At 37.2% G+C, this 44419-nt stretch carries 41 protein-coding genes, 3 tRNA genes and 1 pseudogene; 27 read left to right on the top strand and 18 right to left on the bottom strand.

From position 1 onward, the window contains the following. Window positions 1–442: 442 nt before the first annotated feature. Genes WC614_12660 through WC614_12625 form a run of 8 tightly spaced genes read left to right on the top strand, consistent with a single transcriptional unit; the run spans window position 443 to window position 6250 of the window. Window positions 443–1360, top strand: coding sequence for a hypothetical protein (locus WC614_12660; GenBank protein ID MFA5033851.1), 918 nt, complete (start codon window positions 443–445; stop codon window positions 1358–1360). Next, the gene (locus tag WC614_12655) at window positions 1348–2316 is read left to right on the top strand and encodes a hypothetical protein (GenBank protein ID MFA5033850.1); all 969 of its coding nucleotides are present in this window, start codon (window positions 1348–1350) and stop codon (window positions 2314–2316) included. The genes WC614_12660 and WC614_12655 overlap by 13 nt, the downstream gene beginning before the upstream one ends. 9 nt (window positions 2317–2325) lie before the next feature. Then, window positions 2326–3234, top strand: a complete 909-nt coding sequence (locus tag WC614_12650) for a hypothetical protein (GenBank protein ID MFA5033849.1) — start codon at window positions 2326–2328, stop codon at window positions 3232–3234. After that, the gene (locus WC614_12645; GenBank protein MFA5033848.1) at window positions 3228–3839 is read left to right on the top strand and encodes a hypothetical protein; all 612 of its coding nucleotides are present in this window, start codon (window positions 3228–3230) and stop codon (window positions 3837–3839) included. Before WC614_12650 ends, WC614_12645 begins: the two co-directional genes overlap by 7 nt. Beyond that, entirely contained in the window at window positions 3836–4465 is a 630-nt protein-coding gene (locus tag WC614_12640; protein MFA5033847.1) for a hypothetical protein, read from the top strand. Before WC614_12645 ends, WC614_12640 begins: the two co-directional genes overlap by 4 nt. Further along, a complete protein-coding gene (locus tag WC614_12635; GenBank protein MFA5033846.1) occupies window positions 4441–5010 on the top strand; it encodes a hypothetical protein in 570 nt (189 codons plus the stop codon). The genes WC614_12640 and WC614_12635 overlap by 25 nt, the downstream gene beginning before the upstream one ends. Then, complete coding sequence (locus WC614_12630; protein ID MFA5033845.1) at window positions 5007–5624, top strand: hypothetical protein; 618 nt, start codon at window positions 5007–5009, stop codon at window positions 5622–5624. Before WC614_12635 ends, WC614_12630 begins: the two co-directional genes overlap by 4 nt. Continuing rightward, window positions 5621–6250: a hypothetical protein gene (locus WC614_12625; GenBank protein ID MFA5033844.1), complete on the top strand. Its 630-nt coding sequence runs from the start codon at window positions 5621–5623 to the stop codon at window positions 6248–6250. Before WC614_12630 ends, WC614_12625 begins: the two co-directional genes overlap by 4 nt. Window positions 6251–6258: 8 nt before the next feature. On the opposite strand, the gene WC614_12620 is transcribed toward WC614_12625, so the two are convergent. From WC614_12620 to WC614_12570, 11 genes are all read right to left on the bottom strand, one after another. Then, window positions 6259–6882 (bottom strand): cyclodeaminase/cyclohydrolase family protein, encoded by a 624-nt coding sequence (locus WC614_12620; protein MFA5033843.1) that lies wholly within the window; start codon window positions 6880–6882, stop codon window positions 6259–6261. Next, window positions 6875–7786, bottom strand: a complete 912-nt coding sequence (gene ftcD, locus WC614_12615; protein ID MFA5033842.1) for a glutamate formimidoyltransferase — start codon at window positions 7784–7786, stop codon at window positions 6875–6877. Before ftcD ends, WC614_12620 begins: the two co-directional genes overlap by 8 nt. A gap of 277 nt (window positions 7787–8063) precedes the next feature. Continuing rightward, entirely contained in the window at window positions 8064–11264 is a 3201-nt protein-coding gene (locus WC614_12610; protein ID MFA5033841.1) for a C10 family peptidase, read from the bottom strand. A 181-nt stretch (window positions 11265–11445) separates the two neighbouring features. Further along, window positions 11446–11805 carry a DUF5655 domain-containing protein gene (locus WC614_12605; GenBank protein ID MFA5033840.1) on the bottom strand — a complete coding sequence of 120 codons (360 nt, stop codon included), beginning with the start codon at window positions 11803–11805 and terminating at the stop codon, window positions 11446–11448. A 35-nt stretch (window positions 11806–11840) separates the two neighbouring features. Continuing rightward, window positions 11841–12590 carry a peptidase E gene (locus tag WC614_12600; GenBank protein MFA5033839.1) on the bottom strand — a complete coding sequence of 250 codons (750 nt, stop codon included), beginning with the start codon at window positions 12588–12590 and terminating at the stop codon, window positions 11841–11843. 74 nt (window positions 12591–12664) lie between these two features. Next, a tRNA-Ser gene (locus tag WC614_12595) sits at window positions 12665–12749 on the bottom strand. Between the two features lie 72 nt (window positions 12750–12821). Then, on the bottom strand, window positions 12822–13037 hold the full coding sequence (locus tag WC614_12590) for a DUF167 domain-containing protein (GenBank protein ID MFA5033838.1): 216 nt from the start codon (window positions 13035–13037) through the stop codon (window positions 12822–12824). 1 nt (window position 13038) lies between these two features. Continuing rightward, complete coding sequence (locus WC614_12585) at window positions 13039–14481, bottom strand: RtcB family protein (GenBank protein ID MFA5033837.1); 1443 nt, start codon at window positions 14479–14481, stop codon at window positions 13039–13041. Between the two features lie 38 nt (window positions 14482–14519). Beyond that, complete coding sequence (locus tag WC614_12580; GenBank protein ID MFA5033836.1) at window positions 14520–15638, bottom strand: hypothetical protein; 1119 nt, start codon at window positions 15636–15638, stop codon at window positions 14520–14522. An 8-nt stretch (window positions 15639–15646) separates the two neighbouring features. Continuing rightward, window positions 15647–16057 (bottom strand): archease, encoded by a 411-nt coding sequence (locus WC614_12575; protein MFA5033835.1) that lies wholly within the window; start codon window positions 16055–16057, stop codon window positions 15647–15649. Window positions 16058–16305: 248 nt separating this feature from the next. Beyond that, window positions 16306–17196, bottom strand: a complete 891-nt coding sequence (locus WC614_12570; protein MFA5033834.1) for an isoaspartyl peptidase/L-asparaginase — start codon at window positions 17194–17196, stop codon at window positions 16306–16308. Window positions 17197–17387: 191 nt separating this feature from the next. On the opposite strand from WC614_12570, the gene WC614_12565 reads away from it, so the two are divergent. Both WC614_12565 and WC614_12560 read left to right on the top strand, forming a co-directional pair. Continuing rightward, complete coding sequence (locus tag WC614_12565; protein ID MFA5033833.1) at window positions 17388–18488, top strand: SGNH/GDSL hydrolase family protein; 1101 nt, start codon at window positions 17388–17390, stop codon at window positions 18486–18488. A 127-nt stretch (window positions 18489–18615) separates the two neighbouring features. Next, complete coding sequence (locus tag WC614_12560) at window positions 18616–19470, top strand: glycosyltransferase family 2 protein (protein ID MFA5033832.1); 855 nt, start codon at window positions 18616–18618, stop codon at window positions 19468–19470. Here the strand turns inward: WC614_12560 and WC614_12555 are convergent. Together WC614_12555 and WC614_12550 are read right to left on the bottom strand one after the other, a co-directional pair. Beyond that, window positions 19415–20332 (bottom strand): glycosyltransferase family 2 protein, encoded by a 918-nt coding sequence (locus tag WC614_12555; protein ID MFA5033831.1) that lies wholly within the window; start codon window positions 20330–20332, stop codon window positions 19415–19417. The genes WC614_12560 and WC614_12555 overlap by 56 nt on opposite strands. A gap of 15 nt (window positions 20333–20347) precedes the next feature. After that, complete coding sequence (locus WC614_12550) at window positions 20348–21637, bottom strand: glycosyltransferase (GenBank protein ID MFA5033830.1); 1290 nt, start codon at window positions 21635–21637, stop codon at window positions 20348–20350. A gap of 235 nt (window positions 21638–21872) precedes the next feature. On the opposite strand from WC614_12550, the gene WC614_12545 reads away from it, so the two are divergent. The 17 genes from WC614_12545 to WC614_12465 all read left to right on the top strand — a co-directional run bounded on the left by WC614_12545 (window position 21873) and on the right by WC614_12465 (window position 39589). After that, complete coding sequence (locus tag WC614_12545) at window positions 21873–22379, top strand: putative immunity protein (protein ID MFA5033829.1); 507 nt, start codon at window positions 21873–21875, stop codon at window positions 22377–22379. A 93-nt stretch (window positions 22380–22472) separates the two neighbouring features. Next, window positions 22473–23318: a methyltransferase domain-containing protein gene (locus tag WC614_12540; GenBank protein MFA5033828.1), complete on the top strand. Its 846-nt coding sequence runs from the start codon at window positions 22473–22475 to the stop codon at window positions 23316–23318. A gap of 1 nt (window position 23319) precedes the next feature. Beyond that, window positions 23320–24795: a radical SAM protein gene (locus WC614_12535; GenBank protein MFA5033827.1), complete on the top strand. Its 1476-nt coding sequence runs from the start codon at window positions 23320–23322 to the stop codon at window positions 24793–24795. Then, entirely contained in the window at window positions 24785–25861 is a 1077-nt protein-coding gene (locus tag WC614_12530; protein MFA5033826.1) for a radical SAM protein, read from the top strand. The genes WC614_12535 and WC614_12530 overlap by 11 nt, the downstream gene beginning before the upstream one ends. A 571-nt stretch (window positions 25862–26432) precedes the next feature. Next, window positions 26433–26903, top strand: a complete 471-nt coding sequence (gene rfaE2 / locus WC614_12525; protein ID MFA5033825.1) for a D-glycero-beta-D-manno-heptose 1-phosphate adenylyltransferase — start codon at window positions 26433–26435, stop codon at window positions 26901–26903. A 224-nt stretch (window positions 26904–27127) separates the two neighbouring features. Continuing rightward, entirely contained in the window at window positions 27128–28084 is a 957-nt protein-coding gene (locus WC614_12520; protein MFA5033824.1) for a tetratricopeptide repeat protein, read from the top strand. A gap of 365 nt (window positions 28085–28449) precedes the next feature. Further along, window positions 28450–28926 (top strand): CinA family protein, encoded by a 477-nt coding sequence (locus WC614_12515; GenBank protein ID MFA5033823.1) that lies wholly within the window; start codon window positions 28450–28452, stop codon window positions 28924–28926. A 277-nt stretch (window positions 28927–29203) separates the two neighbouring features. Next, entirely contained in the window at window positions 29204–31258 is a 2055-nt protein-coding gene (gene uvrB / locus WC614_12510) for an excinuclease ABC subunit UvrB (GenBank protein MFA5033822.1), read from the top strand. Further along, entirely contained in the window at window positions 31167–32045 is an 879-nt protein-coding gene (nadC, locus tag WC614_12505) for a carboxylating nicotinate-nucleotide diphosphorylase (GenBank protein ID MFA5033821.1), read from the top strand. The genes uvrB and nadC overlap by 92 nt, the downstream gene beginning before the upstream one ends. Window positions 32046–32075: 30 nt before the next feature. After that, on the top strand, window positions 32076–33710 hold the full coding sequence (locus WC614_12500) for a tetratricopeptide repeat protein (protein MFA5033820.1): 1635 nt from the start codon (window positions 32076–32078) through the stop codon (window positions 33708–33710). A gap of 87 nt (window positions 33711–33797) precedes the next feature. Next, window positions 33798–35285, top strand: a complete 1488-nt coding sequence (gene lysS / locus WC614_12495) for a lysine--tRNA ligase (GenBank protein MFA5033819.1) — start codon at window positions 33798–33800, stop codon at window positions 35283–35285. A 93-nt stretch (window positions 35286–35378) separates the two neighbouring features. Then, entirely contained in the window at window positions 35379–36542 is a 1164-nt protein-coding gene (locus tag WC614_12490) for an ABC transporter permease (protein ID MFA5033818.1), read from the top strand. Beyond that, the gene (locus tag WC614_12485; GenBank protein ID MFA5033817.1) at window positions 36535–37203 is read left to right on the top strand and encodes an ABC transporter ATP-binding protein; all 669 of its coding nucleotides are present in this window, start codon (window positions 36535–36537) and stop codon (window positions 37201–37203) included. The genes WC614_12490 and WC614_12485 overlap by 8 nt, the downstream gene beginning before the upstream one ends. Window positions 37204–37247: 44 nt before the next feature. Beyond that, window positions 37248–37736 (top strand): UvrB/UvrC motif-containing protein, encoded by a 489-nt coding sequence (locus WC614_12480; GenBank protein MFA5033816.1) that lies wholly within the window; start codon window positions 37248–37250, stop codon window positions 37734–37736. Next, entirely contained in the window at window positions 37733–38764 is a 1032-nt protein-coding gene (locus WC614_12475; protein MFA5033815.1) for a hypothetical protein, read from the top strand. Before WC614_12480 ends, WC614_12475 begins: the two co-directional genes overlap by 4 nt. Next, window positions 38764–39510 (top strand): HAD family hydrolase, encoded by a 747-nt coding sequence (locus tag WC614_12470; GenBank protein MFA5033814.1) that lies wholly within the window; start codon window positions 38764–38766, stop codon window positions 39508–39510. Before WC614_12475 ends, WC614_12470 begins: the two co-directional genes overlap by 1 nt. Window positions 39511–39516: 6 nt before the next feature. Next, window positions 39517–39589: transfer RNA gene (locus WC614_12465), tRNA-Arg, on the top strand. A gap of 108 nt (window positions 39590–39697) precedes the next feature. On the opposite strand, the gene WC614_12460 is transcribed toward WC614_12465, so the two are convergent. The 5 genes and pseudogenes from WC614_12460 to WC614_12440 all read right to left on the bottom strand — a co-directional run bounded on the left by WC614_12460 (window position 39698) and on the right by WC614_12440 (window position 44170). Continuing rightward, window positions 39698–39770: transfer RNA gene (locus WC614_12460), tRNA-Thr, on the bottom strand. A 48-nt stretch (window positions 39771–39818) separates the two neighbouring features. Further along, window positions 39819–39998 (bottom strand): annotated as a pseudogene (locus WC614_12455) (GIY-YIG nuclease family protein). A gap of 140 nt (window positions 39999–40138) precedes the next feature. After that, window positions 40139–41833 carry a hypothetical protein gene (locus tag WC614_12450; protein MFA5033813.1) on the bottom strand — a complete coding sequence of 565 codons (1695 nt, stop codon included), beginning with the start codon at window positions 41831–41833 and terminating at the stop codon, window positions 40139–40141. A gap of 21 nt (window positions 41834–41854) precedes the next feature. Then, window positions 41855–42472 carry a DUF4159 domain-containing protein gene (locus WC614_12445; GenBank protein MFA5033812.1) on the bottom strand — a complete coding sequence of 206 codons (618 nt, stop codon included), beginning with the start codon at window positions 42470–42472 and terminating at the stop codon, window positions 41855–41857. A gap of 429 nt (window positions 42473–42901) precedes the next feature. Continuing rightward, window positions 42902–44170, bottom strand: a complete 1269-nt coding sequence (locus WC614_12440; GenBank protein MFA5033811.1) for a FlgD immunoglobulin-like domain containing protein — start codon at window positions 44168–44170, stop codon at window positions 42902–42904. Window positions 44171–44419: the final 249 nt, after the last annotated feature.

The following is a 44419-nucleotide window of genomic DNA, read 5'->3' as shown; positions in this document are numbered from 1 at the left end:
TATAGTCTAAAATGGGGTGGTGTTTCAGATCGTGGCGCAAGAGTATCAAACGGGATTTATTTTATCCGTATGGTATCATCGGAATTCAAATCAACCAAAAAGCTTATACTCGTGAAATAAAAGTGTTTTTAAAAGAAAGGGGGCAGGTGTTCCTGCCCCCTTTTTTCTTCTGCTGAAGATAAAAATTGACAGTTTAAAAAATTTATATAATCAACATTAATAGAATAATCAATAGAATTTTATGTTGTTTATGCGAAATAAATTATATATAAATTTCTTATTATTGTTAGAGCTTATTTTTTGTGGATGTGCTCCTGTTTTTCAATCATTAAGGGATGCTCCGGATTCGTATCTATGTTCCAGACAAACTGATAAAATTGAGACTAGGAAAAAACTATATATTTTAATATCTGACAAAAGAACAACCCGTGAAGTATCATATATGACAGCTAAACAATGCTTCTCTAAAGTCCCGCCTATGGAAGCATCTTTTATTCCTAAATTAGAAAACTCCTTGCTTAATGGTTTGAATAATTCAGGTATGTTCTCGCAGGTAGATACTTTTGCAAAACCGATAAAAGACAAGTTATTAGAAAGGACTTTATCAAAAAAAAATGATTTTTTAGATGAAAAAATTGATTCCAGTTTACTACTTGTCGGTGAATTAGTTCACTTTGTTGCTGAAAAAGGTGGTAGAGATTATATTTACCGTGTAACCTTTAATTACGAAATCATTTCTAATAAAAATATCATAGCAAACGGAACTATAGAAACTTCTGAGAAAATAAAAGATGTTGCTTCTTCGGAAAGCCAAATTGCATATTTCGGTCCTATAATAGGTCTCTTTACTTCTCTTAAAGATATGGATTACGTAACAAAATATATGCTGAGCGACCTGAATAATAAACTTATACCGGAATTAAAAAATATTTGTGATGGTAAAGCACGTTATGAACCGATTAATTATGATGTCTTAAACAGCTTTGATAACAACTATAAAATAGATACAAAAAATTATAGGTTTATAGCCCAAGCCAAAAATACACTTGCCCTTGCATCAGGAATTGGATGGTATCTTTATGCGTATGGTGGCGGATATCTGCAAAATAAGGAAAAAATTCTTGCAGCAACTTCTTTGGGTGCTTTTGTTTTTACTGATATGGAACTCGGGAATTTTACATATACAGGCTTCTGCACGGGAGTAATAAGCGGAGTAGTCCTTGCCTCTCTTTTACACTCTCCGACAAGTGATACCTATTATGGTCTCCTGACTGTTCCGGTGTTAGGAATTACCGGAGCAATTATCGGCTCTAAAATCATAATAGAAAAAAATAGAATCAAAATATTATGCACTCCTTGATAATTTATATCCTATTAAACGTCCCTAATATCTACCAGAGCGAAAATTTATCTCCTTATGGCAGTATCGTAACTTTGATAAATGATAAAAGGGAAATGACGGAAATTGTAAGAACAATTCCGCCCGGCTTTTTTGTATTCACGCATTCCCGGACTAATGCAGTTAGCGCCATAGAACATAACCTTGGAGAAGAATTATTAAAATTAGGTTTTATATCCGCAGATTCTCTAGAAGATTCCGAAAGAGAAAATATAACAACATTAAAAAATAGAAATGAAATACTTTCGTACATAAAAGAAAAAAAGAAAGCAAATTGGTTATTAACCGGAGAATTATTAAGTTTACAGGAAAACAGAAAAGGGCAAACTATTTTTTACTCCGGGAAAATATGGTATGAGTTAATAAATTTCTCCGATTCTATCCCGTTTAAAACTGTCTTATTATGTACCTTGCAATGTGAAGATTTCGTAAAAGCCGAAAAAAACGAAGAATTAGAACTAAAGATGTTAAAAAGTTTTGTCTCCGCATCTTTAACACCCTTAAAAAATGCTGCATATAAGAAAGAAAACTTTACAGATACAAATATTAACGGTTTCAATAAATTTGAGAACAGAAAAAATATAAGCCTGAAAGAATTACAAAAAATCAACTTTATGGCGTTTGCCGGCACTCTTATACCTTTGGAGGCAGAAGTATTATTAACTGTTGCACAAAATCCGATAGGGCTTATGGCATCAGGAGCACTCGCGCTTTCTTCCGAAATAGGACTTGTGCTAAGTACCCGTTCGGGAAGTTTGGACTGGATTTTTGCGATGACAGGTGGATGGGTTGGAGGCATAATAGGATTATCTCTTGGTAAAGAAATAAATAATACTTTCATTGCTTTACCTGTGGGCACATTTGTTATGGGATTTATCGGTTATAAAATGGGGAAAAAATTTAAGATATACAAATAATAAATAAAAATGACTTTATTGTTTTTAGTGCTAAATCTCGTTTTACCGGATTGTGTGAATAAATTCTATGAAAGAGTTGAATTGTTTGCCAATAAAATTCCTATGGATAAGTATTCAAAAGTAGGAACTGTTTTATTGGAAGAAGACACTTTGTGGTATCCTTCTTTGGATTTTATAAACGGTATGGATAGTATATTAAAATCAGTTGACGATAAGCATACAGGTTACAAGGAAACAAATAAATTGTTAGGAACTAACTTATTAAAACTCGTTTCCAATAATGATTCCAATCTTATTGATAGCTTATGTGGAGTCAATAACTTAGATGGTTTGTTAATTTTGAAAGTAATCTCCTTATCGGAAAGTGTTTTTGAATTCAGGTTCCGTGATACAGGAGAAAATGATTATATTCTTACGGAAAAACCTGCTTTAGAAGAAATGAACCCCAAAACAATCCCCCAAAAAACTCATAAAATTACTTTAAGGATTTTCGGGGGATATGTAATCCCGGTTTTTGATATTATTAATTTGGGATTCAATGGGGGCGGAGAATTATTATTACATCTACGCAAAAGACAACTTATATCCATATCCTATCAGAAAGGGAGTGTATCCTCTGCAGGATGGACATCGACAAGTTTTAAGTACTCCCAAATCGGAGCAAAAATTTTTCTGTGTAATAAACTTAATAACGGCGGAATAGGTGTGGGAGTTCACCATATTAACTACTCTGCTCCCGGTGAATATACAAACCTGTCCGAATTTCCATCTATCGGATTTGATATTTCAATATTTTTCAACAAAAAATTCCTTGAAAATATAAAACCTTTTTCTTTGCCGGTAACTTCATATATAAACCTGCCACCTCTACCGGGATTGTTCGGAGGAAATATCGGCTTAGACATCTTAAAATGGTAAACTTTAAAAGACTGATTTTATTGTTGTTGCTCGTAACTTATGGTTGCGAGAAAGATACTGTGTTTACAACTGATTATACAGAAGAGGGGCTTCCATTACTGAATACAAAAAGTGTTCAGGGATGTGACGGTAATTTTGAGTCCACCATAATTGGTTTGTCAAATGACTCGCTGTATGGAAAAGCTTACACAATGCTCTATTTGCATCCGGAAGACAGCATTAAAATTTATAAATTAACTATATGCCTGAATGCCTTAAATAATGTAACTTTTTCTCCCCACATACTGAAAATACAGTATGAGAGGAACGGGAAAAATGAGTATCTTGGTAAGTGGGTGGATGCAGATATTGAAACATTGACATTTGTTTTTACCCCTTTATTGAATGTAAGTTCGGATATCTATATGATAAAACTCTTTATCGATAATGACGGAGACTCTCTGCCGGATTTGGATACTACCGGCAACCATACGGCAAAATTCGTCTTTCGTTACGATAGCAGTTACTCTTACTCAAAAATTTATATGCAGACAATTAAAGAGTATTCCGGGATAATCGATACAGTCGATTTCCATTCCCATTTTATACTGTGGGGACAATTATGAATTTATTAATTATATCTTTTTGCCTGTTTACAAAAGTTAATTTACCGGATATGTGCTTGGGACTCGGAGCTTATTCCCAGAAAATGTCTTCTCAGGACTGGAATTCCGATGGAAAGATTGATGCGGAAGCAACAAATGCTCAAAGTCCCCTCTTGAAAATAAAATTCCCCGTGACTAATTTTTTAATCTTTTCCTTTGAGGGAAGCAATACTTCGTTTGTTGTTAAAAACAGCATTGATGAGGATACGCTTTTAACTTCTTCCATAAATAAAGTAGGGATGGAATGCGAAATGGGAATACCTATGGGACGGATATTTCCCAACCTGTGTTTTGGCGGCGGTTTTTTTGATTTTGATGCCCATACTGCCTATACTTCCCATATTTGTAAAGAAAAAATGGATTACTGGTATGGCGTAGGAATGGAGATTTTTACAAGATATTTTTCTTTCCGTGTGTTTTACAGGGAATATCAGGTAGAACCACAGATGTTTTATACTCCTTATAGTCACATTTTTGAAAAAGATGAATGGTTATGGAATTTGAGCGGTGAACAAATGGGATTAGAAATATATTACAATTTTTATATAGGGGAAGGAAATAAATGGTGGGATTATTTATCCAAATAGCAATATTATCCGTAAAATTCTCTACTTGCTTAGAAGGTAATATAGGGAACATATCCTCATCTGCAATGGGAAGCAATATTGCTATACCGATGACAAATTCTTTCAGATGGACAATAAATCCTTTCGTCCTTTCAGGAAAAAGCAGCTCACGGGATTATATTGTTAATGATGAAATGGGAAATCCGATTGTAGAATTAACTAATATGCGAATACTCTATACGTTATATGGAGTTAATTTCGGACTGAGACTAGACAGGGGTGGTTATTTTATAGGCTTTGGATGCGGGATTGCTTATTGCAATGTAAGTCATTCCGAAGAAGAAGCGTATTACAACGGATATTTTTCAGGGGGCGTACCAATAGAAGGTAGCGAAATAATTCCTTGCTTTAATGTAAAATGTGGTATATACCCTTTTAAGTTACCTTTTGAAGTAAAAATGGGTATTATCGGCGGAATGAATTTTGCTTACTCAAGTATTGGAGTAAATTCAGGCGTAAACCTCGGCGGTATTACATTAGGATTGGCTTTTCAAATAGATTTATGAAATTAAAAATCAACTTGATTTTACTTTTCCTGTTGCTTTTAAGCTGTAAACCCGCAAATTTCTTAACCGACTACAGTCCTTACGGGACATTAATATTTCAATCTTCATCCGCAGAAGGATGTGACAGCGTATTTGAATCTATTGACAGTACTCTATATGCAGATTCTCTGGGAAATTATTCGTTTATTAAAATAAAGTTAACTACTGCAACTAATTACAAGTTATCAACAATCAGGTTGTATATGTTTGACCGTACTCTTATTTATAGTAAAATTGCCGCAATACTATATTCCTTAAACGACACTATTAAATTAGGGCATACTGAAATTTGGGGTAGTTACGGCAAAAATGATTTTATTGACCTGTCAGGATGGGAACCAGTAAATCTGACTTCAGAGATAGAGTATTCAATAGAAATTTTCTGTGATAAAAATGAAGACTGGCAACCTGACATAGGGAATAACGAACAATACAATTATATATTCCTGTTATTTCCTTTTGACAAGGATTACACGGGAGAAAATTATAGTTATAAAGTAGTAGATACAAAATCCGGTCAAAGTTATAACAGGACTGAAACGCCGATACATCTTAATTTTGAACTTTATCAATGAGCTATTTATTTATATTTTTGAATTTTTGTGTTTCTGCAAGAACGATTTATAATGTTAGCGCAGGAGTTAATCTGTGGCAGACGTATATCCCCGTGCAGGATTTTAATAAGGACGGAATAAACGAAGTCGAATCATCTACTCCGGGACAGGAGTTAAGTTTCTATGTCCAGTTTTGCTGGAATGAATATTTTGATTCTTATGTAGAAGCCGGGGGATTCGGATATAACATATACAACAAGTCATTAATCGATACTCTTGCATTCAGCAATTGGGCACATCATTATGGATTAGGAGTAAATGTTTATCCTATCCAAAAAATTAAAAAAGTTTATCCTTTTCTGGGGGCAGGATTAGGTTTGTGCGACTATTCTTTTGAAGGGTATGGACTCTATGGCTCTGATTATTCTTACGATTATACAAGCGGTAATAAACCTATGTATTGGCTAAATACAGGCATATACGTTGATATATGTAAGTTTGTAAGCGCAAAGCTACAGGTCAGGAAAAACTTTTGCTCCTATACGACAATAAGGGGATGGGGAGTAGGAAATATAATATGCGAAAAAGAGTGGGCAATAAATATGGACGCCTTAGAAATAGGTTATAGCATTAATATACAATGGTAATCGTGTTTCTATATTTTGCTCAAAACCGTTTTTTCTATCAATTCCGCAAACTCGTTAACTTCTTTTATTAACTTTTCCGACTCTGTTTTTACTTGAGTCTTAAAGTTTTCGTCTTTTATGCTACCCAGATTTATAAGTACATTATAAAGCGCGCCTAACGCGGAAGCGTGTAGTTCTAATCCTGCCACTCCTGCATCCGAAATAGAATTTGTATTTCCTTTGGAAGCACATAAAAACGCAAGTTCAATCGCAATTCTGACGTTTCTTATTACTTCCAGTGGAACGTTTACGGCTTCTTTAAGCGCCGATTGTATTGCATTGCTTCTTATTTGTTTTTCTTCGTCCGTATTTTTAGGCAGCTTATAACCTGACATAACTTTATTAAAAGCTTGTTCGTCTTCCTCTATAAAAGTAAAAAACCTGTCTTTGATTTCTTTGCCCTTATTCAAAGCTTCCTGCATTTCTGCTTCAACTTCTTTATATTTTTCTTTGCCGATAGTAAGTTCTGCGACCATGCACACAAGCGCTGTCCCTATAGTTCCTGATAATGCTGCAGCTGAACCTCCACCCGGCGCGGGCGAGTTACTTGCGAGTTCGGATATAAAACCCTGCAGCGAAACGTCTTTATTCATTTTCTCCTCCCCATATTTTCTTTTCTAATATTTGATTAGCGGAAAAGTTTTCCAGTTTCAAATACCAGTTTGCTACGTCTACCATTGCCTGTAAAGGTAATACTCCCACGACTTCCGACCCGGTTACGGAAACTCCGTATCTTTCGGCTTCCCGTACGACTGCCTCAAATACCCTGAAAATAGGTGTTCCCGTATAATTGGTCAAATTAATGGAAACCTGAACGATACCCCTTTCTTTTATTTCAAAGCCGAGCGCTTTGACGTATTTGAACCCACCGTCTCTGAATCTTATTGCTTTTGCAATGGCTTTGGCAATATCGAGGTTGTTAGTATTAAGATTTATATTGTACGCAACAAGATAATGTCTTGCCCCGACTACTGTTGCTCCGGCAGAAGGGTGAAGCTCGGAAGGCCCGAAATCCGGTTTTCTTGACGGGTCTGCTTTTATGGATTTCTGTAATCCTTCAAACTCTCCTTTGCGAATATAAGCAAGGTCTTTTCTTTCCGGAGTGGCCGCAGACTCTTCGTATAAGTAAGTTGGAATGTTCAATTTTTCCGCTATTTCTTTTGCAAGAGAACGTGACAATTCAACGCATTCTTCCATTGTTACGTCTGATATAGGAATAAAAGGAATGACATCCGTGGCTCCCATACGCGGGTGTTCGCCTTTGTGGGTTCGCAAATCTATTAATTTCATTGCGCATTTACAGGCGTTAAAAGCTGCTTTTTTACAAGCTTCCGGCGTTCCCACAAACGTAATGACTGCGCGATTATGGTCGGCATTCATTTGTTTGTCCGTTAGCTTAACATCAGGAACGGCAGTTATTTCTGCTACGATTTTATCTATTATCTCTATTGATTTACCCTCGGAAAAATTTGGAACACATTCTACAAGTTTGCTCATCCTCCCTCCTTATAATCAAATTCATTAAAACCAACTACCCCGCCCACCGCCACAGCGGGATCTTCGACTTCTTCGGGGTAAACTCCGGACTAATTTTTCCTCTGTGCGCTCTATGGTTTTTTTCAGTTCCGTTCATTGTTTAATAATTAGCAAAAAAAAAGAGACTTGCAAGAAAAAACTTTTTAAAGGATGAAAAATTAGGATATTAAATTTCTCGAGTAGTTTAAAAAAACACAAGCCCTTTGGAATGTTCCAAAGGGCTTGTGTTCTAATTAGTTTATTTCAATAAGGTCAGTTTCTTTGTCGTTACGGATTTATCCGTTTCAAGGCGATAGAAATAAATACCGTTTCCAAGTTTATTGCCTTTGTCATCTTTGCCATTCCAGAATGTATTGTATTTGCCTGCGGTTTGTTCCTCTTGTATTAAAGTTCGTACCGGTCTGCCTGATGCATCGTAGATTTTAAGCGTAACTTTTGTAGCGTTAGGCAAAGCATATTCAATTTGAGTTACTGAATTTGCCGGGTTAGGATAGTTTTGTGACAAGTTGAAAGAGAAACTCTGGTTTTCTTCTACGCCTAAGTGCACAACAACGAATTTAACCGGTTCAACATAAGAACCTTCGTCGGGATCATCAGAAGCGATAGTAAGAGTGCCAAGATGTGTCCCGTTGCTAAGGCCTGTTTTATTGACTATTACAGTAACGTTCTGAGAACTGCCGGCCGGGACTGTAAAACTTGTAGGTGATACGGAAGTAATCCATGATTGGCTCTTGGTAATATTGGTTACATTCAAACCCCCGCCACCGTCGTTTCTGACCGTCATTGTTTGTAATGTGTCATAAGTGCCGCCACCTCCACCGTAAGAAACGATAGCGCGGATGAAATAGGTTTCTGTCCATGCTGCCCATCCGGAACCATTATAATCCCAAGCTCTTCCATTATTAGTTTGGTTTGCCCCGATTCGCGCAATAGTATCTATCATATTAAAAGAAGCAACAAAATCTCCGGTAACATTTATATTAGATGCCGAGACATCCGTTGTATTCCATCCCCCTGAAGTTGAAGATACGTTTCCTGTTTCCAACAATTGAGTGCCCGGCGCACTTCCTGTCCAGTTATAAAGTCCTACTTTATAGGTTTGCGCATTGGTGCAATATATTTGGACGGCCATAATCTGGCAAGACTGTGTAGGGGTCATTCTTGATCCCATTCTTGCTCCGGCGCCCCATGCATAATTACCTGTTACGTTGTTATCATCGTATATAAGCGTATCAAGAGTGGCTTTAGAATCCAGACAACAAGAGAAAGTTAGCGGAGATTGGTTAGCGTCTTGCGTAACTCTTATTGAAGGTGCAAATTTTTTGTTTTCATTTTTATTTAAAAGACAAACATTATTTTTTGTTAAAACCAATTTGTTGTCAGTATAAGCTTCTTTCGGAGGGCAAGAATAGGAAAGCGCTTTCTTTCCACTGTCGTCCCATGTGAATCTCAAAGTATCTTGAGTAACTGCAATATCCGGAGTTGAGGAAGGTATATAGAACTTGATGGGAACGTTTGTTGGACTTTCGTCCGGGTCATTGGAAGTAATAGTTAAATGCCCATAATGATAACCCGTACTTAAGCCGTCTTTTGTAACTGTTACCGTAACATTTTGAGTCCCTTTAGCGCTAACATTAAATACCGTAGGTGTTACAGCCGTTATCCATGAATCACTGACTGTAATATTTGAAATGTTAAGAGTTGCCGTTCCGGGGTTAGATACGACTAAAGTCCTTACCGTATCATAACTGCCGCTGGTTACGATAGATCTAATCAGCAATTCTCCTGTAGCACCAAAAATTCCAGCGTTAACTAGGTTCCACGAGCCGTTGTAATAATAGCTTCTTCCTATCTTAACAGTTGTATCTGCCATATTAAAAAATACATTATTTGCTTTTTGCATCCATCCAACCCAGAAATTACCGGCATCTATAACCGCAGGTGTTGGAAGATTTTTCTTTTCCCAATTTTGAGTTACTGTAGGTGTGTAGGTAAAGGCACTAACCAAATTAGTTCCGGGACCCCCTCCATTATCACTCCATATATGAACTTCGCAAGAAGTATCTTTTGCTCCGGGAAACCAAATTACGGATTTCAAAGTGCAAGGATATGCTTCGGGGGTAAATCTTGTTGCCATACCCCAGCCATTAGAAACGCCATAACCCCAATTAGGGGTGCTGGCATAATATAATGTATCTGTTATGCCTTTTGTTGAAGGAGATAATAACCTTTTTTTACTACCGGTCCATGTAAATCTTAAAGTATCCGGCGAAACAGATATATCCGGGGTCGGGACAGCCGGTTTAATAAGAATTACTGCAGCTTGACTGCTATTAAAGTTATAACTTGCCGGGGTCAAGTCAGTTAAGTAGAAATACCCATTCTCGCTCCCTTCCCATCCCCAGTTAAAATGAAAATAAGTATTTGTGCTGTATCCATCCATAACAAAAGCGTGTCCGCCTGAACCCTGTCCTGAATAAAGAACCGGTCGGCTGCTGTCTAATTCCGTCCTCATTATACGAGCCCATGCAGTATCTGTTGAGTAACTTGACCTGTATATTATACCAAGGTTTTCATTGTAGGAAAAATAGGTTTTAAGTGCGTAAACCGGCGAAGGAACATAAGCGCCGGAAGCGCTGGTTCCGTATCTCATATTAACGGCAACTCCGCAATGAAACAACAATGTACCGACAGCATTTCTCTGGTTTGTGGTTGAGCTTGAAAGAGAAGTTGGCATATTTCCCCAATCGTAAGTTGTTGCCCCAAAATCAGCCGAAACAGTTTGCGCACAACCGGCGGTGTCGTAATAAGAATGTGACCCTACACCCTGTGTCGGATGGTTGAAATACTTCATTATTTGCCCCATAGCTACGGCTGCACAACCAACAAGACAGTGTGTTCCGCCAATCATCGGGCATTGAGTATTGTAAATTATGGGAGAACCACCGTAAATATTTTCTTGCGCCCAGGTAGTAGTAAGCAAAGGGCTTACGGCTTTCTCCTTAGAACCTTTTACAAAATATTGTGGCTCAATAGTTAAGTTGTTCCACTGGTCAACGTTTTGTCTCGGAGCTTTTGTAAGGTTATCTTTTACGTATATGATTTGTTTTTTGTAATTATCCATCCATTCGTCAAACTGGATCGGATGATTGGTAGCGGTATATTGTCCTTCAAAAGAGTATCCAAGAATAGGGACGGTTGCATCTTCCGCACTTACGATTACGAAACCATTTGGCTTGAAATTGAAAATATAAAAAAGATTTCCTTTGGTGCTGGATTCTGTAAAATTATCTGTTACGGAAATTTGGCTTTTAGTTAGATTCCCTTTATCGTAATACCAGTTCTTTGCAACTTTTTCTGCCGTTTGTATTGATACAGGGGCGGCAAAGAGAAAATTCCCTGAAAAGAGAATAACTAACGAAATCAAAAATTTTCGCATACTACCTCCTTTTATAAGTTATATGGGGGTTATATAAACATATCCCATTATAATACGAATATGTTACATAATTGGAAAGATGTCAAGTTGATTTTTTATTATCTTTTTAAGTTATATTTCAACATACAAAAGAACTTTGCATAGGGGAAAATTGCCAGGGGGGAGCTCTTTTAAACCTAATTTATTCGCAGGATTGCTTAATCCAATCAATTAGTTCCTTGTCTATATCTTTTGATTCCTTTATATCCAAAAAATATGCCCACCTTCTCTTTTGAAATTGTAAAGTTTTTTTAATTCTGGGGCTTTTGAGCATTTTGCGCAAAGTAATTTCAACGATTATCTTTTTTGTTTGAACACGGAAAGCGGCGAATACAAGTGTATGTATTAAACCGATATACGCTTTTCCAATTTTATATTCAAAATATAGTTCTTTTTCCAGTTTTGTAACCAGTTCATCAAACAATGGCTTCATTGAAACTCTCTCACCACGAAAGTGATAATCAAGCGGAAACGTAGATTCTTTATTAATCTTGATTTTCATAAAAAAGTCAAATTTTTCTTTGGCGGCAAAATTTTTTACTTCTTCAATAAATCTTTTAATGATTTCAATTTCTTTTCTTTTTTTATTACTTCTTCGTAATACCTATTTGCTTTCCAGTATACTTTATAAGCGTTTGCAGATGTTTTTGAACTTATAATTCGATATTTGGCATCAATAATTATCATTGCACAGCGATTGTCTATGGCAATTGAAATTCCGGATGTTTTCTTCATAATCTTTTTGAGGGCTGGCTTTCGATATTTTTCAAAATCATAGTGTGGGCAATGAAGAGCTTTTATTAACCCTAGACCAGATACTTTTATAAAATCTGCATTAGGGTTGATAGATTTCTTAGAATCAGAAATTCCCCATTCAAACCAACAAATTGATCCGGCGCTTAACCCTGAAAGAACAATGCCTCTCCCATAAGCCTGTTTTAAAATCTTATCAACTCCGGTCGTTCTCCATATTTTCATCATTTTCAAGGTATTACCACCGCCGACATAAATTATGTCTGTTCCAAAAATCTTTTCCTCAGTTTCTTTTTTGCTAAGATTTTTGTTTATTAAGTACAAAACATCAATTTTACACCCAAGTTTTTTGCCAAAATGTTTTTTTACGATTTCGAAATACAATTCCGAATCAGCGCTTGCGGTTGGAATGAAAAGTAATCTTGGATTTTTCTTTCCGGTTAGATTTATTATTTCTTTGTCTATTTGGGTGGTTTCAACAGGATAGCCAGGTCGCCCTATTTCGCCACCGCCGATCACAACAATTTTTTTCATAAATTCATCCAAAGCTTATTTTAACCCTTTTTACGTTAAAAATCAGATGATGAGAACTACAAGGATTTTCTAACTGGCGGAGGGTGAGGGATTCGAACCCCCATGGGATTACTCCCGGCAGATTTCAAGTCTGCTGCCTTACCGTTAGACTAACCCTCCATTTTTGACAGGAAGCATTTTAATTCAAACACATAAGAAGTCAAGAACTTTGTCTAAAGAATAAGCGAGAGGTTATCTTATTTCAACAATCTTATGTTTAGATGTTAATCCTTTTAGAATAATAACCTGAGACTTTGAAACATTAAAATGTTCGGCTAATAATTTTATAACGGCTTCGTTCGCCTTGTTTTCTATAGGAGGCGCTTTGACATAAACCAAATAACCGGCATCGGTCTTTTCTACTTTTTCCTGTTTTGATTTTAGTTTTACCGTTACGGAAATTTTCATTTTATCCCTTTGCAATAGCCAGGGGAATCACTCTTGCAATCTTCTTAGATATCCCCGCGCAATGAACGGAATCTACTACTTCATCTACGTCTTTATATGCATCCGGCGCCTCTTCGGCAAGGGTTTTTGGGCTTGTAGCCCGGACGTATTTTCCGTTGGCCTGAAGTTCTTTTTTTATTTGTTCTCCCCTGTATTCTTTAAGAGCCTTATTTCTGCTCATAGCTCTTCCTGCGCCGTGACAACTTGAAGCAAAAGCTTCCTCTGCAGTGTCTGTACCGACAAGCACATAAGATGCCGTTCCCATAGAACCTGCAATTAATACGGGTTGTCCCACACTGCGGTATAAGGGAGAGACGGATATATGTCCGGCAGGAAATGCAGAAGTTGCTCCTTTACGGTGAACGTAAACTTCCCGGAGTTTACCTTTAACATCGTGTCTTTCGAGTTTACAGATATTATGGCACACATCATAAACGCTGTGCATTTCAAACTGTTCCCAGTTTCTGCCCATTGTCTGTTCAAAACTTTCTCTTATCCAGTGGGCAATAATCTGGCGGTTGCAAAATGCGTAATTGGCTGCGCATTTCATTGCGGAAAAATAATCCTGCCCTTCCGGAGAGTTGGCTGGAGCGCATACAAGTTGAGGGTCAGGCAAGCTGATTTTGTATTTTGAGGCAGCTTTTTCGTGGAGTTTTAAGTAATCCGTTGCTACCTGATGTCCCAATCCTCTTGACCCGCAATGCACCATTATGGTTATCTGTCCCTTGAAATTAATGCCGAAAACCTTTGCAATTTCCGGCTCATAAATTTCGTCTACTGCCTGTACTTCAAGAAAATGGTTTCCTCCTCCAAGCGTTCCTAGTTGAGGCGCACCCCTGTTTAAGGCCTCTTTAAAAACTTTTGATGAATCGCCGTCTTTTATGCTTCCGTATTCTTCAATGCATTCTAAATCCCTGTTTGTCCCGTATCCTTTTTTTATTGCCCATTCCGCTCCGTTAGTAAGAACATCGTCAAGTTCTCTCGAATTAAGGTTTAACCTGCCTTCCGAGCCCACGCCGCAGGGTATATTTTTGAATAAGGTATCTATGAGTTTGCTTAAATGTTCTTTTATTTCATCAAAACTTAAATTAGTTCGCAGCATTCTTACTCCGCAGTTAATGTCAAATCCGGTACACCCGGCAGATATGACTCCTTTTTCCCTGTCAAAAGCGCCAACCGCGCCCATCGGCAAACCATACCCCCAGTGCATATCCGGCATCCCGATAACCGGTTCGATTATTCCCGGCAAACACGCTACGTTGGTTAATTGTTCGATTGCCGTGTTTTCTAATGTATCCAGTATTTCTTTATTCGCATAAATAACTGCATCTACATTCATTCCCGGGCGCACATTCTTTGGAATAAGCCACTTATAATCCGATAATTTCTGTAATTTGTCTCGCATAGTTTATCCTTTACTTCTTTATTTCCCCAATAAAGATATTAATTGTGAAACTGTATTGCAAGTCTCCATGGATACCAATCCATAGGGTCTACTGTCAAATCAATGTGAATCTTATTTGTTAAATGATATCCGATTCCCACGCTGGGGTCAAACCAATATTTGATTGCCTGCGGATATATTTCTGTGCCGCAACGCAAAGCTAAATTGCCTATGTTTCTCTCTCCTCCGATTGTAACTTGGTCAGGATGTTTTAATTGGATACCATCGGAAAAGATTTCATTAAAAACGAAGTCCATTCCAATAAGCGTTTGGTTGTCCGGATGAATGGCAAAACCAAGCGGTATATTAACACATTTATAATTACTCTCCGATATTTGTTTGTATTCTGTAATTCCGCCAATACTCAACCAATTAAAAATCTTCTTTTTTGCATATACTTTAAAAGAAGTGTAAGCAAAGTAACGAATCCTTCCCCAACCGGAATACGGCTCTTCTTTGGTGGATATAAAGTCAATAGTTGCGGAAATGTTTTTAATTTTATTACTTGCAATTCCTATTGTATATTCGGATGTAACGGGAACATCTCCGGTATACGAATATGAAAAATACTCGTTTCCGCGTCGATCCATACCTATTTCTGTTCTTCTTGAGTCTGTATAGAATCGTGATAGAACACCAATATTTATGTATTTTGTACTAAACGCCCCGGTAAAAAAATAACTGCGGTAAATATATTGAGTATAATATGCATCTCTAGCAAGTTCTTTGCTTATTTCATAGTAGCGCCAATTTGCTCCCGTAGCTACATTTTCTGTGTATCCTCCACCTAATACTGCTTTCTTTTTAATAGGATATAAAATTAAACCGTTCACATTTCTTTCGTAATCGTAATGCCTAACAGGCAAAAGCTCATAGTTATCCAGATCTTCTAAATCAAAAAAACCGTTATCCCATTCAGTATACCCTGAAAGCGCATCAAACAAAACTACAGGTTGATTAAAATTAAGATATTTCGCGGGATTTGCTTGTGCTTCACTTTCGGTGTCTTCTAGGGCAACATATATATTTCCCATTCCGGCAAGACGGACAGAACTTCCATTCGCATTTGTTGTTGCAAACAATATTCCTAAAGCCAAACATAAAAAATACTTTGTCATAGTTTCTCCTATATGTCCAGGGTTACTCTTGCCGAAAAACCTTTATCAGTTTCGTGTATCTTAAAACCATAATACGGTATTCCTTTTACAAGAGTTTCGCCTTTTCCCTGACTCATTTTTTCTCCGCTTGCCTCAGCAGATAAACATAATCCGGAAATTTTATTTATCTTAAATCGGGATAAAAACAATCCGTGAATATCGCTTCGAGTTAATAACGCAGAAAGCCAATCATATAGTAATTTTTCTTTAGATTCCGAGGACAGTTCAATTTTAATAGTAGTCGTTGGTTTTATTTTTTCAACCCGGCATATAACCGAAAACATTGCCATTGCAGAATTCTCGAGCAACTCCTCAAATGTCTTGCCGTAAGCCTCAAACATAACGTCAGAAGTCAAATCGTCCAGTAATTTGTATTTCATTTTTTATCTTATATCCTTTTACTCTTGAATTGTCAATATAAAACCAATCACATAAAACACAGAGAAAAAACAGATTGTAACCACGAGATTACACACGATTTACACAAGAAAAGAAAAATAAAAAAAAGATACAAAAGGATAGAACAGGATTAAAAAAAGATTAATACCTACCAAGAAAAGACGGTAGGCAGGCGAGATTAACACAAGAATATAAAACGAGGATACAGAGAGGGGATAAAGGTTGTTTTTTATTTACAGTGTTGAATTTTCCCGTTTTCATCAACATACGCCCACAGCATTTTAGGAGTATTGAACCCGAATCCTATCCTGCCTTTTTTGTCCAGAGCAATTATTCCGGCATCGCCCTTCATATCGCCGATAAGTTTAATAGCCTTATTTACGGCGGCTTGAGGGGACATAGTTTTCATCGAATCGCATACGAATTTTGCGGTTCCGAGTTTTATAAGGCATTCGCCCCATCCGGTGCAGCTTACCGCTCCGGTTTTACAGGCATAAGTGCCCGCGCCGATAATCGGCGTATCCCCGACTCTGCCCGGCAAATCCATAATCACGCCTCCCGTGGATGTTGCTGCGGCAAGGTTTCCGAACTTATCCATTGCGCAAGCGCCGACCGTTCCGTATTCGTCAATCAATTTTTTTATTTTCGGGAAATATCGTTCCGTCGTGTTTTTGCCCATTTTTAATTTCTTGATGTCTTTTTCGAGTCGTTCTTTGCTTTTTGCGGTTACGGGATTATATTTCGGGAATCCCATAATTCTTGCAAACCGTTCCGCGCCTTCGCCTACCAGAAGTATATGGTCGGTTTCTTCCATTACTTTTCTTGCTATAAGAATAGGATTTTTGACTCTTTTTATTCCTGCCACGGCGCCTGCTTTCATATCATCCGTCATAATTGAAGCATCAAGTTCCGCTTCGCCTTCTATGTTCAGGACGCAACCCGTTCCCGCGTTAAAGTACGGATTATTTTCGAATTCAACTACGGATGCCTGAACCGCATCAAGGGCTTTACCGCCGGATTTTAAGATTTCGTAGCCTATTTTGCAGGCTTTGACAAGCCCGGGAACCCTTATGGCAAAATCCGTTATGTTCCCTGCGCCGCCGTGAACGATAAATTTCATTTAAGTGTACAATATTATATTTGTCTAAAATGTCAAGTCCAATCCGCAATTCATTTTACTGTCAAAATGCTCCGGGCTCTGCGAACGCTTGTTTCTATCTGCCCGTAAATGACATAAAAAATTTCATACGCAGGATTCGTTTTAATTTAAACTTGACTCAAACTTACTTAAGAAGTATTTTGAATTATATTATGAAGCCCAAATTTCTCTTATATGAATTGATAATTATAACTACTGCTCTTGTTCTCGCTTGTCTTATCGGAGAAGGTATTACAAGAAAGTTCTTCCCGTTTCCCCAGACCCCGCCCATTCGCGAATTTGATTCAAATTTAGGCATAGAAAGATTGAGAAAAAATATAGACGGGTTTTTCAAGCTGGATAATGCTTATTTAAGTTCTTTTCATATAAATTCACAGCGAATGAGGGAAAACAAGGAATACAACTACACAAAAGACAAACAAAGTTTTCGCATACTGGGACTTGGAGATTCCTTTACTTTCGGTTTATGGGTAAACTCCGAAGACACATACTTGAAAGCGATGGAAAGGATGCTTAACTCAAATATAAAACCAAAAAAATTTGAAGTAATAAATGCGGGAGTTCCGCAGTATGGCACCGTGGAAGAATTGATATTCCTTGAAAATGAAGGTAAAAAGTTTAATCCCGACCTTATAATCGTGGGGTTTTACGTCAACGACGTAGAAGAAAATGCTCGCAATTCAAATTTTACGTTAAAAGATGGCGTATTAACAAAAACCAAACAAGTTCTGTACGAACATTCTTCTCATAATAAGATTAAGGAGTTTTCGCAAAACATTCCTGTTTATTGCTTCTTATCCCAGCATTCACAGATGTTTAATAGGATGCGAATACAAATCGGTGAGTTGTTATATTATCGCAAATTATATTCTGACCTTACAAAAAATCAAAATATCCCGCAAGATATGCAAAGGGAAGAATACAACTGGGAACTTACAAGGGCAATATTGCTTAAGATGGGAGACGTTGCCCAAAGCATAAATGCAAAACTGTTAATTGTTATTATTCCCCCTTACGAAACCCTGTCCACAATAAAATTGGATGCGGATAACCACACTCCGGCATACGTACGTTTAATGCCGATTATTTCAAAAGATGTTTATATTCTTGACCTTCCTCCGGGATTATTTGTCAAATCCAAAGACCGATTATACTATAAAAACGACTTTCATTGGACTGGAGAAGGACATAGAATCGGAGCAGAAGGTATTTTTGACTACCTACTAGTACATAAAGAACTTCTTTCGCTTTAATCGAAAGGGTTAGAGTCGTTCTTTATTAACCTCTTAGCCAAATTAATAGATAATTCGAAAAGCATAACAAGATAAGAAAGCTTATTTTACATTTGACAATTGAATTATAACTATTATTTTTTACGCAATGACAAATGTTTCAATAATAATCGTTACCTGGAATTCTGAGGAGCATATCCAAAATTGCCTGAACTCTATTGATAAATCCTATGAAATAATTCTTGTGGATAACGACTCGAAAGACTCTACATTAAAAAACGTTAAAACAAAATTCCCATACGTTAAAATAATTAAAAACACCACCAATCCCGGATTGTCAAAAGCTACTAACCAGGGGGTACAAATTGCAACTCACGACTACCTGCTCTTATTAAACCCGGATGTTATAATGAAAAAAGATACCATCGAGAAGTTATGCAGTTTTATGGATTCGCGCAAAGATATTGCGATTTGTGGCCCGCAGTTTTTTTATCCAAATGGAAAGCTACAACCTTCCTGCAGGGAACTACCTACATTTAAAAACTTGTTTTTTGAGGCTTCAGGACTTGGCAAATGTTTTCACGGTTGGAAAATGCGGTATTTCGACCATAAGACTACAAGAGAAGTGGAACAAATAATGGCTTCCTGTTTGCTTATAAAAAAGGCTGTCTTCAATGAAGTTGGTGGGATGAATGAAAGATACCCGATATTTATGAACGATGTAGCTTTGTGTTACGACGTAAAAGAAAAAGGATATAAAACGTATTTTTGTGCCGATATCAATGTGATTCATTATCACGGTGCATCTACCCGAAAAATGGGACGCAAGAAAATAATCGAATGGCACTGGAGTATGTATCGCTACTTAAAAGACCATTCTCCCAATGCTTTTTTATCGGCAGTATACGGAACGTTGTTGCTTGGCGGAGCTATGTTGCGGGTATTATTTAGTTTGCTTTTTTCGTGGATAGGAGTTCTTTTCTCACGGACAAAAAAAGCTTAATCCCCAGAATTTTTCCTCTTGCAGAAGCAGATAAAAAACCAAAGGAATTTATTAATGAGCTGGATACTATTACTTTTAAAATGCCGGGGTTATGAGTCTGTCCTATAAGAAAAGTATAAATAAGAAATAATGGTTTTTTTATCCAAAAACCATATCTTAAAATTAGATAAGTTGTGTTTTTAGAATGCATAAAAATATTTTTTTCATTACTTTTTTGTTCGTTATATTTGAAATGTTTTACTTTTATGTCAGGACTGTAAATAAGTTTATAACCGCAGGATTTAATCTTAAAACATACCGGTTGTTCCCACCAATAAAATCCGGTTACATTCTCATCAAAAGTCGTTATTAATTCTTTTCTAAAACTTATATTTGCACCCTTTAGAAAATCTACTTCTTGTGGAGCAAGAAGTAGATTATGATGATTGCCAATCAATCTTCCCCATGCTGTCAATTTTCCAACCGTTTTGACTGTTTTTGCTTTACTTAATTTATCATATCGGTAAATTTCATCCCTTCCTCCAACGCCTCCAATATTTTGTGCGCTATTGTATGTTTGTATGATCTTTTGCAACCAGTCTTCATAGGGTTCTGTATCCGAGTCTGTAACACAAATGATTTCTCCGATGGCAGCTCTTACGCCATTACTAAGAGCTGTCGCTTCAGAATAAGGTTTTCCCATTTGTATGGTTTTAACATTGAAACGATAGTTGCCTAAATTGTTTTGTTTGTCTGAAACAATAATCACTTCTTTTGGTAAGATTGTTTGATGATTTATTGCTGTCAAGCAACGCAATAAGTAATCAAAAGAATTATTAAATACGGGTATAATAATAGATACGGTCATATCTTTCAATTCCATTCAAGACGAGTTTTTTTATTGCCTGTTTTGTTTGGAATGGGGATAGAAATAAATTTCATTTAATCTTTTTACGTTCCGGTTTAATGAGAACACTTCTTCAACAAGTTTAAATCCATTCTCCCTGAACCGAGTATAGTTTTTTAATAATTGTAATTCATTTTGTATGGAATTATTTAATGTGTCAACTACAATTCCTGCCTGATATTTTTTTACGAGCGGCGCAATTCCTTCCTGCCAGTGCGTAACTATTATTGGTAAACCTGCCGAGAGATATTCTCCATCCTTTACGCCTATCCCATAGGGAGTGGCAATTGCCATAGATTCCAGATGCAATCCGACATCTCCAATCAAGATGTGTTTTGGCACTTCTTCCGGTGGCAGAGATAGAACGGTTAAATCTTTCTGCTTAATCCCTGTTTCTTTTGCCAGGGCTATAATTTCTGTTATCTTTTGTTGTATCCCATAAAAAATTACAAGATGCGCATTTGGTTGGATTGTCTTAAAATGAATAAAATATTTTAATGTGAGCGGTATATCTTTTGGAGTCCCAAATGTCCCGGAATGCAAAAGAACAAATTTGTTTTGTACCCCATATTCTTCTCTTACGGCCTTACGTAATGTTTCATCGGGCTTAAAGTGTAATGGGTTAACACAATTGGGCCAAAAAATTACTTTGGATGTTCCGGACTTTATTGTTTTTTTTTGCACATATTCCTTGAATGGTTCGGAAGTAGTCACAACATAAGAAGCGGATTTTATTAACTTGAGTTCAATAAGTTTCCACAACCTGTAGCTCCACGATTTTCTGCTGAATATCCCTGCTTCTATTCCTTTTTCGGGATAAAGGTCACGCATATCAAAAATATAAGGTATTCCCAGAAGCAAACCGGTTAAAAATACAATTAGCGTTGCAGGATAATTTCGTGAATGAACAAGATTAATTCTATATCGTAATAAAATATAAAAAAGTATTGGTAGACTGCAAATAGTATACAAGCATAACCACCAGATGTTTAGATGAAATCCTTTGCATCTTATTGGAAAAAGAATTGGTATAAACTTACAGTAAACATTGTTTTTACTTAGCCAGCTTTTTATTCTTTTCCTATTGTTTTTATAAATTATAAAGCTTTTTAATAACTTGTCCCTTGAAACCCACTGGTTAATGGGGATAAATCCTATATATATGAATTTGTTCCCCCTGTCTTTTTGTGCAATTTCTGCAATAGGTTCTAAAAGCTGGTATTCTATTACTGACGAATAAAATGCTCGCTCAATAGTCGTAAAGACAAGAACTCTTTTCATTTTTCTATAATACCAACTCGCATATAATCCCCTGGATCTTGCCCTTAGGGTTTGTTGTTCCGTTTTGGCGGCCCAGTCTTTTGGGTGAAAAGTAGATTAGTTTAGTTGAGATTATCGTATTAGTCAATGTTTTTCTCTTTTTGTTTCAGGCATATATTCTGAAAAAATAGTTCTTTCGTATTTTAGTTGACGTATAAAAATAAATTATGTAAAAGTATATATTGAAGACAATAAAATGAAAAAATCAAAATTTTCAATTACATATAAAGTAGCGCCAATTATAAAACTTGTAAACAAAACCGACCATAAAACATTAGCAGTCTGGGCAATTGATTGTACCGAACGTGTCCTGCCGTACTTTGAGGAAAAATATCCGGAAGACCATCGTCCTCGAAACGCGATTACAACTTTACATAAATGGATAAAAACGGGCGTATTTAAAATGGCGGATATACGCAAGGCTGCGCTTGCATCTCACGCGGCTGCCCGCGAAGTAAACGAGGATAATCCTGCTCGTTCTGCTGCCCGCGCCGCCGGTCAAGCGGTGGCAACCGCACATGTTCCCACTCATTCCGTTGGTGCGGCAAGTTATGCCTTGCAAGCTGTATATAGAGCCGCTATCCTCTCTAACGCCGATGATGCCGTAGCAAAAGAACGGGATTGGCAACTCCAACACTTGTCAGATTTGAGAAAAAAACAAAAGGATGTAGAAACCCCCAACTCTAAAATAATTGACTTTTAATGCAGTCGTTCTTATTATACGTTAAACAGAGAAGATAATAAAGTATCACAAGCATCTTGCTTGTGGTTCGTTGTTGTGTCTGATAAAATATATATGGAACAAAATATCGGTAGTCATCCAACGGATGTGAGTTATCGTAATTTTTACGAACACTATAGGGCATCTATGTACGCCGCTCTATATGATACCGTAGAAATATTTAAACGAAAATATATAATACGTTTATTGCAAAATAAACTAAACCAACATACAAAAATTTTAGACATAGGCGCAGGAAGCGGTATTATGGGTGAGGCAACACTGAACCCAAATAATTATTTTTGTATGGATATCGCTTTTAATCGCATTAAACTTCATTCTCTTTATACCAAAATAAAAGGATGCTCAAACCTTTCTATCCAGGGTGATGCTTGTGTCCTGCCTATAAAAAACAAGAGTTTTGACATTGTTTTTTGCATAGAAACATTAGAACATATCAAATACGATAGAGAAGCATTAAAAGAAATTAATCATATACTCAATGCAAATGGGAAACTTCTCTTAACCATTCCTTATGATGAAAAACCTGTCAAAGAATTATCCGCAAGCAATTCCCATATCAATACCTATAACGAAAATATAATAAAAAAATTGGCATTAGAATCGGGATTCTCGATTGAGAAAATAGTTTTCATAAGCAAAATTGTTTATTTGTGCTGGACGCTTCCCAAACATATCATTTATCTTTTATGGTTGAGTTTTACGGGGCGATTGCTAAAAAGACTTAAAGGAATCGAAGTTCCCTCTTATTACAATACGACTATTCACAGAAAATTCATTCTGCCCGTTTCTATGTTTATTCTTCGTTTTATTAATTCCCTTGGCCTGGCATATACTAAAACTCCGTATACTTTTTGCGGGAAAGCTCCGGGTATGATTGTTATATTAAAAAAACAATAAAATGGCTTCTAAAGATTTTAAAATATGTTTAATACAACCCGGGATGTATTCCTTTATTAAGGGCGTAGGCAAACAATTCAGACCCGAACCCCTTGCTTCTATCCCCCTGCTTTATCTTGGAGCCGTTCTTCAAAAAGAAGGTTTTACCAACATTAAAATAATTAACTGCATTGCGGATAAAGATATGCATACGGCAAGAGACAGGGAGTTCATAAGAACGACTATCCCTGCACCAAAATTGGCAAAAAAAATAAAAGACTTCAACCCCGACGTTATCGGGATAACCTGTATGTACAGTCAGAACCTGCCCGAGGCAGTAAGTGTGGCGCGGATAGCCAAAAAGGTTCTTCCAAACGTTCCCGTAATTTTAGGCGGAGTACATATAACCGGGCAGCCTATCGAAACATTAAAACAATACAATTGTTTTGATATTGGGGTTATAGGCGAAGGCGAAAAAACTATAGTTGAACTCATAAAACACATCAGTAGTAAACGGGATTCGGAAGCCCTTAAAAATATTAACGGAATATGTTTCAGGCAGGACAATGAAATAATCCTCACTCCCCCGCGGGATTTTATTTCCGACCTCGATACCATTCCATTCCCTGCCTATGAACTTGCAGATTTGAAAAACTTTCCCAATATGTATATGCTTACCAGCAGGGGGTGTCCATACCAATGCACTTTTTGCGCATCCCAACTAAACTCCGGGAAAAAATGGAGAGCCCATTCCGTTGATTACCTGATAGAACATATAAAACTTCTTATTCATAAATACAACATAAAACACATACCTTTTCTGGACGATAATTTTGCGCTTAATCTGGAACGGGTTTCAAATCTTACGGACAGAATTATTGAAGAGAAACTGGATTTCCAATGGGATGTGTTGATGAGAGCAGAAAGGGTTTCAAAGGAACTGCTCTTGAAAATGAAAAAAGCGGGATGCCAACATATTACAATCGGCGCGGAATCGGGAGACCAGGAATTTTTGAATAAGGTTATGAAGAAGAATTTACATCTGGAAGATGTTGTAAGATTTGCAGAATTATGTGAAGAGATTGATATGCCGCTTACGGTTTTGTTTATGGTTGGGATGCCCGGGGAAAACGAACAAACCCGCAAAAAGACCATAGAATTCCAGAGGCTTTTATGGAAGAAAAATTGTGTCAGGGCGGTAACGCCCTCAATCGCTACTCCTTTTGTGGGGACGAAATTATATGAAATTTGCAAAGAAAAAGGATATTTTGAACATGACCCGACTCCCGAAGAACTTGCAAAAACGTTTCTTGGACTTAGCGGAAGTCTTATAAAAACAAAGAATTTTACTCCCGACGATACTATTCGATTCGCAATCAGGTCACACCTTATACAATTTTCTAATCCCGGCAAACTATTACGCAAAGTCTTTACGCATCGTTCTAAAGCTATTTTAAGATTATTTTCAATTATAGGCTCATTAAACAATGTCAAATAATTTAAACTTGTTTTCCCGTTATTATAAAACACACGGGATGAAAATATTCCTTTATCCGGAAGTTATGTACAGATGGATGCTTAACAAACGAGATGCGAGGAACAGACCGATATTTGTGAAAAGCCGGCCGAATATTATCCAGATAGAATTAACCAATATTTGCAACCTTTCGTGTAAACACTGTTACAGACATTTAACAAAACAACAATTAGGCTATATGAAAAAAGACGTTTTCGAAAAGATTATTTCAGAGTTTAAATCTCCCGTATCAATAGGATTATACGGAACCGGCGAATCTATGCTTCATCCCGAATTCTTTGATTTTGTGGAATACGCAAGAAAACGGCACAGGTTTTCTACCATTACTTTAACGACAAACGGAACTTTATTAAATGAAACATCCGCGCAAAAGATTATTGGTTTACGTATTGATAAAATATGCATTTCGCTTGATGCCGCGACGCCTGAAACTTATGTGAAAACAAGAGGAAAAGACAGTTTTAATCAAATACTTGAAGGCATTCGTATACTAATTAACGCACGAGAAAAAATGCATTCAAAAACGCCATTAGTCGGGGTAAATTTTGTAATCCTTGAGGAAAACAAAAAAGAGATTTTAGACTTCGTAAAACTTACGGTATCTCTTGGAGTTGATTTCATAGGAACATTAAGGTTTCCGCTTCCGATTTCCCCGGAAGGCGCTTACATAGATAAGTCAAAAACATCTCTGGAAGGAATTTACAATCAACTGGTTGAAGCAAAAAAATACATAGAAACGAGGAAGTTATTTATTAAAGAGAGTCTTATACAGAATCCTGAAACGGTATTTAATTTTGGCGACAGGAAAGGATTTTTCTGTTCTGCGCCGTGGGAGTATCCGCAGATAACGTGGGAGGGCGAAGTTACTCCCTGTTGTGTCATTCCTTTTTCGGAAGTTTATTCGCTGGGAAATATAGGAAAATCCTCTTTCGGGGAAATATGGAATAATCCCGAAATATGTGCTTTCCGGAGAAAAATAAAAAAATCCATCCCGCCGATAAATTGGTGTAAAAAGTGTTTTTATTAATTAGAGTGAAGATAAAATTATTCATAGTATAGTAATAAAATAATAATACAGTCCAAAAACAAAAAAAGTCTTTCACCGCAGAGTCGCAGAGCACGCAGAGAGTAGGGAGAGCTAAAATTTTCCACACAACTATTTATTGTCCATTCTATGTTTTAATCCGTGAAAATCCCTGTCTACCGGTAGGCAGGCGTGGCTGAAATTCTTTCTGTTTTTGGTTCGTTTTTCTTTTTTTTGTATCTGCGCTCATCTGTGTTTATCCGCGGTTAAATTTTCTTTTTTTTTGTCTGTTTTTTTAGTTGGACTTTGCGCCGTAGGAGCATTAAACCAACTTATCCAGCTCAGTTGGGGTATTTGCTCTCTGCGTTCTCTGCGACTTTTTGTTTTGTGAAATTCTCTGTTTCTTTTCGTGCCTTTCTTCCTTATTTTATTTGTGCTTTCGTGGTAAGCTTTGTTTTTTGTTCTCTTTTTTTCTGTTCCCTATATACTACCTACTTCATACTATCTACTTTTTTCCCCTCTTTCAAAAACTTTATTGACAGAATTCACATTACGATTAAATTCTTAAATTAAGATGGGCGAACTTGTTAATCTTGAAAAAGCAAAATCTATAACAGAGAAAGCAAAATCTACCGGCGCAAGAGTCGTTTTTACTAATGGCTGTTTTGACCTTCTGCATCCCGGCCACATAGAATGTTTGCGTGTCGCCAAAGAACTCGGGGACATATTAATTGTCGGCTTGAACAGCGATAGTTCTGTTCGCGGGCTCAAAGGTCCGGAGCGTCCGATTCTTTCCGAATCTGCGCGCGCTTTGATTTTATGCGCAATAAGGTATGTGGATTACGTAGTTATATTTTCCGAATCCACACCTCAAAAAGTAATAGAAACTTTGAAACCAAGTATCATTGTAAAGGGTGGAGACTACAAACCGGATGCCGTTGTCGGACATGAAGTCGTAGAAAAAGAAGGCGGGTGTGTAGTCATAGTCCCTCAGGTCCCCGACTACTCCACAACCAATATAATAAACAAACTGAATAAGAAGTAACGCAAGCTTCCAGCTTGCCTGCCGTTAGGTATGGCTTGAGGTATGTAAAGTAGAGTGAAAACAGTTTTCACCGCAGAGACGCAGAGATCGCAAAGAACAGAATACAAAAAATCAACCACAGAGTACACAGAGTAAAGAAAGTGATAGGGTTAACAGAAAACAAATTAAAACGATAGAGGGCACAGAGGAAACAAAAGAGAACACAGAGGAAAAGGAAAAGATATATGAATAGAACAGTGGTTTCTATATTTGTTTCAATAGTTTGTATGATACAATTTTGTTCTGCTTCTGACAAAGAAGGACTTCTTTTAAAAATTATTCCTACGAAAAAAGTGTTTTTATTAGGGGAATCGGTATGGGTAAAATTTATACTAAAGAATAATACTAAAGTTCCGAAAGAAGTTAAAGTATATTCCTCCGAATTGATGGGAATCTTTCACTTTTTAAATTCCAAGGGCAAGGAATTTAGTTGTGTTACAGCAATGCCGGGTCAGATTGGCCCTATCCCTACTACAACTTTTAACCCAGGGGATTCTAGGGTAAGATATTATGATTTAAACAGAGGTTTATCAGAGTATCCTCTATCGAAACTATTAAAAGAAGACAGCTACATTATAGAAATCCCCCCGGCATCAAGCTGTCCCGATATTAAAGAAATTATTTCCGAACCGGCAAAGTTTGAAATAAAACAACCAACAGGAGAAGAAAAACAAGCTTTTGAACTTTTTGAGAATGCTTGTAAATATTCCATTACATGCTTTATGAGAGAAAAGCCCTCCCAAACGGACACAAACATAATAAAAGCAAGGGAATATTTCCATAAATTAGTAGATACTTATCCCAGAAGTGTTTACGCTCCTTATGCTCAATACAGGATTTGTACCACGAAAAATTTCTCGGAAAATCTTTCGGAATGGGCAGAGACTCAGGGACCTATTGAATGGAAGAAATTATCAGAAAATTATCTGGAACTTGCAGAATACAATCCATCTATTGTTTCGTATCTTACGGGGTCTTTTGAAGGAGCGGGAAAAACAGACGAAGCAAAAAAGTATTTACAAAAAATACTTGCTAAATATCCCAATTCAAACCGTGCAGAAAAAGCAAAAAACATTTTAGAACGCTTAAAAATAGACGAGGGCAAACATATTAGAGCACTTGAAAAACAAAAGAAATCTTGAAATGTAATCTGTTTTAATCTGCGTCCATTCGTGTTTATCTGCGGTTAAAATTCTCTCTTTTTTGTCTGTCCCCTGGTGTTTTTTAACCCTCCAACTTTCTGTTTTCTATTCGTTTTTCTGTTTTTTGTGTATTTCGTGGTAAGCTTTGTTTTTCTGTTCTCTGCGCCCTCTGTTTTGTCTCTCTGTGTGCGGAGTTTATCCCGCTTTGGCGGGATGGTTAGACTTTTCGTTTTTCTGCTTTCTATTTTTTTCTTCTTTGCGTACTCTGCGTCTTCGCGGTGAATATTATCCGTTCTTCTGTCTTTCTTTCTAATCCGCCAAAAACAAATTGACAGCTACGAGACTTTCAGGTATACAATTACATAATGAATCTTTCAAAAGAACTCGCCCGAATACTAAAAGAAAAAAAACTAACCATCTCCGTTGTTGAGTCCTGCTCCGGTGGACTTATCCAGAAAATAATCACGGATACCGCTGGAAGTTCGGAATATTTTCTCGGCGGTGTAGTGGCTTACTCCAACGAACTAAAAGAAAAACTCATCGGCGTAAAACACAGCACCCTACTTAAATACGGCGCAGTCAGCAAAGAAACTTCCGTCGAACTCGCAAACGGAATAACTAAAATCACGGGCTCCGATATAGGAATTTCCACAACGGGAATCGCCGGTCCCGGCGGCGGAACTAAAGATAAACCCGTCGGGCTTGTTTATATCGGAATTTGTATTGGCAAAAAAACAACATCCTATAAATACCTCTTCAAGGGTAATCGCGAAAAAATAAGAAAACAAACTGCAGAAGAAGGATTGAAGAAAGTAATAGAAATGCTGAATTTTAGAATTTAGATTGGGGATTGAAAAAATTAACAGAAAAAATAAAGAGTGCAAAACTTATAGCCACAGAATGACACAGAAATACACTGAATAAAAAAATTTACGGATAAAAGAGTAACAGAAAAAAGATGAACGGAGAACGGAAAACCACAGATAGAAGAACGGAAAATCCTCACGCAAAGAACAGAAGGATGTTAATTATATAAAGATGAGTCTTTATAGTTGGAGTGCTGTTCTCTGCGAACTCTGCGACTCTGCGGTGAAAAAGACATAAGGGAAGTAACTATTTATGGAATTTAAACTTGTTTCGAAATACAAACCTGCCGGAGACCAGCCCCAGGCGATAGCCAAACTAATAAAAGGCGTTAAAAGAGGAGATAAATTCCAGACTCTTCTCGGCGTTACGGGCTCGGGAAAAACTTTTAGTATCGCAAACGTAATCCAGACCATCCAACTTCCTACACTCGTTATCTCCCACAACAAAACCCTTGCCGCACAACTTTACGGCGAGTTCAAAAGCTTCTTTCCCGAAAATGCCGTTGAATATTTTATTTCTTATTACGATTATTACCAGCCCGAAGCTTACCTTCCGGTTACCGATACTTATATCGAAAAAGACGCTTCCATAAATGAAGAAATTGAACGCCTGAGACTCAAGGCAACGTCTTCTCTTCTTGAACGAAAAGACACGGTTATCGTATCCTCGGTCTCCTGTATATACGGACTCGGCTCTCCCGAGACGTATCGCGAAATGATGGTACGAATAAAGTTAGGCGATGTTTTCGAACGGCAGGAACTAATAGCCCAATTAACCGATATCCACTACTCTCGAAACGATGTTGATTTCTCATCGGGAACGTTTCGAGTCAGGGGAGGCGTCATTGAACTTCATCCCGCATACAGCGAGTACGGCATAAGAATCGAACTGGAAGGCAATACCGTAACAAGAATTCGCGAAATCCACCCGACTACTTTTGATTCGGTAAAAGAACTTGAGTGGGCGCATATCTATCCTGCAAAACATTTCGTTGCGCCCCAGTCTACCATTGATAAAGCAATGCAAAATATACAAAAAGAATTAGACGACAGGCTAAAATATTTTCGTTCCCAAAATAAACTTCTTGAAGCCCAGCGTCTCGAAACCCGAACAAGATTTGATATGGAGATGATGCGCGAAGCGGGGTACTGCGCGGGTATAGAAAATTATTCACGCTGGCTGGCTAACAGAAAAGAAGGAGAACGTCCGTTTTGTTTGCTTGATTATTTCCCGGAAGAATTTCTAATGATAATAGATGAGTCTCACGTTACGATGCCTCAAATAAGAGGAATGTATAACGGTGACCGTTCACGAAAAGAAACGCTTGTGGAATACGGATTCCGTTTGCCGTCCGCTCTTGACAACAGGCCGTTAAGACTTGCCGAATTCGAAAAACTTATAAAGTCGGTAATATTTACATCCGCTACGCCTGCGGATTTCGAACGCCAGAACTCAGCCCAAATCGTGGAACAAATCGTCAGGCCTACGGGACTGATTGACCCGCCGATAACCGTAAAAAAGACCGAAAACCAGATAGACGACATTATTAAACTCGTAAAAGCGCGCGCAAAAAAACACGAGAGAACGCTTATTACTACGCTTACAAAACGAATGGCGGAAGACCTTGCCGACTACTTAACGCAGGCGCAAATCAAAGTAAGATGGATGCATTCGGAACTTGGCGCCATCGAAAGAGTAGAAATTTTAAGGGGATTGCGTCTGGAAGAATTCGATTGCCTTGTTGGGATTAACCTGCTTCGCGAGGGATTGGACTTGCCGGAAGTCTCGCTCGTGATAATACTGGATGCGGACAGGGAAGGCTTTTTGAGGTCGTTTTCTTCTCTCATACAAACCTCGGGAAGAACGGCAAGACACTTGAGCGGGGAAGTAATAATGTATGCGGACAATATGACGGATTCAATGAGAAAGACCATAAAAGAAACAAACCGCAGAAGAAAAATGCAGATAATTTATAATGAAAAACATAACATAACTCCGACGACGATATACAAAACACGTGAAGAAATAATGGGAACGACATCCATAGCGCCGGAAGGAAAACCCGAAGAAGTAAGAGACGAAGAAGAAAAATATTTGCCAAAAATTGATAAAATAGAACTCGTAAAAAAGTTGGGCAGGGAAATGAAACTTGCGGCGGAAGAGTGGAGATTTGAAGATGCCGCAAAAATAAGAGACAGAATAAGGAGGTTAAAAGATGAACTTAAACCCGATGATAAAAATAGCTCTTCAGGAAGATTTGGGAAGCGGGGACGTCACGACAAAACTAACCGTATCCCCAAACATTAAAGGGAAAGCAGTCATAACCGCAAAAGAAAACGGAGTAATGGCAGGCGGAATTGTAGTTGAAAAAATATTCAAAACAATAGACAAAAACATAAAATATAAACAGTTCGTATCCGAGGGAACAAAATTCAAAAAAGGCGAAGACGTTTGTAAAATAGAGGGGAAACTGTGTTCAATACTTCAGGGTGAACGGACTGCGTTAAACTTTTTAAGCATATTATCGGGGATTGCGAGTCTGACAAATAAGTTTGTTGAAAAAGTAAAACCTACGAAAGTTAAAATTCTTGATACACGTAAAACTTTGCCCGGCTTAAGGGAATTATCGAAATATGCAGTCAAATGCGGCGGCGGGAAAAACCACAGGAAAGGATTGTGGGATATGATTTTGATAAAGGATAACCATATAGAAGCATCGGGAGGAATAGGGAAAGCGATTTACAAGATACAAGATACAAGATGCAAGATGCAAGATACAAGATGCAAGATACAAGGCACAAGATTAAAAACGGAAATTGAAGTAAAAAATTTAAGTGAATTAAAGATTGCGTTAGGTTCAAAAATAGACAGGATAATGTTGGACAATATGGATGTCAAAGGGATGAGAGAAGCCGTAAAATTAGCGCGGAAGGTAAACCCGAAAATAGAGCTCGAAGCTTCGGGTGGAGTAAACCTTGAGAATGTTTACGATATAGCAAAAACGGGAGTGGATTATATTTCCGTCGGCGCAATTACCCATTCCGCAAAAGCAATAGATTTTAGTTTGAATGTGGAAATGGAGAAGAGCAAATAAAACAAAACCGTTTACAAAATTAAAATCATTATGCAAAAAATAGTTACTTTATATATGGTATTTATCGCAGCAATTTTTTTATTACGCTTTCTTTATACGAAAAACATGCAAAACCGATTTTTGTCACTATTGTTTGATGCAACTGGTCCAAAAGATGACGTAAGAAGTATGACCAAAAAGGAACTCTATAAATCAGCATTGCAATTTGGAATAATAGGCGCATGTCTTCTTCTTGTGTTTCTTTCTCTTTCCTATAAAACCCTTTTTGATTCTAATATACCTCTCGGAATTATTTGGTTTGCGTCTTTAATTTTATCTATAGGTTTTTTTATTAAAGGGTTAACTTTATTAATCGTAGGATTGCTTCGCAGAAAAAATTATATTCCGTTACAAACGATGTCAAAAGGGCAGATAATAAACTTATATACAAACCAGAAAGAATTAGGATGGACAAAAGAAAACAGAGAACAATTTATAAAATTGTTAAATACTTTCAAGTGGACAAAATATAATAGAAGATTTTTCCTGAGAGAATATGAAACCCATGTATACCGGATACTTGATGCTCCGGAAGGAATAGGGCAAGAAGATTTACTTAATGATATAACGGTAGAACTGGAAATGTTTATAGAAAATAAAGGAGAGGATTCGGGGTTATACTATCTCAAAGCTCTTGCTTACTATTTTACTGAATACTGGGAAAAAGCTGCGGAATGCTACCAAAAGGCATTGGAAATTGATTATAAGAACTTAAAATCGTGGGCAGGTGTAATAGCTTGTTTTTTTAACTTAGAAAAATACAATGAAGCAACCCAAAAAATATCAGAAGCACTAAAAAAAGGAATAATAAAACCAAGGTTAAGAAAAGCGATATTAATCCTTCTGGATGCTGAAGATATTGACAAAATATGGCCCAAGGCTGAAATAGAAATCCCATGGAAACAGGTTATAAAGGTAGAGTTATGGAGGATTCTGGTAATCCTTTTTTCAATAATTATAGTTTGTTTTATAGGAATTACAACAGTTCGGCATAAGAGGGCAAGTGAATGGTATGACAAGGGATGGACGCTTGGCAATCTCGGCAAGTATGAAGAAGCATTGGAAGCGTATGATAAAGCAACAATTTTAAACCCTAATTCTGCAGTTGCATGGTGCAACAAAGCATGGGTTCTCGGTAATCTCGGCGGATATAGGGAAGCATTGGAATGTTGTAATAAAGCGATACGCATAGATTCTAGCAATGAATATGTATGGGGCATCAAAGGTTGGGTACTTGGTAACCTTAACCGACATAAAGATGCGATAAAAGCATGCAATAAAGCACTAAGTATAAATTCTGATGATGCAGATGCCTTGTGTACTAAAGGTTGGGCGCTTTATAATATTGGACAGTATGAGGAAGCATTGAAAATATCTGATAAAGCAATAGACATAAAACCTAATTTTGTAGACGCATGGAATAACAAAGGTTGGATACTTTATACTGTCGGCCAATATAAGGAAGCGATAGAAGCATATGAAAAAACGATAAGTATAAACCCTAATTTTGTAAAAGCTTGGCATAACAAAGGTTTGGCGCTTGATAAGATTGGCAAACACAAAGAAGCATTGGAAGCTTACAAAAGAGCTGAAGAATTGGGATATAAAATCGCCCCCCAAAAATAATTTTTTTTATTTTTTTGTTTCTATCTATGTTCTACACTGTCAGATTTTTACCTTGACAGTAAGGCAAATAGAGTATAGATTAGCAACATGTTTAACACAGAACAAGAACTGGTAAGGATTAAGAAACTTGAGGACTTAAGAGCGCGAAACATAAATCCTTATCCTTACAAATTTGAAATAAGTCATACCGTCGCCGATATCAGAAAAGACCCCGCGGGACTTATAGCCCAGGGAACAGTAGTAACATCCGCCGGCAGACTTATGGCGATTCGCGGACACGGAAAATCAAGCTTCGGAAACATCCTTGACGGAACAGGAAAAATCCAAATATACTTCAAAGCGGATACGTTGGGCGAAAAATACGAATTACTCCAACTTCTCGACATAGGCGATTTCATCGGCGTAACGGGACAGATATTCGAAACACATACCAAAGAAATAACCATAGTCGTCAGCGATTTTTCTTTTCTTGCAAAGTCTTTGCATCCGCTTCCCGAAAAATGGCACGGTATCCAGGACATAGAAATGCGCTACCGCAAACGACATTTAGATCTTATTATGAACCACGAAGTTAAAGAGGTCTTCCATACGAGAGCTAAATTAATGTATAATATTCGCGAGTTTTTAAACAAAAAAGGATTCGTTGAAGTCGAAACTCCTGTCCTCCAACCCGTATACGGAGGCGGTTTCGCAGAGCCTTTTAAAACGGTTTATAACGCGCTCGGGCAGGAAGTGTATTTAAGAATTTCCGATGAGCTTTACCTGAAACGTCTTGTCATAGGCGGATTCGATAAAGTATATGAATTCGGAAAAGATTTCCGGAACGAAGGTATGGACAGGTCGCATAACCCGGAATTCACTCAATTAGAACTATACCAGGCTTACGCCGATTATAACGATATGATGAATTTGGTTGAAGAGTTATTCAAGACATTATCCGAAGGCAAAGAAATAGAATATCAGGGACAGGTTATAAATTTTAGTCTCCCCTGGAAAAAGATAGCTTTCTTTGATGCGATTAAAGAATACTCGGGGTTTGATTTGAAAAACAGTACCAAGGAAGAACTTGCCAAACTGGCAACGGAAAAAGGAATAACCATTTCCAAAGACTATCATCGAGGCAAATTACTGGAAGCTTTTTTTGATGAGTTCGTTGAACCGAAACTTATAAACCCGACTTTTATAATTGATTATCCGAAAGATATTTCTCCGCTCGCAAAAGAACATAGGGCAGACCCAACGTTAGTTGAACGGTTTGAACCGTTTATTGCGGGAATAGAAATAGGGAACGCATTTTCCGAGTTGAATGACCCGTTAGAACAGTTGAAAAGATTTACTGCGCAAAGTGGTTTCAGGGAGAAAGGGGATTTTGAAGCCCAGCCCACGGATGAAGATTTCATAGAAGCGATGAGTTACGGGATGCCCCCGACAGGCGGGTTAGGATTGGGAATAGACAGGATAACGATGTTTTTTACGAATTCGCATTCCATAAAAGATGTGTTGTTGTTCCCGCATATGAAGACGGATAAGGGAGATGTGCCACAAAACAACCTTAACGAAAAAAGCAAAGATTAAAGAATATAACCACGAGATTTGCACAAGATTAACACAAGATTACATCCGCCTACGGCGGACAGGCATGAAAAATAAAAGATTAAGAAATTAAACATGAAAACTGAATTTTTTATTGCGCGACGCCATATTACGCGGTCGGGCGGCGCATTCAGAAAAATGGTATCCGTTATTTCAATTGGCGGGGTGGCTCTTGGCGTAGGCGCTATGCTTATAGTAATGGCGGTAGAAAATGGTTTTCATAAAAGCTTAAAAGACAGGATACTTACTTCGACTCCACACGTAGTAGTGATGAGGTTTCACCACGAATTAATCCCGGGATACAAAGCAATAATATCCAAAATAAAAAGGATGGAAGGAATAAAAACCGTTGAGCCTTTCATATCGGAAAAAGGAATACTGAAAAACGCGGATGAGCAAGAAGGGGCTATGATTAGAGGGATAGATAAAACGGAAAAAATCCCGGGTCTAACAGGCGGAAGAGACGGTTTAATTCTGGGAAGTATTCTTGCGGCTTCGTTGTCGGTAACAGTAGGAGACAGCGTTACTTTGTTTAGTATAGCGGCAAACAGCTCCAGAATAAAAACAAAACGGTATGTAGTTTCGGGAATATTTGAGGGCGGATTATACGAATATAATTCTGCTCTTGCTTATATGCCGTTAGAAGAAACACAGAAGTTTTTTGAAATCGGAGACCAGATAACGGGTCTAGAAATTGAAATCAATAACATATATAAAGCTCCCGAGATAGCCAAAAGAATCAATACGGGAATAGGGTTCCCTTATTATGCTACTCACTGGATAGAAATGAATACGAATCTATTCGCCGCATTAAAATTAGAAAAAACGGCAATGTTTATATTGCTTTTATTGATTACCATAGTGGCGTGTTTTGGTATTTGCGTGACTCTGATAATGCTTATTATACAGAAGACAAGGGAAATTGGAGTCTTAAGAGCTATGGGCGCAAGCGCAGGAATGATAAAAAGGACTTTTATGTTAGAGGGCGTTTTAATCGGAACAACTGGAACGATAATAGGCGTTATAATTGGATTCGTAGTTTCATATTTACTTAGCAAATATAAATTTATTGATCTTCCGCCCGGTGTTTATGGAGTGGATACACTTCCCGTTTATATGAGATTTATGGATTTTATTATCGTTAGTTTCGGGGCGATTTTTATATCATTTATCACATCACTTTACCCGGCAACAAGGGCGGCAAAACTTTTACCCGCCGAAGCCATAAGATATGAATGAAATTCTAAGCGCAATAAATATTTCCAAAAACTATAAAGAAGGAAAAGAAGTAGAAGTCTTGAAAGAGCTAAACCTCGAGGTAGCAACTGCCGAGATGATTGTGATTATGGGACCGTCGGGTTCGGGCAAAACGACTTTAATAAACATTCTCGGTGGGATTGATAAGCCGAGTGCAGGAAAAGTTTTGCTTGACGGGATTGATATTTTTGCGCATACGGATACGGAACTGTCAAAAATAAGAAACCAAAAAATAGGTTTTGTGTTTCAGTTTCACCAGTTATTGCCTGAGTTTACCGTCATTGAGAATTTGAAATTGGCATCAATGCTCGGAAATACTATACAAAAAGAATCGTTTTATCTGGAGCTGCTTAAAAATGTCGGGCTTGAGGGAAAAGAGGCGCGTATCCCCGCAAAACTATCCGGAGGAGAAAGACAAAGAGTAGGTGTAGCAAGAGCGCTGGTAAACACTCCCAGCATCGTTCTCGCGGATGAACCAACGGGAAATCTTGATACGGAAACAAGCGAAGAACTGCATAAATTATTTGCCAAACTCAACCGTGAACACCAGGTAACTTTCGTAATTTCTACTCATAAAGAAGCGATTGCAAAATTAGGAACAAGAGTGTTTACATTAGATTCCGGCAAATTAAGACAAATATAATTTTTATACTTTACATTTTCAAATTCTTAATATAAAAATATACAATGCTTTGCGATTTATGTCATAAGGAAGTTGCCGTTATACATTGGGCGGTTGTCATAAACAACACCAAGACCGACCTCCATTTATGCGAAACTTGCGCAGTCAAGAGAGGGCTTATATCTCCGGAAGGTATAAAATTAAAGGAATTATTGCCTTTAATCCCGCATACCCCAGAGGTAGACAATATTAAATGCACCAAGTGCGGATTGACCATAGATGATTTTCGTGAGACTTCCAGGTTAGGGTGCCCAAATTGTTATATTGATTTTGCGGCGATCTTAATCCCTTTATTGAGGCACATTCACGGCAGTATAGAACACATTGGTAAAAAGATGAAAACCTCAAAAACGTCTTTGCCTAAAAAATCGGATTCGGAAATTAAAATGTTACATACTATTTTCAAGGAACAACTTAAAGAATCCATAGCAAAAGAGAACTACGAAAAAGCGGCTCTCATAAGAGACGAAATTAAAAAATTGGATATAGAATGAAAAGGGATAACGAGTTGATGTTTGTGCCTCCCGTATGGACAAACGCGGCCGGTGATTATTCGGATTTTGTTCTTTCGTCAAAAATAAAATTAACAAGAAATTTGCAGCAATTCAAGTTCCCCGATAGAGCAACTCCATCAGAAAAGACAAAAATTTTCAACTTTATAGCCGACAGATTCCAGTATCCGACTTTTTTGCTGGCTAAATTATCCCCTCTGGATAGGGAGAGATTGATAGAACGGCATATTGCAGGTCCCGAATTTCTAAAAAATATGGAAGGTAAAGGTCTGGGATTATGGGACAAAGAGAGTTTTTCTGTAGTAATCAACGACGAAGACCATATTAAAATTCAGCACATAATATCGGGGTTAAATCTGGGACTTGCATACAAAGAAATAAATAAAGTAGACAACTTTATTGCGGATTTGCTCCCTTATTCTTTTTCCTCACAGTTTGGTTATCTTACTGCTTCTCCAACGAATATCGGGACGGCGCTCAGAGCATCCATATGTTTACATTTGCCGGGACTTGTGCACTCGGAGAAGCTTAGAAAAGTATTGGATAAGTTAAGCCAGCTTGGTTTTGCCGTGAAAACGGGTTGCGGTGGAGGATTAAAAACGGAAGGAAATTTCTTTGAAATTTCCAACCTTGCTACGCTTGGGAGAAAAGAAGAAGAAATAATAGAAAGTCTTGAAAAAACAGTTCTGGAAGTCATAGAGTACGAAAAAGAGGCAAGAGGCATATTGTTTAAGACGGCAAGATTACAGGTAGAAGATAAAATTTTGCGGGCGTATGGAATACTTAAAAATGCCAATCTCTTGTCGTTGGAAGAATTTATAAATCTTTCTTCTGCGGTAAGGCTTGGGATTAATATGAAAATTATTAAAGATGTGGATTTGAAAACAATAAATGAATTATTATTGTATGTGAAACCCGCCCATATTAAAACGATTTCAGGGGATACGAATAGTTCCACGGAATTAGATAACCGCAGAGCAATGTATGTAAAGAAAGTTCTTAACAAGTGATGTTAAAACTAGTTAGCTTCGATTGCTGGTCCACACTTATATGTTTTGACAAGGAAAGTCTTGTTAAAATGAGACATATAAGAGCAAAGGATTTTCAAGCTATTCTATCCGGGTATGGTTATGAATTAGAGGAAAAAAATATACAATCCGTTATAAAAGATTCGAGGAAAGAACTGGACGATATCCGTTCCAAAACAAACAAAGAGTTTAACACAGAAGAGACGGTAGGATTAATTTTGAGTAAGCTTAAAATAGATAATAAAGAAACAATCTTTGGGGAATTAAAAAAGAAGCTTGTGGAAGTTTATTCGGGGTCGATAGAGTCAATGGATTTAAAGGTACAACCGGGAACCATAGAAATATTTGATAGTTTAAAAGCAAAGAAGATTAAAATCGGATTATTGTCAAATACCGAACATGGAGATACGGAGGAGAAGCTATTAGAGAAATTCGACATAGCTAAATATTTTGATTCAATAATATTTTCTTGTTATTTTGGATTAGGAAAACCGGCGCCGGAAATATTTAATAAGTTATTATCGGAATTAAAAGTAAGTCCTTCGGAAGCCGTTCATATAGGGGATAGGATGATAGATGATGTTTTCGGAGCCCAAAATGCCGGAATGAAAGCGATTTATTTAAAACCGCCCATTGATTATAAAGGGGAAAAATTTGTTGAACCGGATGCAACGATAGAGAATTTTTTTCAGTTGCCTTCAGCGTTGGATAAGTTATTTGGAAATTAAAAATATGCGCCTGTAGCTCAATTGGATAGAGTAACGGCCTCCGAAGCCGTGTGTGGAGGTTCAAGTCCTCTCAGGCGCATTTTGATGAATAAAAACAAACCACTAATTTTTTCAAATAGCCTACCTACATAAAAAAAGGGCTTGATTTATCAAGCCCCTACAAAAATGTTTTAAGCGTTTAAGTATTAGCCCATGGCCGGACTCGGACCGGCGACCTCGTCCTTACCAAGGAAGTGCTCTGCCACCTGAGCTACATGGGCGTTATTTATCAACTTTTTAAATGCATTAACACCTTTATACTTTTTGACAAGAATTTCTCTTCTGCATGCTTCACTGCGTGTATTAAAAGTTTCATAATATACTAAGTCTACAGGTGTTTTATATTTCAATAATTTTGTTTTTCCACTGTTGTGTTCATATAATCGTCTCTGCAAGTTATCTGTAGAACCAATATAATAACGTTCTTTTGTGTCTTTTAATATATACATATAATACATTCCGGCGACCTTCCCGCCAAGGCGGTCCCGCCTCATCGGGATGTCGCTTTGCGCCAGATGCTTATCTACATGGGCGTTAAAGAACATAATTTTAATATATAGGCTAAATAAATCTTTTGTCAATTTTCAAATTACACAGATAAAGTTTTTAATGCTTTTTCAATGGAAGTTATTTCTTTTTCCGTTATGGGGAACAATTGTTTTTCTACTTTAAGCAATAAGATTTCAAATTCTTCTATCTGCACTTTACTGGCTACAACTTTATAATCTTTTAATATTTCCAGCGCTTGCGCAAGTATTTTTGTTTTAGAGGCTATGCCAACAAGAAGACAATTTTCATTTATTTTAACTATTTCTATGCCCGGTGTCTTTGCTAATCTTGTTCCTATTTCTATAAGTTTAGTAATTTCAGCCACAGGAGCGCTTACTCTATAAAAATCTTCTATTGCATAATAAAATTCTCTTAAATATCCCCTTTGGGTTCCTCTTAATTTTTGTTTAATAGCTTCTAGCTTTTGCGTGTCTACTTTTCTTAATCCTTCATCAAAATCCCTGAATTTAGGAAGTATGGCGGAAAGACTTTCTTTAATCATGGCATAAGTATTTTCCGTCCCTTTTACAACCCTAAGGTCAAAAACGTTTATTTCAAGATTGCGGTAAATACCGGGAGTGCCGTGAGCTACAATTGTAATTGTTTTGTGTTGTTCCAGCGTTGCGATATATTTATTTATTGCCTCTTTTGAAGAAGGGTCTTTTACGATTATAAGTTTAAATTGAACAAATTCCGGCGACACAAAAACCGGTGAGAGATAGATTTGAGGTATTTTTGTAGCAGTATATTCTTTTATTAATTGAGGGATAATTGCTTTAGCGTAATGCTCAAATCCGCCATAAGATTCTATTGTTTTCAGGGCAGTAAATTTTTTGCTGATTATCCTGTTTGATATGATATTCTCAAGAGATTTTATCGGTTGATGCCCCATTACTTCTATTCTATAAACCACTATCCCATCGGAAGTAACATATTCTTTGTTATATTTTATGCTGTAGTTAATCACTACGCTTTTTATTGCTTCAAGTGCCAAAGCCAGAGAAAAATCCCTGTCAAAAGTCACGATAGTTATTCCGGTAATTTTTTCTTTGCCGACAAGATAATGAGTTACTTCTATTTGTGGTTTTCCCCCGGATTTTTTGACTTCCTGGACAAATTCATGATCCGTCAAGATAACGGATGCAAGATGTTCGGAGCTCCGTTCGGATAAGTATTGTTCTTCTCTTGAATTAAAAAATTTGGTTACTGCGCCTGCCAAATCAGTGGTAAGTTTATCCCACTCTTTAAGCAATTCCATTACTTCTTCAAATTTTTCTACTTTTTTGCTGCCTTGTGTAATTAATAAACGTTTACGCCAACCTCTATAACATAATTTATACAATTTGCTTCGTAGTTCTTCTTCCTGATTTAAATATATTTGAAGCTGGTTAAAATCTTTTACGCTAATTCCGTATATCATTATTGCGAGTTTTTCTTCTTTATATGTAAGTGCTGTCCCCCAGGAAATTTCTATATTCCAGTCCATATCCGTAATAGCTCCTGCGGTGGCTTCGCCTAAACCTGCCCAATCCAGGGCTAAAACGCCAAAAAAGAAAGCAGTCGGGTATTTCTCGAGTTGTTGTTCGGGAAACAATAAAGTTATTCGTTTTTCCTCTTCCCATTTTCTTAGTAATTGTTCGGAGATATTATTTAATATAGCTGTTGGTATTTCAGGCAATATATTTTTAAAATCTATCGCCGCTGCGGTAGGATGTTCCATTTTTTCTTTTTTCATATTTGTTAATTCATATAAAAATCATTGAGTCATTGCATAAACTAGTATATTTATTCCGAACTTGAAAGCCTCTTCTCTTTTTATCTCGGGGTCTTTATGAACGGATTCATCTGCCCAACCGTCCGAAATGTTTGTTTCATAAGTATATAATATAACAAGTTTCCCCTGGTAAAACATCCCGTAACATTTAGGTGTTTTTCCATTATGTTTATGAATTTTGGGTAAATAAGTAAAATCATAAAAAGAATGATAAACCGGGTGCGAATAAGCCAATTCTTCAAATTCAAGAGATGGGAATGCTTTTTCGATTTCCTGCCTGAAACTTGAGTCTATCCCGTAATCATCGTCTACATAAAGAAATCCACCATTGATAAGGTATGTCTTTAAGTTTTCTATTTCTAAATTTGATAATTTTATATTTCCGTGTCCCGTAAGGAACAAAAACGGATAATCAAATATTGTCTTATCCATTAAAGATACGACCGTTTCTTCGGGATTTGTGTTAATGGTAGTTCGGGCGTTCAGTCCCGCAGCCAGATTCTTCAATGATGACGGGTCATTATACCAGTCGCCGCCTTCGTATTTAACCCGTGCAAGATTTAAGTTATAAGCGACAAGAAATCCAATAATAATAAACATTTAGTGTTACTTAATAAACTACCTATTTTTAAAGTCAACAAGTTTTTGTTAAAAGAGGAAAAGTTGGGGGGCAAGAGCAGACAATTTAACCACAGAGAACACAGAGGGAAAAATAACACAGGGAACAAAACGAAGATTAAAAAACATAGAGTTCACAGAGAAAATAACTGAGTTCGCAGAGAATAAACAGAAAGATTACCACCCTTCGATCCTCCTGCCCCGCCTCAGCGGGGTAAACTCTGGACAGGCAGCTCAGGGTAAACTCCATACAAGAAAGACGAAAGAAAAATAGAAAGTTTAGAATTAAAAAATAAAGGAGAGGCTCTCAAACAGGTAGGGAACGCATATCCTACAAAAGAATTCGGGCAGACACATCGGTCTGCCCCTACAAAAAGAGGGAATATTTTGATTATTATGAAAGATGGAATATTACTTAGCGGTTATGGATGTTTGAAGTATTTTCTTAAAAAATCCACGTGAAGAATAAGTAGGTTCAAGTATCATTTCAATTTTATATTCGCCGGGTTTTACCGGGTTGCCTGAATTATCTTTACCATCCCATACTATATTGTTTTCAAAGGCTTCTTCCGTATAATCACTTATGAAGTCTCTTACAGGTTTATTATGCGAGTCGTATATTTTAGAAGTTACTATTGCCGGGTCTGTTATGTAGATTGATATAGTTACGCCTTTTTCCTTGCTGTCAAAGATTTTAGGATAGCACCCTTCTATGTATCCATCAACTCCAATCCAGTAGTAATCAATAGCTTCACGGCTTACTATAAAAACCTGTCCGTATCGTCTCCAGATTCCAATTCCTCTTGGGGCATCTTGCAGTTCAACTTTATCAAGGTATCTCAAAAATCTGTCAAATTTATGGACACAACGGTTTGTTTTATCGGTTACCCAGATATTTCCGATATAATCAATTGCTACGGACTTGAAATAAGCGCTGTCAAGCTTAAGAAGCTGGAATTCTGCTTTTGCCAATAGTTTTCCGTCAAGGTCAAATTTTTGTATTCTTCTTCCGTTACCATCAATAACTACAAAAAAATTATTTTTATGGCGCGCCCATGGTTCTTCTTCATCTACAACGGCAATGCCGGTAGGGAGAATCAATCCCGTTATTTCTTTTACGAATTGGCTGCTATCGTTGAATATTTGTATTCTGTTGTTACCTTTATCCGTGACCCATATTCTTTTATAAGAATCGATTGCCACATCGTAAGGGCGGTCAAATTCGCCTTTATTTGTGCCAAAGTGTCCTATTGTCGTTATCCATCGCAAAGAATCTATATCGTCTTTTAGTCTTACTATACGGTTATTGCCTAAATCCGCGACATAAAGGTCTCCCTGCGTATTTGCCGTTATTCCCATAGGATTCCAAAACTCACCAATTCCAAGACCGAGTTTGCCGTAAGTTTTCACTTTCTTCAGAGCGACATTATATACTATTTGATCAGCCCAAGAGTTTGTGCAATACACGGTAAGTTCGTCATCATCATCTTCGGTTTTAGGATTATCGGAAGCGTCTAATTTGCATGCGGCAATGCATTGAGGGTCATGGAAAGAAATAGATTTTCCCAACATCATTTTTAATTCAAAGGGAGTTGCTCTATTGTAACCCATATTATGTCCGAAGGGAGGTCTAGTGAGAGAAGTAGAAACCGTGTTAATAAATAAAAGCATTAATCCCATAATTTATGAAAAAATTAAGATTATTAAGGGGGTTTGTCAAGAAATTCGATTTTATTTGGAGGAATCCCTTCAGTAAAAGATTCCGGACAATCCAGCCGAGGCGGGATGTCGCTACGCTCCACAATCTTTTTCCTAATTAACATAAGGGCTTGTAAGTAATTGTTAAAGCTTCAAGGGGTTCCTATAATGCTCTTTGCGGGGATAATTTCTATTGTCTGCGATAATCTAAATCTTTTTTATATCTGTATT

The organism is bacterium (assembly GCA_041649255.1).
In the GTDB taxonomy this organism is placed as follows: domain Bacteria; phylum Hydrothermota; class UBA3073; order JACQXS01; family JAQTXJ01; genus JAQTXJ01.
This window is presented reverse-complemented; position numbering and strand designations above follow the sequence as displayed.

What these genes read in the sequence shown, in the direction of transcription:
- WC614_12660 (MFA5033851.1), top strand. Translation starts at nt 443, where the DNA reads ATGACAGCTAAACAATGCTTCTCTAAAGTCCCGCCTATGGAAGCATCT.
- WC614_12655 (MFA5033850.1), top strand. Translation starts at nt 1,348, where the DNA reads ATGCACTCCTTGATAATTTATATCCTATTAAACGTCCCTAATATCTAC.
- WC614_12650 (MFA5033849.1), top strand. Translation starts at nt 2,326, where the DNA reads ATGACTTTATTGTTTTTAGTGCTAAATCTCGTTTTACCGGATTGTGTG.
- WC614_12645 (MFA5033848.1), top strand. Translation starts at nt 3,228, where the DNA reads ATGGTAAACTTTAAAAGACTGATTTTATTGTTGTTGCTCGTAACTTAT.
- WC614_12640 (MFA5033847.1), top strand. Translation starts at nt 3,836, where the DNA reads ATGAATTTATTAATTATATCTTTTTGCCTGTTTACAAAAGTTAATTTA.
- WC614_12635 (MFA5033846.1), top strand. Translation starts at nt 4,441, where the DNA reads ATGGTGGGATTATTTATCCAAATAGCAATATTATCCGTAAAATTCTCT.
- WC614_12630 (MFA5033845.1), top strand. Translation starts at nt 5,007, where the DNA reads ATGAAATTAAAAATCAACTTGATTTTACTTTTCCTGTTGCTTTTAAGC.
- WC614_12625 (MFA5033844.1), top strand. Translation starts at nt 5,621, where the DNA reads ATGAGCTATTTATTTATATTTTTGAATTTTTGTGTTTCTGCAAGAACG.
- WC614_12620 (MFA5033843.1), bottom strand. Translation starts at nt 6,882, where the DNA reads ATGAATAAAGACGTTTCGCTGCAGGGTTTTATATCCGAACTCGCAAGT.
- ftcD (MFA5033842.1), bottom strand. Translation starts at nt 7,786, where the DNA reads ATGAGCAAACTTGTAGAATGTGTTCCAAATTTTTCCGAGGGTAAATCA.
- WC614_12610 (MFA5033841.1), bottom strand. Translation starts at nt 11,264, where the DNA reads ATGCGAAAATTTTTGATTTCGTTAGTTATTCTCTTTTCAGGGAATTTT.
- WC614_12605 (MFA5033840.1), bottom strand. Translation starts at nt 11,805, where the DNA reads ATGAAAATCAAGATTAATAAAGAATCTACGTTTCCGCTTGATTATCAC.
- WC614_12600 (MFA5033839.1), bottom strand. Translation starts at nt 12,590, where the DNA reads ATGAAAAAAATTGTTGTGATCGGCGGTGGCGAAATAGGGCGACCTGGC.
- WC614_12590 (MFA5033838.1), bottom strand. Translation starts at nt 13,037, where the DNA reads ATGAAAATTTCCGTAACGGTAAAACTAAAATCAAAACAGGAAAAAGTA.
- WC614_12585 (MFA5033837.1), bottom strand. Translation starts at nt 14,481, where the DNA reads ATGCGAGACAAATTACAGAAATTATCGGATTATAAGTGGCTTATTCCA.
- WC614_12580 (MFA5033836.1), bottom strand. Translation starts at nt 15,638, where the DNA reads ATGACAAAGTATTTTTTATGTTTGGCTTTAGGAATATTGTTTGCAACA.
- WC614_12575 (MFA5033835.1), bottom strand. Translation starts at nt 16,057, where the DNA reads ATGAAATACAAATTACTGGACGATTTGACTTCTGACGTTATGTTTGAG.
- WC614_12570 (MFA5033834.1), bottom strand. Translation starts at nt 17,196, where the DNA reads ATGAAATTTATCGTTCACGGCGGCGCAGGGAACATAACGGATTTTGCC.
- WC614_12565 (MFA5033833.1), top strand. Translation starts at nt 17,388, where the DNA reads ATGAAGCCCAAATTTCTCTTATATGAATTGATAATTATAACTACTGCT.
- WC614_12560 (MFA5033832.1), top strand. Translation starts at nt 18,616, where the DNA reads ATGACAAATGTTTCAATAATAATCGTTACCTGGAATTCTGAGGAGCAT.
- WC614_12555 (MFA5033831.1), bottom strand. Translation starts at nt 20,332, where the DNA reads ATGGAATTGAAAGATATGACCGTATCTATTATTATACCCGTATTTAAT.
- WC614_12550 (MFA5033830.1), bottom strand. Translation starts at nt 21,637, where the DNA reads ATGAAAAGAGTTCTTGTCTTTACGACTATTGAGCGAGCATTTTATTCG.
- WC614_12545 (MFA5033829.1), top strand. Translation starts at nt 21,873, where the DNA reads ATGAAAAAATCAAAATTTTCAATTACATATAAAGTAGCGCCAATTATA.
- WC614_12540 (MFA5033828.1), top strand. Translation starts at nt 22,473, where the DNA reads ATGGAACAAAATATCGGTAGTCATCCAACGGATGTGAGTTATCGTAAT.
- WC614_12535 (MFA5033827.1), top strand. Translation starts at nt 23,320, where the DNA reads ATGGCTTCTAAAGATTTTAAAATATGTTTAATACAACCCGGGATGTAT.
- WC614_12530 (MFA5033826.1), top strand. Translation starts at nt 24,785, where the DNA reads ATGTCAAATAATTTAAACTTGTTTTCCCGTTATTATAAAACACACGGG.
- rfaE2 (MFA5033825.1), top strand. Translation starts at nt 26,433, where the DNA reads ATGGGCGAACTTGTTAATCTTGAAAAAGCAAAATCTATAACAGAGAAA.
- WC614_12520 (MFA5033824.1), top strand. Translation starts at nt 27,128, where the DNA reads ATGAATAGAACAGTGGTTTCTATATTTGTTTCAATAGTTTGTATGATA.
- WC614_12515 (MFA5033823.1), top strand. Translation starts at nt 28,450, where the DNA reads ATGAATCTTTCAAAAGAACTCGCCCGAATACTAAAAGAAAAAAAACTA.
- uvrB (MFA5033822.1), top strand. Translation starts at nt 29,204, where the DNA reads ATGGAATTTAAACTTGTTTCGAAATACAAACCTGCCGGAGACCAGCCC.
- nadC (MFA5033821.1), top strand. Translation starts at nt 31,167, where the DNA reads ATGAACTTAAACCCGATGATAAAAATAGCTCTTCAGGAAGATTTGGGA.
- WC614_12500 (MFA5033820.1), top strand. Translation starts at nt 32,076, where the DNA reads ATGCAAAAAATAGTTACTTTATATATGGTATTTATCGCAGCAATTTTT.
- lysS (MFA5033819.1), top strand. Translation starts at nt 33,798, where the DNA reads ATGTTTAACACAGAACAAGAACTGGTAAGGATTAAGAAACTTGAGGAC.
- WC614_12490 (MFA5033818.1), top strand. Translation starts at nt 35,379, where the DNA reads ATGAAAACTGAATTTTTTATTGCGCGACGCCATATTACGCGGTCGGGC.
- WC614_12485 (MFA5033817.1), top strand. Translation starts at nt 36,535, where the DNA reads ATGAATGAAATTCTAAGCGCAATAAATATTTCCAAAAACTATAAAGAA.
- WC614_12480 (MFA5033816.1), top strand. Translation starts at nt 37,248, where the DNA reads ATGCTTTGCGATTTATGTCATAAGGAAGTTGCCGTTATACATTGGGCG.
- WC614_12475 (MFA5033815.1), top strand. Translation starts at nt 37,733, where the DNA reads ATGAAAAGGGATAACGAGTTGATGTTTGTGCCTCCCGTATGGACAAAC.
- WC614_12470 (MFA5033814.1), top strand. Translation starts at nt 38,764, where the DNA reads ATGTTAAAACTAGTTAGCTTCGATTGCTGGTCCACACTTATATGTTTT.
- WC614_12450 (MFA5033813.1), bottom strand. Translation starts at nt 41,833, where the DNA reads ATGAAAAAAGAAAAAATGGAACATCCTACCGCAGCGGCGATAGATTTT.
- WC614_12445 (MFA5033812.1), bottom strand. Translation starts at nt 42,472, where the DNA reads ATGTTTATTATTATTGGATTTCTTGTCGCTTATAACTTAAATCTTGCA.
- WC614_12440 (MFA5033811.1), bottom strand. Translation starts at nt 44,170, where the DNA reads ATGGGATTAATGCTTTTATTTATTAACACGGTTTCTACTTCTCTCACT.